35 protein-coding genes, 1 tRNA gene and 1 pseudogene are annotated in these 56,867 nt (G+C 64.7%); 21 read left to right on the top strand and 16 right to left on the bottom strand.

The window, feature by feature from the left end:
- Nucleotides 1–205: 205 nt before the first annotated feature.
- Entirely contained in the window at nt 206–1,741 is a 1,536-nt protein-coding gene (gene abc-f / locus RCI06_RS03925; RefSeq protein ID WP_306574416.1) for a ribosomal protection-like ABC-F family protein, read from the bottom strand.
- A 304-nt stretch (nt 1,742–2,045) separates the two neighbouring features.
- Complete coding sequence (locus RCI06_RS03920) at nt 2,046–3,656, bottom strand: peptide ABC transporter substrate-binding protein (protein ID WP_306574413.1); 1,611 nt, start codon at nt 3,654–3,656, stop codon at nt 2,046–2,048.
- Nucleotides 3,657–3,978: 322 nt separating this feature from the next.
- Between RCI06_RS03920 and RCI06_RS03915 the strand changes: the two are divergent.
- A pseudogene (locus RCI06_RS03915) lies at nt 3,979–6,485 on the top strand (hypothetical protein); the annotation flags it as partial.
- A 20-nt stretch (nt 6,486–6,505) separates the two neighbouring features.
- Nucleotides 6,506–7,018 (top strand): anaerobic ribonucleoside-triphosphate reductase activating protein, encoded by a 513-nt coding sequence (gene nrdG / locus RCI06_RS03905; protein ID WP_306574411.1) that lies wholly within the window; start codon nt 6,506–6,508, stop codon nt 7,016–7,018.
- Nucleotides 7,019–7,069: 51 nt separating this feature from the next.
- On the opposite strand, the gene RCI06_RS03900 is transcribed toward nrdG, so the two are convergent.
- Together RCI06_RS03900 and asnA are read right to left on the bottom strand one after the other, a co-directional pair.
- Nucleotides 7,070–9,151, bottom strand: a complete 2,082-nt coding sequence (locus tag RCI06_RS03900) for a glutamine synthetase III (protein WP_306574408.1) — start codon at nt 9,149–9,151, stop codon at nt 7,070–7,072.
- 328 nt (nt 9,152–9,479) lie between these two features.
- The gene (asnA, locus tag RCI06_RS03895) at nt 9,480–10,493 is read right to left on the bottom strand and encodes an aspartate--ammonia ligase (RefSeq protein WP_306574406.1); all 1,014 of its coding nucleotides are present in this window, start codon (nt 10,491–10,493) and stop codon (nt 9,480–9,482) included.
- Between the two features lie 215 nt (nt 10,494–10,708).
- Here asnA and RCI06_RS03890 point away from each other — a divergent pair, with 215 nt between their 5' ends.
- The gene (locus RCI06_RS03890) at nt 10,709–11,239 is read left to right on the top strand and encodes a Chromate resistance protein ChrB (protein WP_101548362.1); all 531 of its coding nucleotides are present in this window, start codon (nt 10,709–10,711) and stop codon (nt 11,237–11,239) included.
- Here the strand turns inward: RCI06_RS03890 and hemW are convergent, their stop codons facing one another.
- The 3 genes from hemW to RCI06_RS03875 all read right to left on the bottom strand — a co-directional run bounded on the left by hemW (nt 11,240) and on the right by RCI06_RS03875 (nt 15,774).
- Nucleotides 11,240–12,346: a radical SAM family heme chaperone HemW gene (gene hemW, locus RCI06_RS03885; RefSeq protein WP_306574404.1), complete on the bottom strand. Its 1,107-nt coding sequence runs from the start codon at nt 12,344–12,346 to the stop codon at nt 11,240–11,242.
- A 756-nt stretch (nt 12,347–13,102) separates the two neighbouring features.
- On the bottom strand, nt 13,103–14,911 hold the full coding sequence (gene lepA / locus RCI06_RS03880) for a translation elongation factor 4 (RefSeq protein WP_288234225.1): 1,809 nt from the start codon (nt 14,909–14,911) through the stop codon (nt 13,103–13,105).
- A gap of 107 nt (nt 14,912–15,018) precedes the next feature.
- Entirely contained in the window at nt 15,019–15,774 is a 756-nt protein-coding gene (locus RCI06_RS03875; protein WP_306574403.1) for a GNAT family N-acetyltransferase, read from the bottom strand.
- Nucleotides 15,775–16,033: 259 nt separating this feature from the next.
- Here RCI06_RS03875 and RCI06_RS03870 point away from each other — a divergent pair, with 259 nt between their 5' ends.
- The 3 genes from RCI06_RS03870 to RCI06_RS03860 all read left to right on the top strand — a co-directional run bounded on the left by RCI06_RS03870 (nt 16,034) and on the right by RCI06_RS03860 (nt 18,560).
- The gene (locus tag RCI06_RS03870) at nt 16,034–16,456 is read left to right on the top strand and encodes a DUF3795 domain-containing protein (protein ID WP_277138683.1); all 423 of its coding nucleotides are present in this window, start codon (nt 16,034–16,036) and stop codon (nt 16,454–16,456) included.
- A 74-nt stretch (nt 16,457–16,530) separates the two neighbouring features.
- The gene (locus RCI06_RS03865; RefSeq protein ID WP_306574401.1) at nt 16,531–17,946 is read left to right on the top strand and encodes a triacylglycerol lipase; all 1,416 of its coding nucleotides are present in this window, start codon (nt 16,531–16,533) and stop codon (nt 17,944–17,946) included.
- 53 nt (nt 17,947–17,999) lie between these two features.
- Nucleotides 18,000–18,560 carry a YdeI family protein gene (locus tag RCI06_RS03860; RefSeq protein ID WP_276872207.1) on the top strand — a complete coding sequence of 187 codons (561 nt, stop codon included), beginning with the start codon at nt 18,000–18,002 and terminating at the stop codon, nt 18,558–18,560.
- Nucleotides 18,561–18,691: 131 nt separating this feature from the next.
- Here the strand turns inward: RCI06_RS03860 and RCI06_RS03855 are convergent, their stop codons facing one another.
- Entirely contained in the window at nt 18,692–19,084 is a 393-nt protein-coding gene (locus RCI06_RS03855; RefSeq protein ID WP_101548373.1) for a VOC family protein, read from the bottom strand.
- Between the two features lie 120 nt (nt 19,085–19,204).
- Between RCI06_RS03855 and RCI06_RS03850 the strand changes: the two genes are divergently transcribed.
- Complete coding sequence (locus RCI06_RS03850) at nt 19,205–19,972, top strand: nitroreductase family protein (RefSeq protein ID WP_306574400.1); 768 nt, start codon at nt 19,205–19,207, stop codon at nt 19,970–19,972.
- Between the two features lie 586 nt (nt 19,973–20,558).
- Nucleotides 20,559–21,218 (top strand): LytTR family DNA-binding domain-containing protein, encoded by a 660-nt coding sequence (locus RCI06_RS03845; protein ID WP_306574417.1) that lies wholly within the window; start codon nt 20,559–20,561, stop codon nt 21,216–21,218.
- A 39-nt stretch (nt 21,219–21,257) separates the two neighbouring features.
- Here the strand turns inward: RCI06_RS03845 and RCI06_RS03840 are convergent, their stop codons facing one another.
- Nucleotides 21,258–23,099 carry a sensor histidine kinase gene (locus RCI06_RS03840; protein WP_306574399.1) on the bottom strand — a complete coding sequence of 614 codons (1,842 nt, stop codon included), beginning with the start codon at nt 23,097–23,099 and terminating at the stop codon, nt 21,258–21,260.
- Between RCI06_RS03840 and RCI06_RS03835 the strand changes: the two genes are divergently transcribed.
- From RCI06_RS03835 to RCI06_RS03820, 4 genes are all read left to right on the top strand, one after another.
- Nucleotides 23,085–24,947 (top strand): hypothetical protein, encoded by a 1,863-nt coding sequence (locus tag RCI06_RS03835; RefSeq protein WP_306574397.1) that lies wholly within the window; start codon nt 23,085–23,087, stop codon nt 24,945–24,947. The two genes, RCI06_RS03840 and RCI06_RS03835, sit on opposite strands and share 15 nt — an antisense overlap.
- 291 nt (nt 24,948–25,238) lie before the next feature.
- On the top strand, nt 25,239–37,421 hold the full coding sequence (locus RCI06_RS03830) for a leucine-rich repeat protein (protein ID WP_306574396.1): 12,183 nt from the start codon (nt 25,239–25,241) through the stop codon (nt 37,419–37,421).
- Nucleotides 37,400–37,627 (top strand): helix-turn-helix domain-containing protein, encoded by a 228-nt coding sequence (locus RCI06_RS03825; RefSeq protein WP_306574394.1) that lies wholly within the window; start codon nt 37,400–37,402, stop codon nt 37,625–37,627. The genes RCI06_RS03830 and RCI06_RS03825 overlap by 22 nt, the downstream gene beginning before the upstream one ends.
- Entirely contained in the window at nt 37,609–38,037 is a 429-nt protein-coding gene (locus tag RCI06_RS03820; RefSeq protein ID WP_306574393.1) for a nitroreductase family protein, read from the top strand. Before RCI06_RS03825 ends, RCI06_RS03820 begins: the two co-directional genes overlap by 19 nt.
- Before the next feature lie 43 nt (nt 38,038–38,080).
- On the opposite strand, the gene RCI06_RS03815 is transcribed toward RCI06_RS03820, so the two are convergent.
- The 3 genes from RCI06_RS03815 to gpr all read right to left on the bottom strand — a co-directional run bounded on the left by RCI06_RS03815 (nt 38,081) and on the right by gpr (nt 40,673).
- Complete coding sequence (locus RCI06_RS03815) at nt 38,081–38,482, bottom strand: hypothetical protein (RefSeq protein WP_306574391.1); 402 nt, start codon at nt 38,480–38,482, stop codon at nt 38,081–38,083.
- A gap of 33 nt (nt 38,483–38,515) precedes the next feature.
- Complete coding sequence (gene spoIIP, locus RCI06_RS03810; protein ID WP_276874687.1) at nt 38,516–39,673, bottom strand: stage II sporulation protein P; 1,158 nt, start codon at nt 39,671–39,673, stop codon at nt 38,516–38,518.
- A 130-nt stretch (nt 39,674–39,803) separates the two neighbouring features.
- Entirely contained in the window at nt 39,804–40,673 is an 870-nt protein-coding gene (gene gpr / locus RCI06_RS03805) for a GPR endopeptidase (protein ID WP_101548393.1), read from the bottom strand.
- A gap of 129 nt (nt 40,674–40,802) precedes the next feature.
- Here gpr and RCI06_RS03800 point away from each other — a divergent pair, with 129 nt between their 5' ends.
- From RCI06_RS03800 to RCI06_RS03765, 8 genes are all read left to right on the top strand, one after another.
- Nucleotides 40,803–40,985, top strand: coding sequence for a hypothetical protein (locus tag RCI06_RS03800; protein WP_101548394.1), 183 nt, complete (start codon nt 40,803–40,805; stop codon nt 40,983–40,985).
- Nucleotides 40,982–42,193: an alanine racemase gene (gene alr, locus RCI06_RS03795; protein ID WP_306574389.1), complete on the top strand. Its 1,212-nt coding sequence runs from the start codon at nt 40,982–40,984 to the stop codon at nt 42,191–42,193. Before RCI06_RS03800 ends, alr begins: the two co-directional genes overlap by 4 nt.
- Before the next feature lie 1,103 nt (nt 42,194–43,296).
- Nucleotides 43,297–44,694 carry a UDP-N-acetylmuramoyl-L-alanine--D-glutamate ligase gene (murD, locus tag RCI06_RS03790; RefSeq protein ID WP_306574388.1) on the top strand — a complete coding sequence of 466 codons (1,398 nt, stop codon included), beginning with the start codon at nt 43,297–43,299 and terminating at the stop codon, nt 44,692–44,694.
- Nucleotides 44,695–44,728: 34 nt separating this feature from the next.
- Nucleotides 44,729–45,757, top strand: a complete 1,029-nt coding sequence (locus RCI06_RS03785; protein ID WP_306574386.1) for a M42 family metallopeptidase — start codon at nt 44,729–44,731, stop codon at nt 45,755–45,757.
- A complete protein-coding gene (locus RCI06_RS03780) occupies nt 45,757–46,770 on the top strand; it encodes a M42 family metallopeptidase (protein ID WP_306574383.1) in 1,014 nt (337 codons plus the stop codon). The genes RCI06_RS03785 and RCI06_RS03780 overlap by 1 nt, the downstream gene beginning before the upstream one ends.
- A 113-nt stretch (nt 46,771–46,883) precedes the next feature.
- Nucleotides 46,884–47,597: a GNAT family N-acetyltransferase gene (locus tag RCI06_RS03775; RefSeq protein ID WP_306574381.1), complete on the top strand. Its 714-nt coding sequence runs from the start codon at nt 46,884–46,886 to the stop codon at nt 47,595–47,597.
- 246 nt (nt 47,598–47,843) lie between these two features.
- Complete coding sequence (locus RCI06_RS03770) at nt 47,844–49,118, top strand: methionine gamma-lyase family protein (protein WP_306574380.1); 1,275 nt, start codon at nt 47,844–47,846, stop codon at nt 49,116–49,118.
- Nucleotides 49,119–49,171: 53 nt separating this feature from the next.
- A tRNA-Leu gene (locus RCI06_RS03765) sits at nt 49,172–49,256 on the top strand.
- A gap of 157 nt (nt 49,257–49,413) precedes the next feature.
- On the opposite strand, the gene RCI06_RS03760 is transcribed toward RCI06_RS03765, so the two are convergent.
- From RCI06_RS03760 to RCI06_RS03750, 3 genes are all read right to left on the bottom strand, one after another.
- Complete coding sequence (locus RCI06_RS03760) at nt 49,414–50,289, bottom strand: MBL fold metallo-hydrolase (protein WP_306574378.1); 876 nt, start codon at nt 50,287–50,289, stop codon at nt 49,414–49,416.
- 89 nt (nt 50,290–50,378) lie between these two features.
- Nucleotides 50,379–51,314 (bottom strand): cysteine synthase A, encoded by a 936-nt coding sequence (gene cysK / locus RCI06_RS03755; protein ID WP_306574375.1) that lies wholly within the window; start codon nt 51,312–51,314, stop codon nt 50,379–50,381.
- 112 nt (nt 51,315–51,426) lie between these two features.
- Nucleotides 51,427–51,870: an Rrf2 family transcriptional regulator gene (locus RCI06_RS03750; protein ID WP_373690841.1), complete on the bottom strand. Its 444-nt coding sequence runs from the start codon at nt 51,868–51,870 to the stop codon at nt 51,427–51,429.
- A 260-nt stretch (nt 51,871–52,130) separates the two neighbouring features.
- Between RCI06_RS03750 and RCI06_RS03745 the strand changes: the two genes are divergently transcribed.
- Nucleotides 52,131–55,358 (top strand): UvrD-helicase domain-containing protein, encoded by a 3,228-nt coding sequence (locus tag RCI06_RS03745; protein ID WP_306574372.1) that lies wholly within the window; start codon nt 52,131–52,133, stop codon nt 55,356–55,358.
- Between the two features lie 344 nt (nt 55,359–55,702).
- Here the strand turns inward: RCI06_RS03745 and RCI06_RS03740 are convergent, their stop codons facing one another.
- On the bottom strand, nt 55,703–56,683 hold the full coding sequence (locus tag RCI06_RS03740) for a DUF4397 domain-containing protein (RefSeq protein WP_306574369.1): 981 nt from the start codon (nt 56,681–56,683) through the stop codon (nt 55,703–55,705).
- Nucleotides 56,684–56,867 lie beyond the last annotated feature (184 nt).

The following is a 56,867-nucleotide window of genomic DNA, read 5'->3' as shown; positions in this document are numbered from 1 at the left end:
ACCCGGCAATCTCCGCCGCCGAAGGCGGCACATTTGGAGCGCCCCGGAGGGGCGCAAAAAAGGGGCCTTCCGTCCGCAGGGCGGAAAATCTAAAACCGGTGCGCGGCGGAACACGCTCGTGATTCTTACCGCCCACGGGCGGCAATTCCCGTCGACGCCCTGCCGGGCGCAGCGCGGCAACCTCCTCCGCCCACGAGCGGCAAAATCAAGAGAACTCCGCCGCGCGGCGCATCCGCTCGATGAGCTCGTCGAGCCCAGCGTCGCGTGGAGCGGCCCGGCGCGCCTGCTCCTCCCGCCAGGCCTGCCAGCCGCCCTCAAAGGCGGAGACGCCGCCCTGTTCGACGAAGAGCAGCCGCTCCGCGACCTGCTCGGCAAGGCGGCGGTCGTGGGTCACGACGAGCAGGGTGCCTTTCCATTTTCGCAGGAGGCTCTCAAGCGCCTCAGCGGTGTAGAGGTCGATGTGGTTGGTCGGCTCGTCTAGGACGAGCAGGTTGCAGTCGGAGGCGAGCAGCCGCGCGAAGACCGCCTTGGCGCGTTCGCCGCCCGAGAGGGTCCCCGCGATTTTGTGCACGTCGTCCCCGGCGATACCGAGATTGGCGAGGATGGTGCGCACCTCGTGCTCCTCGAGCGGGGAATCGGCCCGCGCGTTTTCGAGCACCGTCTTTTGGGGGTCGAGCACCTCGTGATTCTGGGAGAAATACCCCGGCTTCACCCCCTCGGCGAACCGGGCACATTCGCCATCGCGCATCAGGTGCTCCAGAAGGGTGGTCTTGCCCGTGCCGTTGGGACCGAGCATGACGGTGCGGCTGCCGGTGGGCAGGGAGAAGGAGGCGTCCTTCAGAACGGTGCGCGGCCCGTAGCGGACGGTCAGTCCCTCGACGCGCGCGGCGGTTTTGGCGGTGACGGGGTGCGCGGCGCCGAGCGCCATGCGCACCTCGGGCAGGTCTCCGGGGCGTTCCCGCGCCTCCAGGCGTTCCGCGCGGCGGGAGAGCGCCTTGGCCCGCGCCTCCACCGTGCCCTGGGGGATCGAGGCGGTGCCCTTGTGGAGCCGCGCCTCACTGAGTCCCATGCGCCGGGGCATTTTCCGCATCCCGCGCGCCGCTTCCCGCAGGTCGCGCGCCTCCGCGAGCAGGCGGGCCTTTTCCGCGCGGTACTGGTCATACTCGAACTGCCGGAAGGCGCGTTCCCGGTCGCGCTCGGCGATCCACGCGGAATAGCCGCCTGGGAAGACCCGCACCGTCCCCTCCTCGATCGCCCAGATTGCGGTGCACACCCGGTCGAGCAGCGCGCGGTCGTGGGAGACGAGCACCACCGCGCCGCGGTACCCGCGGAGCTGCTTTTGCAGCGTCTCGATGCCGTCGAGGTCGAGGTTGGTGGTCGGCTCGTCGGCGAAGAGCAGCGGGTCCCCGCGTGAAAAGGCCGCCGCCAGCGCGGCGCGGGTGCGCTCCCCGCCGCTCTTGCGGGCGCCGTCCGCCACCGCCCACTCCCGGAGCGTCCGCCCGTCGCCCTCGCCCTCCGCCTCGCCCGACTGGCGGACGAGCGCGATGGGGCAGCGCCGGTCGATGGTTCCTTCGTCGGCGGGCTCTCCGCCAAAGAGGATGTTTAAGAGCGTCGATTTGCCCGCGCCGTTCGCGCCGACCAGCCCGATGCGGTCGCCGTCGTGGACCTCGAGCTTATCCACGGAAAAGAGCGTGCGGACCCCAAAGCTTTTTTTGAGGTCCCGCGCCTGTAACAGATACATAAAAATCCCTCCCGGACGTCCTGTCCGGGAGGGATTCCGATTCGCAGAAAGCGCGCGGCCATGCAAAAAAGCGCACAGGCGCGCGGCGCTGCCGCCCAGGGGCGGGGAGGCGCATTTTTATTGCGGGCAATAAAAATTTCTGCGGCGGATGCCAGCCGGACAGAACAACATAAGACGGCCGCAGCGGCCGCCGTGGTGTGTTCTTGATTCATCGGCTGTTATTTACGCATCTTCCGCAGAAACCTCGTGCTTTCTTAGATTTGGCTGTATTTTATCACAGGGCCGGGTTCTTGTCAAGCGGGAGCTATTCCCTGTCGGCCGACTGGAAGGAGACGCCCGTCAAAAAGGGCGAAAACCCGATGCCGGTGACGCCCTTGCCCGAGGCGTAGTAGCTCGTTTCGAAGTAGAGGGGGATGACCGCGCCGTCCTCGAGCAGGAGGGTCTCCGCCTGACGGTAGGCGTCGAACAGCTCAACGCCGCTGAGGGTGGAGGCCGAATCGAGCAGCGCGTCGAAATCGGCGTTGGAATAGCCCGCCCAGTTCTGCCCCGAGCCGGACCGGAAGAGGGAGAGCAGCGCGTCGGGGGAGGAATAGGCGGCCGAGAGGGGCACGATGGCCGCGTCGAAATCGCCCTCCCGCACCCGTTCGAGGGCCTCCTCCTGCGGCAGGACGTTCAGCCCGGCGAAGAGCCCGAGGGACCGCTGGAGCCCCTGCTGGACGTACCCGGCCAGCGCCCGCTGGTTGTTGCCCTCGCAGACGAGCAGCTCCCCCAGCGGCAGGGCGGAGCGCCCGAGGTCCTCGAGCCCCGCCACATAGCAGCGCTTGGCGAGGTCGGGGCTCGAGACGAGCGGCCCGGTTTCCCCGGCCCGCGCCCGGAAGGACTCCCCCTGCCAGAGGATGGCGGGCGGCACCAGCGTGTCGGCGGCGCGCAGGTTGCCGGGGAGCCGGCCCTCAAAGAGGGAACGGTTGACGCTGTAGGCGACCGCCTGGCGGATGTTCGTGTTCGCGAGGGGCTCCTTGTGTCCGTTGAGCAGGAGCACCCACACGGTGTCCTCAAAGGAGGCGACCTGCCCGCCCGCGTCCTCCACGGCGGGAAGGTCGGAGAAGGAGACCTTGCAGGCGTCCGTCTCGCCCGCGAGGAAACGGGCGGCGGGTTCGGCGCCGTCCGCCGCGCCGGGCGTATAGAGGTCCACCCCGCGCGCGACGACCGGCTGGTCGTCGAGGTAATGCCTGTTGCGGCGCAGGGAGATCACCCGGTCGTTGTTCCAGTTGTAGAGATAGAAGGGGCCGTTGCAGAGCAGGCTTCCGATGTCGAAGCCGTAGCGGGCGCGCGTCGACTCGAAGAATTCCCGGCTGCAGGGCATCGCGTAGCTCGCGGAGAGCAGCTCGGGCAGGCGGCTGTCCTGCCGGATGAGGGTGATCTCCAGCGTGTAGTCGTCGAGTGCGCGCACGCCGAGCGAGGACTGGGGCGCCGCGCCGCTCAGGATGAGCGAGGCGTTTTTGACCGAGGAAAATTCCCCCGCGAAGGGGCTGAACGCCGCCGGGTCGAACATGCGGGAGAGCGCGAAGGCGAAGTCGTGTGCGGTCACGGGGGCCTCGTGGAAGGCGGAACGGCTGCTGGAGGCGTTCCACACGGCATCCCGGCGCAGGTGGAAGGTCCAGACAAGCCCGTCGCCCGAGACCTCGCTGCTTTCGGCGAGGCGGGGGACCACCTCGCCGTCGGGAAGCTGGCGGTAGAGCCCCTCAAAGGTGTTGGAGATGATCATGCGGGCGGTCGTGTCGGTCGCGAACTGGGGGTCGAGCAGGGAAACGCCCGTGGGGACGTCGTAGCGGATGATCTCGCCGGCGGAGCTTCCGCATCCGCCCAGCAGGAGCAGCAGGGACAATATCAAAGCGGCTGCGCGCAGTTTTCTCATGGCGGCACCTTCCGTTGAAATCTTAGTCAAATTCTATCAGAATTCGCGCCGGTTTGCAAACCCGCGCGCACCCAAAAGGTGCGGAAAAGCCCGGGATTTGCTGCGCCGCGGGGGTTCGGCCTGAATCCCCAGAATTCGCCAAAAACACAACATCTTGTGTCAAACGAAAAAACCGCTACTAAAAAATGTGTTTTTCACCATTGACAGGGAACCTGTTTTCCATTAAAATAGAAACTGCGTGATGAAATGGAACTATATCTTGTGGAAAATAAAGAAAAATACCACAAAATATGGGGACAACAAGATAACGGAGGGTACCCGAATGATACAGACGATTGTAAAGCGCGACGGCCGGTGCGTCCTGTTCGACCTCGACAAGATCGCGGCCGCGATCTTCAAGGCGGCGCAGGCGCTGGGCGGCAGCGATTACGAGATGGCCCGCGCGCTGGCGGAGCAGGTGGCCGCCTCCCTCGAGGAGGCCGGGAACCAGAGCCCCACGGTCGAGGAGATCCAGGACGCGGTGGAGCGCACGCTCGTGGACAACGGCCACGCCCGCACCGCCAAGGAGTTCATCCTCTACCGCGCGCAGCGCACCCGCGTGCGCGATATGAACACCCGCCTCATGAAGACCTATGAGGAGCTCACCTACAAGTCGGCGGACGAGAACGACATCAAGCGGGAGAACGCCAACATCGACGGCGACACCGCGATGGGCACGATGCTCAAATACGGCTCCGAGGGGGCCAAGCAGTTCTACCACATGTTCGTGCTGCGGCCCGAGCACTCGAAGGCGCACCTGGCGGGGGACATCCACATCCACGACCTCGATTTCCTGACGCTGACGACCACCTGCTGCCAGATCGACATCGACAAGCTCTTCACCGGCGGCTTCTGCACCGGGCACGGCTTTCTGCGGGAGCCCAACGACATCTCGAGCTACGCGGCCCTCGCCTGCATCGCCATCCAGTCCAACCAGAACGACCAGCACGGCGGGCAGAGCATCCCCAACTTCGACTACGGAATGGCCAAGGGGGTGGCGAAGACCTACCGCAAGCTCTACACCCGCAACCTCGCCAAGGGGCTCGAGCTCTTCTGCGGCATCGACGACGCGGAGGGGATCGCCAAGGCGATCCGCGACGGGATTTTCGACGCGCGGGGAATCGGCCCCGTCTTTGCGGACGACAACGGCTACCGCGACCAGGAGGCCGAGCTGCTGCACGAATACACCGACGGGGAGACGGCGGAAAAGCTCCAGCAGTTCGCCCGCCGGGAGGCGGTCAAGGAGACCCGCCGCGCCACCTACCAGGCGATGGAGGCGTTCGTCCACAACCTCAACACGATGCATTCCCGCGCGGGCGCGCAGATCCCCTTCTCGTCGATCAACTACGGCACCGACACCTCGCCGGAGGGCCGCCTTGTGGTCGAATGCGTGCTGCGCGCCACCGAGGCGGGCCTCGGCAACGGCGAGACCCCCATCTTCCCCATCCACATCTTCAAGGTGAAGGAGGGGATCAACTTTAACGACGGCGAACCCAACTACGACCTCTTCAAGCTCGCCTGCCGCGTGTCGGCCAAGCGGCTCTTCCCCAACTTTTCCTTCATCGACGCGCCCTACAACCTCCAGTACTACAAGCCCGGCCACCCCGAGACGGAGATCGCCTACATGGGCTGCCGCACCCGCGTGATCGGAAACCACTACGACCCCACCCGCGAGATCGTCAACGGCCGCGGCAACCTGAGCTTCACCTCGGTGAACCTGCCGCGCATCGCCATCCGCGCGAAGGGGGACGTCGACTGGTTCTTCGAGGAGCTCGACCGCAAGATCGACCTCGTGATCGACCAGCTCATGGAGCGGTTTGAAATCCAAGCGAAAAAGAAGGTCCGCAACTACCCCTTCCTGATGGGGCAGGGGGTGTGGATCGATTCGGACAAGCTCGGTCCCGACGACGAGGTGCGCGAGGTGCTCAAACACGGCACCCTGTCGATGGGCTTCATCGGGCTGGCGGAGACGCTCAAGGCGCTGATCGGCCAGCACCACGGGGAGAGCGAGTACGCGCAGAACCTCGGGCTGGAGATCATCGGGCACATGCGCCGCCGCATGGACGACGCGACCCGCGCCACCGGCTTCAACTACACCCTGCTCGCCACCCCGGCCGAGGGGCTTTCGGGGCGGTTCGTGCGGATGGACCGCAAGCAGTTCGGGGAGCTCGAAGGGATCACCGACCACGAGTTCTACACCAACTCCTTCCACATCCCCGTCTACTACAACATCTCCGCCAGCGAGAAGATCCGCCTCGAGGCGCCCTACCACGCGCTGACCAACGCGGGGCACATCTCCTACATCGAGCTGGACGGCGACCCGCTGAAAAACCTCGACGCGTTCGAGCAGGTGGTGCGCTACATGAAGGAGTGCGGCATCGGCTACGGCTCGATTAACCACCCGGTCGACCGCGACCCCGTCTGCGGCTACACCGGCATCATCGACGAGGTCTGCCCCCGCTGCGGCAGGCGCGAGGGGGAGGCCGTGAGCGTCCAGAAGCTGCGGGAGCTCGGCTGCTGGCAGGAGAGCGCCGCCAACTGCGGCTACTGCGGGGACCCCTTTGAGGAGAGCGAGCGCAGCGCGAATCCGCTTTCCTTCTGAACAATTTAGAACGATTAAATGAGGAGGCATTTTTTATGGTACAGATCAATCAGGACGGCGTGGAAATGGTCGGCAAGGGCGTCGGGTTCGAGCGCATCCGCCGCATCACCGGCTATCTGGTGGGAACCCTCGACCGGTTCAACGACGCAAAGCGCGCCGAGGTGGGCGAGCGGGTCAAGCACACCGTCAGCCGTGAAGTAAAGCTCTGATGCCGGCGGAAGAGATTCCGCCGCTGCGCGTCGCGGGGTGCGTCTCCGACTCGATCGTCGACGGCCCGGGGATGCGGTACGTCGTCTTTGTGCAGGGGTGCCCGCACCGCTGCCCCGGCTGCCACAACCCCCAGACCCACGACTTTGCCGGCGGCTACCCCGCGGACCCCGACGAGATTGTGCGGCAGGTGAAGGCCGACCCGCTGATGAGCGGCGTGACCTTTTCGGGCGGGGAACCCTTCTGCCAGCCGGAGGCGCTCGCCGCGCTCGGGGAACGCATCCGCGCGCTCGGCAAGAACATTGTGATTTACTCCGGGTATACATTTGAACAGTTATTGCACATAGGCGAACGAAATCCCGCCGTTCTGCGCCTGCTGCGGCTGGCCGACCTGCTGGTCGACGGACCGTATCTCGAGGCGGAGCGCGATTTGACGCTGGAGTACCGGGGCAGCCGCAACCAGCGGCTGATCAAAGTCCCGGAGGCGCTTGCCGCCGCCGGGCTCGCACAATAAAACGGAAAAACGAGGGCGGAGCCAAAGGCTCCGCCCTCGTTTTATGTAGTTTTATACGCGCAGCAGCAGGTCGGTGTAGGTCGGCATCGGCCAGCAAGACCCGTCCATGATCGTCTCGGCGGCGTCGCAGGCGGCCCGCAGGCTCTCCATGCACAGGCGGATGTCGCTGCGCATAAATTCGGCGTGGGCGTGCACGTCCTCGATCGACTGGCTGCGCGCATAGGCGTCCCGCAGGGCGCCGAGCTCGCTGTCGATCTGGTCGACGAGCGCGGTGAGGGTGTCGAGCAGCCGCACGGTGGAGACGGCCGCCGCGCCCGCGGTGCGCATCCGGTTGACCGTCTCGGCGATCTCGCCGGTGTAACGCACGACGGCGGGATAGACCTGCCGCCGCACCATCTCGATGAGGGTGGCGGCCTCGATGCCGACGACCTTGACGTAGTTTTCCAGCAGGATCTCATGCCGGGAGATGCACTCGGCCTCGGTAAAGACGCCGTGCCGCGCGAAAAGGGCGATATTTTTGGGCGCGACGAGGCAGTCGAACGCCTCAACGGTCGAGGGGATGATGGGCAGGCCCCGCCGCCGGGCCTCCTGAACCCACGCCTCGGAATAGTTGTTGCCGTTATAGATGATGCGGCCGTGCTTTTGCATGACCTCGGAGATGAGGGCGCAGATTTCCGCGTCGCGGTCGGCGGCGCGCTCCAGCCGGTCGGAGAAGCCGGAAAAGACGTCGGCGAGCGCGGTGTTGAGCACGACGTTGGTCAGCGCGATCGACTGGGACGCGCCCGGCATGCGGAACTCGAACTTGTTGCCGGTGAAGGCGAAGGGGGAGGTGCGGTTGCGGTCGGAGTCGTCCTTGACGAGCTCGGGCAGCGCGTCCACGCCGGTCTTGAGCAGCTGGCGGTGCTCCTCGGGGCAGCCGCCGCCGTCGGCGAAGGAGAAGAGGGTGCGGGTGAGCGCCTCCCCGAGGAAGACGGAGATCACCGGCGGCGGAGCCTCGCAGCCGCCGAGGCGCTGGTCGTTGCCCGCGCAGGCGGCCGACGCGCGCAGCAGGTCGCCGTACTCGTCCACCACCTGGACAAAGGCCGCCGCCAGCAGCAGGAAGCGCCGGTTTTTGACCGGGTCCCCCGAGGGGGAGAGGAGGTTTTTGCCGGCGTCGGTGATGAGGGAGTAGTTGTTGTGCTTGCCGCTGCCGTTGATGCCCGCGAAGGGCTTTTCATGCAGCAGGCAGGCGAGGTTTTTCTTTTTGGCGACGACCCGCATCATCTCCATCGTGAGCTGGTTGTGGTCGCAGGCGATGTTCGCCTGGTCGTAGACGGGGGCCAGCTCGTGCTGGGCGGGGGCCGCCTCGTTGTGCTTGGTCTTGGCGGGCACCCCCAGCGACCAGAGCTCCTCGTCGAGCGCGTGCATGAAGTCGGACACCCGCAGGCGGATGCGCCCGCAGTAGTGGTCGTCGAGCTCCTGCCCCTTGGGGGGCTTCGCGCCGATGAGGGTGCGGCCGCAGATCTTCAGGTCGAGGCGCTGCTCGTAGAGCGCGCGGTCGATGAGGAAATACTCCTGCTCCGCGCCGACCGTCGGGATGACATAGCTGACGGATTCCTCGCCGAGCAGGTGCAGCAGGCGGACCCCTTCGCTGCCGACCGCCTGCATCGAACGCAGGAGGGGGGTCTTCTGGTCGAGCGCCTCGCCGCCGTAGGAGCAGAAGGCGGTCGGGATATAGAGGGTGCCGTCCTTGACGAAGGCGGGGGAGGTGGGGTCCCAGGTGGTGTATCCGCGCGCCTCAAAGGTGGCGCGCAGCCCGCCCGACGGGAAGCTCGACGCGTCCGGCTCCCCCTTGATGAGCGCCTTGGAGGAAAATTCGAGCATCATGCCGCCCTCGCCGTCCGGTTCGATGAAGGCGTCGTGCTTGCCGGCGGTGATGTTGGTCAGCGGCTGGAACCAGTGGGTGTAGTGGGTGGCGCCCTGCGCGATCGCCCAGTCCTTCATCCCCTCCGCGACCGCCTGCGCGATCGACGGGTCGAGCGGCAGCCCCGCCTCGCGGGTGCGCCGCAGGCTTTCGTAGACCTCGCGCGAGAGATGCTCGCGCATCGCGGCGTCGCCGAACACCCGGCAGCCGAACAGCTTTGTCAGATCCATGTGTTTCCCTCCCTCTCCGTTTCCCGCGATTCGGCGGGCCTGCTTTCTTTTCTCTTGTAAAAGAAAGCAGCAAAGAAAATACGCTTAAAGGATCAAGCGTTTCGCGCCTGCGGGCGCGACGCGGGGCTCCGCCCCGCGACCCCGCCGCCTTTTAAAAAAGGCGGGCGAAAATTTTTGTTATTCGTTGAGGCCTTTCCAAGACCGGAAAAAACGTTTGTCTCACGGGGCGCGCGTGCGGCGACGTGCCGCGGCGGGCCTGAATCAAAAGCTTTAAGGGTTTCCAAAGGGAACTTTCTCGAAAGTTCCCTTTGGCAAAAGTTCCCCCTGGTTACAGCAGGTGGATGCCCGACGCCTCGCAGGCGTCGCGCATGTCGTCCGGCCAGACGGACGCCTGCACCTCGCCGATGTGGGCCTTCTGGAGCATCGCCATGCAGATGCGGCTCTGGCCCACGCCGCCGCCCATCGTGAGCGGGAGGCGGCCCTCGAGCAGCATCTTGTGGAAGGGCATCGACGCACGCTCGGTGTGACCGGAGATTTCAAGCTGGCGGCGCAGCGCGTCGGCGTCGACGCGGATGCCCATCGAGGAGAGCTCGAGCGCCCGTCCGAGCACCGGGTACCAGATGATGATGTCGCCGTTTAAGGACCAGTCGTCGTAGTCGGGCGCACGGCCGTCGTGGGGCTTGCCGGACTTGAGCGCGCCGCCGATCTGCATGATGAAGACCGCGCCGTATTTTTTGGCGGCCGCGTCCTCCCGCGCCTTGGGGGAGAGGGTGGGGTATTCGTCCTCGAGCTGCTGGCTCGTAACGAAGGAGATCTGTTCCGGCAGGTAGCGTTCGAGGCAGGAGAACTGGTTGGCAAGGGTCTCCTGCGTCTTGCAGAGCGCCTTCATGATCTGGCGCACGGTATCCTTCAGCGTTTCGGCACACCGCTGTTCGCGGGTGATGACCTTCTCCCAGTCCCACTGGTCGACGTAGACCGAGTGGAGATTGTCGAGCACCTCGTCGCGGCGGATGGCGTTCATATCGGTGTAAAGCCCGGTGCCGGGCGCGAAGCCGTAGCGCGCGAGCGCGAGACGCTTCCATTTCGCCAGCGAGTGGACGATCTGCACGTCGGAGCCGAGGTCGAGGATATCGAACTGCACCGGCCGTTCTACGCCGTTGAGGTCGTCGTTGAGGCCGGTCTCGGGCTGTACAAAGAGGGGCGCGGACACACGCGTCAATTCGAGGCAGCGCGCGAGCTCCCGCTCAAAGGTGTCCTTCGCCAGCTTGATGGCGATCTCAGTTTCCATAATGTCCAGCTTGGAAAAATAGTGCTCCGGCAGGGAGAGGTTTCTCACCGACATGGGGGATGACCATCCTTTCAAAATCCGCCCGTGGACGGAATACAATTCATTTCATTATTCTACCATCCGCGGCCCTTCCATGCAAGAGAAATTCCACCATCCGGGCGGCCGGGTGTTGACGAAAAAGGAAACAACGGTTACAATAAAATCAGATCGCGCCCCGTTGTGTGTGGTGGGACGCGAAATTTGTCGATACGAGTTGGGAGGTGGGCCGTATGCCGCGGACCGTCTGGCTGGCGCTGAGCTATAACGTGCCGATCAATCCCTCGAAGGCACGGGTCTACGTCTGGCGAAAGCTCAAGGAGATTGGCGCCGAATACTTCAAGCAAGGGGTCGCCCTGCTGCCCAACACGGCCCAGAGCATGCAGCAGTTTTCCGCTTTGGCGCAGAAGATCCGCCAGCTCGGGGGGGAGGCGTCGATCGTCGAGCTCCGTTTCACCGACCCGAACGACGAGGCGCAGATGACCGCCCGCTTCAAAAAGCAGGTGGACGACGAATACACCGAGCTGCTCTCCGACTGCGCGAACGTGCTGCTCATGCTCAAACGGCCCGAACAGCCGCTGACCGCGCAGGAGACCGAGCGCATCCGCCAGATGGTAAAGCGTTACCGCAAGACCCGTTCCCGCGACTTCTTTAAGGCCTCCGAGGCCAAGGAGATCGAAACGGGCATCAACGAGATTATCGACGGGGTCAAGGGGATCGCCTCCGATCTGGGCAAGCAGCTCAGGAAGATGATGGACGTCTGATTAGCCGAGCAGCTCCCCGATCACCGCGTTGGAGAGGAGAAAGCCCTCCGCCGTGAGGCGCAGGCCGTCCGAATCAAGCGTTATCAGCCCGCCGGGAATCCGGCGGGCTTTTTCGCGCAGATTTTTCGCGCCAAAGCCGGGATAGCGGGCCGCGAGTGCGTCCCAGCGCACCCCCTCGGAAAGCCGCAGGCGGAGCATCAGGTATTCCTCCGCGTCCCCGCCCGGGCCGTCGTCGACGGCCCGGGAGAAATCCCCGCCCGACGCGAGGAATCCCCGCAGGTCGCGCGGGAAATAGAACCGCCGCCCATTTACGAACGAGTGGGCCGACGGTCCCACGCCGAGGTATTCCCGGCAGTCCCAGTATTTGAGGTTGTGGCGGGCGACGCGGCCCTCCCGCGCGAAATTGCTGATCTCGTACTGCCTCCAGCCTCCCGCCTCCAGCGATCCGGCCGCGTGCAGGTAGGCCGCGGCCTGTCCCTCCTCGTCCGGGCAGGCCGCCGCGACCCCCTGCCGGTCAAAGGGGGTGCCCGGCTCGATCTTGAGCAGGTAGGCGCTCACATGTTCCGCGCCGAGCCTGCCGCACAGGCCGACCGCCCGGTCGATGTCCGCAGGGGTCTGGCCGGGCGTGGCGAGCATGAGGTCGAGCGAAAAATGCGCGAAGCCGCAGCCCCGCGCCGTCTCCACCGCCGAAACCACGTCGGCGGCGGTATGCAGCCGCCCGAGCCGCCGGAGCTGGCCGTCGTCGGCGCTCTGCATCCCGAACGAAAGGCGGTTGACACCCGCCGCCCGCAGGATGGAAAGCTCCCGCCCGAGCGCCGAATGGGGATTGCATTCGACGGTGATCTCCGCGCCCGAAGCGATCCCAAAGCGCGCGTCCGCCGCCTCGAGGATGCACGAAAGGCGGCGGCCCCCCAGTACCGAAGGGGTGCCGCCGCCGAAATAGACGGTATCGAGCGGCGCGAGCGCGTAGGGCGCCCGCCCGATGGAGCGGATGGCCGCGTCGGTATAGGCGTCCATCAGCGCCTCGTCCGCCGCCACAGAGTAGAAGTCGCAGTAGGGGCATTTGCGCTCACAGAAGGGGATGTGGATATAGAGGGCGTCGCACATGGGAATCTCCTTTTTTGCCGCCCTGCGGGCGGCGGGGGCTTTTTTGGATTTGCCGCTCGGGGAGCGGCGGAAGTTTTATCGCCCTCCTTCGGAGGGCTGAGAGGAGCCGCCTTCGGCGGCAGGGGATTGCCGGGTCCCGCCCCGGCGGGCGGGGTACTTTCTTTGCGTCAAAGAAAGTACCCAAAGAAGGACGCTCAAGGGGACTTCCGCCAGTCCCCTTGAGAATCCCCCGGGAGTACCTTGCCAGTACCCGCCGGTTGCCGTCACTCCCCACAGGTACACCAGCTGAGGGCTCAATTCAGGTTGCGGGCGCACCCAACGGCCGTATCTCCCCGTGCGCATGTCCGGCACGGTTCCTGAGGGCCGTTGCAACAATGCGCGTGCGCCCACCCCCTGGCAGACACTGCGGCACTTTGGGAGCATTACGATCGGCCTCCCCGGCCGCACCCGCGGCACGGCTCCTGAGGCTCGCCGGCAGAGGCGTTGCGCCCGCGGCGCGGCGGCTGATGGACTGCTGTAGGCTGGTCCTTCGATCCGTGGCACGGGGCCGCGACCTTTATGGCCGCAGGCCGTCGCGGCCTGGGGGTCAAGGGGGCGCAGCCCCCTGCGGCTTCTTTTCCCCATTTCTTGTCCGTACAAGAAATGGGGCCGCCCGCCGGGGCGGGACCCGGCAACTGTACCGCTCATGAGCGGCAAGCCCAAGGAAGCCCCCTGCCGGCGGGAGCTGGCAAGTCCCGCCGCCCCTCGGGCGGCAAATCAGTCCTTCGAGTCGAGCTTGAGCACGGCGGTGAACGCCTCGGGCGGAATCGAGACGGAGCCGAGCTGGCGCATTTTCTTTTTGCCTTCCTTCTGTTTTTCGAGCAGCTTCTTTTTGCGGGTGATGTCGCCGCCGTAGCATTTGGCGAGCACGTCCTTACGCAGCGCCTTGACGGTTTCGCGGGCGATGACCTTGCCGCCGATGGCGGCCTGGATGGGCACCTCAAAGAGCTGGCGGGGGATGTTGTCCCGCAGGTTTTCGCAGATGCGCCGCGCGCGCGGATAGGCCTTGTCGGCGTGGGCGATGAAGGAGAGCGCGTCGACGACCTCGCTGTTTAAAAGGATGTCGAGCTTGACGAGCTTGCTGTCGCGGTAGCCGCACATCTCATAGTCGAAGGAGGCGTAGCCGCGGGTGCGGGATTTGAGCGCGTCAAAGAAATCGTAGACGATCTCGTTGAGGGGCAGCTCGTAATGAAGCTCGACCCGGTCGGCGTCGAGGTATTTGGTGTCGAGATAGACGCCCCGGCGGTCCTGGCAGAGCTCCATGATGTTGCCGATGTAGGCGGGCGGCGTAAAGATGTTCGCCTTGACGAACGGCTCCTGGGCCGATACGATCTGCGCCGGGTCGGGATAGCTGGCGGGATTGTCGATCGTGAGCTCCTCACCGCTCTGCATCTGGAGCCTGTAGACGACGCTTGGCAGCGTCGTGACGATGTCAAGATTGAACTCCCGTTCGAGCCGTTCCTGCACGATCTCCATGTGCAGGAGTCCCAAAAAGCCGCAGCGGAAGCCGAAGCCGAGCGCGACGGAGGATTCCGGCTCAAAGGAGAGAGAGGCGTCGTTGAGCTGGAGCTTTTCGAGCGCGTCGCGCAGGTCGGGGTATTTGGCGCCGTCCTGCGGGTAGATGCCCGAAAAGACCATCGGCAGCACCTTGCGGTAGCCGGGCAGGGGCTCGGCGGCGGGATTCCCGGCGTCGGTGACGGTGTCGCCGACGGCGGTATCCCGCACCGTCTTGATCGAGGCGGTGATGTAGCCGACCTCGCCCGCGGCAAGCTCCTCCTGCGGCACGAGGCTGGTCGCGCCCATCACGCCGCACTCGACGACGGTGAACTCCGCGCCGGTGGACATCATGCGGATGGTCATGCCGGGCCGGACGGTGCCGTCCATGACGCGGACGTAGACGATGACGCCCCGGTAGCTGTCGTAGACGCTGTCGAAGATGAGCGCGCGCAGCGGGGCGGTTTCGTCCCCCTCGGGGGCGGGGATGTCCGCGACGACCCGCTCGAGCACCGCGTGGACGTTTTCGCCCGTTTTGGCGGAGATGCGCGGCGCGTCCATGCAAGGGATGCCGATGATGTCCTCGACCTCCTGCGCGACCCGGTCGGGCTCGGCGGCGGGCAGGTCAATCTTGTTGATGACGGGGGTGACCTCGAGGTCGTGCTCGATCGCCAGATAGGTGTTGGCGAGCGTCTGGGCCTCGATGCCCTGCGACGCGTCCACCACGAGCACCGCGCCCTCGCAGGCGGCGAGCGACCGGGAGACCTCGTAGTTGAAGTCGACGTGTCCGGGGGTATCGATCAGGTTGAACTGGTAGTCCTGCCCGTCGTCCGCGTGGTAGGTGAGAGTGACGGCGCGCGCCTTGATCGTGATGCCGCGCTCCCGCTCGAGCTCCATATTGTCGAGGATCTGGTCCTCCATGTCCCGCTGGCTCACCGCCTCGGTGAGTTCGAGGATGCGGTCGGCCAGCGTGCTTTTGCCGTGGTCGATATGCGCGATGATGCAGAAATTACGGATGTGTTCCTTATCCATTTTGCCCTGCCGTTTCCGCCCGTCCAATGGGCATCCTAAAATTTTTCCAATACTAAATTATAGCATAACCGCCCGGCGGGATGCAATACGGCGCGGCGGCGATCCCGTCAGGAACCTTTTTTGAGGATCCTCTCGATCCCGGCGGCGTCGAGCTGGTTGACCGTCACGAAACGTCCCCCATAGAACACCGCCCAGTTGTTGAAGACGCAGGGCAGCTCCTTCGCCTTTTGCAGGGTGTCCACCGGAATGAGGGAGAGGGGGACGCCGCGCTCCTCGCAGTACCGCCGGACCACCTCGACGCGCTGGGGGATAAAGGGGCATTGCATGCTGTAGCAGATCGTGAGCTCCGGGCTTTCGACCGCCAGTTTTTTCGCGTTCGGCGCGAATTGCGGCACGGTCCCGTCGAAGGAGAGCGCGAGCAGCTCGTATTCGTTCCCGGCCGTGTCGACCGCCTCAAAGCCGAACTTCTTTGCAAACGCCTGGTCGGAGAGCCAGGCCTTTTGTTTTTTCGCCCCGAGCATGCAGACGCCGGACCTGCCCTGCCTTTTGGCGTCGGCCAGGCAGTACTCCATGAGCGACCGCCCGTACCCCTTGCCCTTGCAGCCGCCGTCGACCCAGAGGCAGTAAAGATAGATGTAGTTGCCGCCAAGGACGGGTACCCACGCCGTCTCAAGAGGGGCGTATTCGATGAAAACCACCGCCTTCGCATCGAGCTTTCGGAACACATGGCCTTCCTTGAGCCGGGCGGCGAGCCATTGCCGCTTGGCCTCGACGCCCGGGTGGGGCTTTTTGCTGCGGATGATGCAGCAGAGATGCTCTTCGGCGAGGGTTTCCTCCGTCAGGTTTATAAAATCCGGTTCCATACGCGTCCTCGTTTCCAATTGAATTTTGGCGTGGCCCAAAGGCAGAACGCCTTTTCTGTATCATAACATACCCGGCCGCGCTTCTCAAAGAAATTTGGAAATCAGGCCGGATCCTTCCCGCCGCGGGAGGGACTCGGCCTTGCCATTTGCGGGGAAGGTGTGGTAGGATGGAACCAACGGGACGCGCCCGCCGGCATATGCGGTCGGTCGCTGCTTTTCAATCCCATATGCACGGAGAAGCGGAAGGGTGGACCGACCGATGAAAATGCCCGAAAAGATCGATGAGAGGCTGTTCGCGCCCTGTGGCATGAACTGCATGGCCTGCTGCCGGCACTGCGTGAGCAAAAGGCCCTGTCCCGGCTGCTTCGGCGGCGACGGCGGCAAGCCGGAGCACTGCCGGAAATGCGGCATCCGCGACTGCGCCCGGGAGCGGGGTCTCGCCTACTGCTTCGCGTGCCCGGATTACCCCTGCAAGCCGGTGAAAAACCTCGACAGGAGCTACCGCAAGCGCTATCAAGCGAGCCTCATGGAAAACGGCGCGGCGGTGAAGGCGCGGGGGCTGGAGGCGTTTCTGGCGGCGCAGCGGGAAGAATTCACCTGTCCCGCCTGCGGCGGGGCCGTCTCCCTCCACGACGCGGCGTGCAGCGAATGCGGCAGGCCGCGCGGCCCCGGGGAGGTCTGACGCCCGCCGGAAAACGGGGCGGAAAAGGCGTACAATGGGTTCGGCCGGCTGCGGCCGAGGGGGAGTGTGCCCGGATGATGCTCAAAATATTGCTGATCGCGGCCTGTCTGGGCGCGGTCCTGTTGGACGCGGCGAAGAAGCTCGACCTTCTGGGCCGCTGGCATATGGCGCTCTGCGCCCTGCTGCTGCCGCACGCGCTCTTCTGGTGGCAGCGGCTCTCCCGCCTCGGCGGGGCGGGCCTCTGGGCGGTGCGGCTGGCGGTGGGCGTCTATTTCGCCTGGACGCTCCTGCGCCTGCTGTTTTTCCCCGCGCGGGACTACCAGACCGAAAACCGCCGCGTCCGGGTCCTCTGGGCCGGGCGCATGGCGCTGCGGGGCGGGCTGCTCCTGCTTTTGATGCAGGCGGTCTTTTACCTGTGGGTCCTGCCGCCGCTCGCGGGCGGCCTGCCGGGCTGGGTCGTCCCCGCCGACCTCGCGGCGGCGTTTCTGCTCGTCGCGCTGGTCATCCTCGGCGGCGCGCTGCGGATCCTTTTCACCTGCCGCAGGCTGGGGATCGTCAAGCGGGTGCTGCTCGTCCTGAACCTGTGGATCCCGGTCGTCAACCTCTTTTTGATGCTCTGGCTCTGCCGGGCCGCGCGGGATGAATACGACCACGAATGCTACCGCGAGGAGGCGCGCCGGGTGCGCGCGGAGCGGGACGTCTGCCGGACGAGATATCCGCTGCTGCTCGTGCACGGGGTCGGCTTCCGCGATCTCAAATATTTCAACTACTGGGGCCGCATCCCGCGCGAATTGCAGCGGAACGGCGCCGCGGTCTACTACGGGCACCAGCAGGCGTGGGGCACGATCGAGGACAACGCCGAGGCCATCCGCGCAAAAATCCTGGAGATCCAAACGGAGACGGGCTGCGAAAAGGTCAACATCATCGCGCACTCCAAGGGCGGGCTCGACGCGCGCTACCTGATCACCCGGCTTGGGATGGGGGAGGCCGTGGCGTCGCTCACGACGATCTCCACCCAGCACCGCGGCTCCGAGCTGCTGGACCTGCTCGGGAAGCTGCCCGACGGCCTCTACCGCAAAATCTGCGGGATGGTCGACGCGGCCTTCCGCAAGGTCGGGGACCGGGCCCCCGACGCGTGCACGGCCAGCCGTCAGCTCGCGCCCGCCTTCGCGGAGGCCTTCAACGCCGAAACGCCCGACGACCCGCGCGTCAGCTACCGGAGCTGGGCCACCGTCATGAAAAACCCGCTGAGCGACCCGCTGCTCAGCATCCCCTATTTCCTGCTCCGGTGCGTCCGGGGCCCCAACGACGGCCTCGTGTGTATCGACTCGGCCAAGTGGGGGACGTTCGGCGGCGTGCTCTCCAGCCGGCGGCGCCGCGGCATTTCGCACGGCGACATCATCGACCTCAAACGGGAGGACTACCGGGGCTTCGACGTCATCGAATGGTATGTCGGGCTTGTGTCCCGCCTGCGCGACGACGGGTTCTAACCCCGGCGGCGGACCCGGAAGCCCCGGGAACAGCGAATGAAAGGGGAAGCGCCATGGACGAAAGACTGCAATTTTCCGGCAGGGAGGAGTTCCGCGGGTGGCTTCAGGACCACTGCCGGACGGACGGCGGCGTCTGGCTGCTCTTCGGCAAGGCGGGCGGCCCGCGGACGATCACGGCGGCGGAGGCGCTGGAGGAGGCGCTCTGCTTTGGCTGGATCGACGGACAGATGCAGCGGATCGACGACCGCTCCTACGTAAAATATTTTTCCCCGCGCAGGGAGAACAGCAAGTGGTCGGAGAAGAACAAAGCGCTGGCTGAAAAGCTGGAGCGGCAGGGACGCATGACCTGCTTCGGACGGGAAAAGATCGCGGAGGCAAAGCAAAACGGGCAGTGGGACGCCCCAAAATCCCCGGCGGTCACGGAGGAGCAGGTGCGGGCGGTTTCCGAACTGCTGGCGGGATACGAGCCCGCCCACACGCATTTTTCCGCGATGTCCCCGTCGGTGAGGAGGACCTATGCCAAAGCGTATCTTGCCGCCAGGACCGACGAGGGGCGGAAAAAGCGTCTGGCGTGGATGGTCGGCCGGCTCAATCAAAACCTGAAGCCGATGTAAGGCCCCGCGGGAGACGGGGAACCCGCGCTAAAAAAGGGATTTGCTCCGGTGACGGGACGCAAAGCGCCGGCCCGAAAGGCGGGCCGGCGCAAAAAACAGCCGCCACGGCCGGCGAACCGGACGCAGCGTCCTTACGGCCAGGGCATGATGGGGGGCAGAATACAGAACGGATGTCCCGCGGGGTCGAGCATGACCCGCCAGCGGTCGTCAAATTGGACTTCCGACATGGACGCGCCGCACGACAGGGCGTGCTTCACCCCTTCTTCCACATCCGCGACGTGGAAATCCAAATGCGCCATTTGCTGCTGCTCCTCCGGCGCCGCGGGCCAAACGGGCGGAAGGTAATCATCCGCCTGCTGGATGGTGATCCAGGTGGGGGTCCCCGTTTGCTCCAGGTCCACCAAGACGGTATATTCTTCGCCCTTGAACCGCGTCCAGCCAAGCAGCCTTTCGTAAAATGCGGACAGCTCGTCCGCCCGATCGGAATCCAATACAACATTCCAGCCTGCAAGATGAAGCGCCATGATCTGATCCCTCCGCGTTTTATTGGGAAATGCGAGCTTACCATACAGTTTAATTGCTGCCGGGATGCTTGTCAAATCACTTTTTCAAATCTGTTACGCGCCTGACGGGAGGACGGTGACATGCTAAACGACAGCCTCTACGATATGATTTTCAAGAGAAAATCGTTTCACCTGTTCCGAGATACCGGCGATACCGGCATATCCCCCGAGGAACTGCGGTCGATTGAGGAAACCTGGCGTTCCCTGGTCCCCCTGTGCCCCGGGATTCGGACGGCCATTCGGATCGTCCCGGCTGGGGAAACCACCTGCAAGCGCGGACAGCAGGCCTGTATTTTGCTGTATAGCGAGAGGAAGGACCATTATTTGCAGAACATCGGGTACTTGGGCGAACAGCTGGAGCTGTCCCTTGTCTCGCAAAACATCGGAACGCTGTGGTACGGGATCGGAAAAGCGCCGGGGCCCCCGCCGGAGGGGCTCGATTTTGTCATCATGATCGCCATTGCCAAAATCAACGACGGCCAAAAATTCCGCAAGGACCTGTTCCGGAGCAAACGGAAGCCGGTCGGCGAAATCTGGCGCGGGGAGCCCGTCGAGGGCGTCACCGAAATTGTCCGGTTTGCGCCGAGCGCCTGCAACACGCAGCCGTGGCTGGTGGAACGCGAAGGCGACGCCTTGCGCGTGTACCGCGTGCGCAAGCCGGGCAGGAGCGGGATCATGCCCGCCGGCCAGGTGGCGTTCTACAACCAAATCGATCTGGGGATTTTCTTGTGCTTTCTGGACCTCTGCCTTCAGCGGCGTCACATCCGGTACGAGGCGAAGCTGCACGCGGACCCCGGTTCGGACGGGGAAAAGACGCTGGCCGCGGTCTATAAATGGAAGCAGGACTGAATAAGCGCCGAAGGGGCCGCTCTGTGAGCGGCCCCTTCGGCGTTCATGCGTCCGGTTCGACCGGGACGCCTTCCTGTGATTTCATGACGTTTTGTTGATATTCGTAGTTTTTATACCAATTGTCCAATGAGCCCCAGCCCCGCAGGAGCAGGCCGTAGCCCTGCTGCGCGAGCAGCAGCGGGCGCGGGGTGACGAGGCAGGCGTGTCATCGGTTTTCACGAGACGACCCGTAAAACGGGTAATCATGAGGATGTACCGCCAAATCAGGGATCGCGGCGGGACCCAACACACGCAAAGCCTAAGAAGCTTATCGTAGCAGGTACGGGCGGAATTGTACGCTTGCGATTCCTAGGAGGAGAGTTGAAATATGCCGGAGCTGCGCAAGATTTTGGGAATCTATGCGGAGACCCGGTCGGAACTTCTTTTCAATACTTGCAAAATACAACCCATTATCATACAATAATAATGTTTTCATAAACCATCAAAGTAAATTCTATTTTTGGGTTGAAAAACAAGGGCGTCATAAGGGGGAGTACCCATTTATAAGATAGCGGTTTGTGATGATATTGAGCGGGATTTGGAGGAGATGGCGGCGGCAGCCGCTACGTTGCTGCGGGAAGCAGAGATGGAAACCGAGACCGAATTTTTCCATACGGCCTCTGAACTGCTGAAGGCCCACAAACAGGGAACGTCTTGGGACTTGATCCTGTTGGATATTATGATGGATGACGGGCAGGACGGGATCAATGTCGCGGAATGCCTGAGGGAACGCGGTGATGAAACCGATCTGGTGTTCGTTTCAAGAAGCCCGGAGTTTGCGCTGGCGGGCTATCGAAGCTATCCGGTGAGTTATCTGCTGAAGCCGCTTACACAGGAAAACCTGAGGCCGGTATTGCTGCATTGCCTGGAAAGGCGTAAGGAGCGGCCTTCTCTCGTATTGGAGACGTTGGGAGGCGGCGCAACCGCGATCCGATTGAGTGATATTCGTTATATTGAGATTTTCCGACGGGAACTGGTGGTTCACTGTAAGGAAAAAACCGTTTCCTGCTTCGGCGCGTTGAAAACAGTTCTGGACGCGCTGCCGCCGGAAAGCTTTTACCACTGCCACCGCAGCTTTATTGTCAACCTCGCGTGTGTGAGCGGGATTCAAAAATACCGGTTTCTGCTGCACGGCGAAGGGGAGGTTCCGGTTGCCGTCCGGCGTTATCAGGATGCGCAGGCCCGGTGGCTGGAGTTTCTTACATAAAAAGCCGCTTTCGCAAGCGGCTTTTTTGCACGAGGAGAATCAATGATTTTCCGGGGGAAGCCGTAATGCGGCTTGCAGAGTAAATACCGACCCCAGCTGCCGAAGCTCCAACGCCCCGTCATATTTCTCGGCCACCCGGCGCATGGTGGGAATCCCCAATCCGTGGCAGCCGGCATCGGGTTTGCTGGTGAGAAAAGAGCTGCTCCCCGTATTCCGGGGCGGGGCGGAATTCTGGCAGATGACGAGGAACACCCCTTGCCTGACCGCCAGCGACAGGGAAATAAAACGCTCACTGCCGGCGGGAAGGCGCTCACACGCCTCCACCGCGTTATCCAGCAGATTTGATAAGAGCATACACAAATCCGCGTCGGCGATGGGCAGGTTTTCGGGGACGCGGACCTCACACTCGATCCGGATGCCGGCGTTCCCCGCGGGGCCGAGCCGCCCCGAAAGGATGGCGTTCACCAGAAAATTTTCCGTATAATAGAGCTGTGGAAGCTCCTCTTTTTGCCGGTCGAGCTCGGCCAAATACGCGCCCAGACGGACATATTCTTCCGCCTGATAAAAAGCCGTCATTGTTTCCACATGGTGACGCAGCTCGTGCTTCAGGGCACGTGCTTGCTCAATGGCGCCGCGCATCTGAGCGGCGCTATCGGCGGCGAACCGATTTTGCAGCTTCATTGCTTGAAGTTCGGCGCTTTCCCGCAAAAGCCGTGCATTCCGGCGCACCATCAGGCCGCCGAAGGCCAGGACCAGCGCGGCCCCCGCGTACTCCTCCTGCCAGAGTCCATAGATCGGCTCGAACTTGTTGGCGTCCCAGAAGTCCGCGAAGAGGCTGACGCCCAGAATGCCCGCGGCGGCCAGCACAAACGGGACCGCGCCATGCTTTTCCCCGCCAAGCCCGGTCCCCGCGCAAAGGGCGAGGAAAGCCCAGATCAGCAGTTTGGCCCCATCCATCAGCCCGCCGTAAAACTTGACGAAACCGGGCGCCGCCGGTATGATGAAAAGTACGGCGGTCATAGACAAAATGCACACGAAAAGTGCGGCGGGGCGCAGAAGCCGCCGGTACCAGGCGTTCCGGCGTAGTCCGGAGGCGACGGCCGCCACCGCCGCCGCCTCGCAGAGCGCCAGAAGCCAGGAGGCGTCCTCCACCGCGTACCAGAGCGTCCCTGAAAGCCCCAGCTGCCACACGAATGGATGAAGGCAGTGGACGGCGAAGGCGAGGCAGAGGACGCCGAAGTGGAGGAAAAGCCCATCCCTTTCCCGCGAAAACCACAGCGACAGGGAGAAGATCGCCAGAGTCAGCGCCGAAACCACCGCCGCAGAATATACCAGTGTGCGAAGAAAGGACATTTGCCCAATGGCTTCAGCGGTGCCCAGCATGGGCGGGTAGGTGAGGCCGCTGTAGTAGTGGCTCCGATTGACGGTTTCCAGCCGAAGGCCGGTGTCACCGCCACCCACGGGGACATCGATCACAGCGCCCGATCCAGTGGATGCCGTCGGCCGTTGGTTCACATAAAGCGTATATTCGGTGAAGACCTGCGGCAGCTCCAGCAGGAGGGTGCGGGGCGGGCCTTCATAGCGCAGAGTCAGGGTATAGGTCCCTTCGCCAAAGGGGGAATCCCGGCCCGGCAGAAATGAAAAATTGGAATACTGCCCAATGAAAACCTCCCGTCCGTCCAGGAGCCAGCCGTCGACCAGCGGGATGGGTTTCGTCAAATCGCTTTCGGAAAAAGAAAACACGCCGTCCTCGCCGTAAGGGGGGCCGGCGGTATATTTGTTATCGAAGCGGTAGGTGTCGGCCAGCAGCAACGCGAACGCCAGCAGGGAGCACGCCGCGCAAATCCAGGAAAGGAGACGGTATTCATGAAGTTTTTGCATCAATTAACGCTCCTTTCTCTCTGCGCCGTATTGCCGCTGGGGATGGTCTGTCCGGTCCACGCGGAGGGGGAGCCGCCCCAGGCGCGGGTCTACCGCGCAGCGGACGACAGCCCGTATCAAATCCGATTCAACCGGGACATCGATTTTGGGCTCATTACCCGGAACATCGGCGAGGATGACTTCTACTGGGACAGCGGGAGCGACACGTTTGCACTGCTGTGGGACGAGGGGGAATTCGACGCCGCGGTGGGGCGGGGAGAAACCGCGTTCACCATGACGGGCGAATACGGCCTTCCCGGTCAAAGTTCCCCGGAGCTGGCGGAACTTTGGGACATGGGACTCGTGACCATGCCGGACCCGCCGAGGCTGCTGGTCCATATTCGCCTCCGGGACGATCAGACGGTTTACAGTGTCCAGGACGAGGAGATCATATGGAAGGTGCGGGAGGACACGCTCTTTGAGGATGCCATACGGTATCAGGACACCCTGACGCTGCGGCCGGCGGAGGGGGCAAACCCCTATCAAGACCCCGCCAGCCTGGATTTTTGCGTCACCTGGAACCGGGCCGACTATGAAGCGGGCATCGGGAGCGGCGCGGAAACCTTCACGATTTCCGGCATTTACGGAGAGCCGGACTGGGACGAGATGAAGGGCTGGGCCAGAGCGGAGGGAACCGCCGTGGCGGCGGTGGCCGTTGAGAGGGAACCCGGCGAACCGCTTGTTTACCGGGATCCGGCGGCCGACGACCTCGGCGGCATGGTCTGCGCCGCCTACGTGACTTCGGGAACGCGGTTTGATGAGCTGCGCCTTCCGGAGGAAGCGACGCTGCGCCTGGTGGACGGGACCTATCAGGACACGCGGCGCTTTGCTTACCGGTGGAGCCGCGAGGCATTTGAAGCGGGCATCAAGCCGGGGGCGGAATGTTTTACCGTTCCGGGCAGCTACGCCCCCCATGCCGCTTGGACCGGCGGGGAGAAGCAGCGCTGGGACGACGGGCTAATCCTGGTGGACATGCCCGTTCCCGAACTCACCGTCCATGTGCTGCGGGACAGGGAGTTCCCCTTCACCGCCGACGTCAGGATCAACAGCTACGGCGATCTGGGCCCCTATTTTGCGTTCCCCTGGGTCGCGGGGATGGAAAAAGCCGTCCTCGCCTACTCCCTGGACAACGAAACCTGGTATGAGGAACCCTGGTCCTGGGATGACCTCCCCAGCGACCAGCGGCAAAGCGGAAGATTTGAATACACGCTGATTGCCGCGGATGAGGATTACAATCCGATGATAACAGAATCCACCGCCGTTTTGTATGTGAAAGTGACGGTCGTTGGCTCCCCTTTCGCGGGGGTCACGAAAGTTTTTGACCTCAAGCCGTCCTCCGGGGGTTGGGATATGACGCCCCACGACGACAACAGCGGCGACCACGGCGGCGGGGGCCAGGGAGAAAACGACCGCCCAGGCAAAGAGAAGTCGGACGACGCGCCGGAGCGCTCCCCCGAGACGGGCGCATCCTCCGGGCCAAAGCCCGCCGGACCCACATCCGAGCCGCCGGAAAGCGGGCAAACGCCTCAGCCCTCCCAGGCAAAGCCGCTGGCTGATAAGACGGGCGGAGCCGCCAAAACGGATCTTGCATCCCGGGAAGATTCCGTCGGCCCATCGTCAGAAGCGGCAAGCGAAAAAGAGGATGCGGCGCCGGTATCGGTTCCCGATCCCCCGGCCAGCCCTGTGGCCGCGGCCGCGTCCAATCCCTCGCCCCCCCATGTCCCCGGTTTCGCGGCGGCGACGGCTGCCACGGCCGCGCTGGTCCTGGGGGCCGCGATCTGGTCCCATCGGCATGGAAAACAAAAATAAGAAACCCCATGCACCTGCTCTTCTGCCTGAAGAGCAGGTGTTTTTCTATTATACGTTATACGGTATCACAGAAACTCCCGCCGCGTCAACCGGCCGTCATTGCATTCGTACCGTATATGTGACGTTGGTGCAAAAGGTCACACGAGAAATGCAAAAACTGATAAAATTATGATAATTGTATCGCGTATCCGACAATCAGGGTTAAGAGAGGGGGCATGCCCCCTCTCTTAACCGCCCCATGGGGCGGTTAAATTCCTTTGTCAGAGAGCAATCTTTATAGGAGGGCGAACTATGAAAAATCACACCTGCCGCCGGGGGCTTTCATTGCTGCTGGCCGTCTGTATGGCGCTGAGCATGACCAACAGTTTTGTGTATGCACAGGCCGGGGAGGAACCGGCGAACATTGTGCAGCAGGATACGGCAGAAGAGGCGGGCAGCTCCAGGGATTCCTCTCCCGCCCTTGACAATACGCCTGTAAAGATAGAGGAGGCAAAGGACCAGCCCGCGCCGAATAGCAGTAGCGGTCTTCCGGTGGACTCTGAGAAGGCGGAGACGCCTGAGCCGCCCGCGCCGCCAACCTGCAGCTGCCCGGCTGCGGACAGCGGCGAGGTGGCGCACAGCGAGGACTGCCCTCTCTACAGAAAGCCGGACGAGCCCGCGCAGGAAAAGAAATGCACCTGCGCCGCGCTTTGCACAGAGGACGCGGTGGATGTGGAGTGCCCCGTCTGCGCCGAACACTGGGAGAGCTGCGCCTTTACGGAGGAGCAGCCGGAAGAAAAATGCACCTGCACCGCGCTTTGCACAGAGGACGCGGTGGATGAAGCCTGCCCGGTCTGCGCCGAACACTGGGAAAGCTGCGCCTGTCTGCCGGAACAGTCCGAAGCGGCAAAGGCGGCGCTGGCGCTGATCGCGGCGCTGCCCACGGTGGAGGAGCTGCAAGCCGAGATATTGGCGGCCTACGAAACGGATACGCCGGACGAGGCCGCCGCTGCCGCGCGCATGGATGAGGTGAGGGCACAGGCGGAGGCCGCCCGCGCGGCCTTCGACGCTCTCTCCGACGAGGAGAAAGCGGCGTTCGACCCCGAGGCGCTCGCCAAGCTCGCTGCGCTGGAAACCATGTTTTCAGTGACGACACTGGCGGATGGCGAGCGAATCCCCCTGACGGATGACGTGACGAAGCTGGAACTCGGCGGGTACTACAGTATCAGCAATGACGCCCAGTACCAGCATTTCATAAACCTGATCTCAGCGAACAACCCCGAAGCGTCGTCGATCCATACCGAGATCGGCACCGGCGCCACCGTCTATCTGGAAACGAGCCTGTATGCGGGCGCCGGCATCGGGGGACCCATCGGCGGGAGCATCATTGACTCCAGCTCGACCCCCGTCCGCTTCAACGGCACCTTTGACGGCCAGGGCCATTCGGTAAACCTGAACATCAACGGCAGCATCTACAGCGGGATGTTCGGGGCCCTGGGGGGCAAGGCGGTGGTGCAGAACGTCGTGGTCACCGGCAAGGTGAACGGCGGCGGCTACACCGGCGGCATCGCGGGGAAGGCCTTTGGGGGCACCATCCAAAACTGCGTCAGCCTGGCGGAAGTCAGCGGCGCGGGCAACGTGGGGGGCATCGCGGGGAGCGCCCGCAACATCAAAAACTGCGCCAGCAGCGGCAGCGTCACCGGCACCGGGGAGGCGGTTGGGGGCATCGTCGGCTCCATCGGCGGGGCGCTGGACCACTGTTACAGCACCGGCACCGTCAGCGGCGCGCGCTATGTGGGGGGCGTCGCCGGGGTCAGGGGCAGCGAAACGGTGGGGTACCTGTACGCCCTGGGGGAGAAGGTCACCGGCACCCAGGATGTGGGACGGGTGCTGGGGGGCACCAACAGCGCCGGCACCCCCGAGGGGCCCTTTTATGCCCGGGCGGACCTCCTGTTCGGCGCCGCCGGGTCGGAGCGGACCATCGCCAGCGGCACCGGGGTCAGCGACACCGGCATCCACGGCGAGAGCATCGAGGTCCCCAAAGAAGGGGCCCAAAAGGTTTCCGCCGTCGTGAACCTGGGCAGCAGCGGCTGGAGCTATGGGGACGACGGACTCTTTACCTACGGCGTAAAGCTGCCCCTGCCCACAACCACCGGGGGAGGAACCCTTGGCGCCATCCGGCCCACCCTGCCGGGGAGCTACCGGGAGCCGGACAACAGGCCCGAGCATCTGACCCTGGAGCCCAGCGCGGTGACCATGGCGGTGGGCAAGAGCCGCGACATCATGGCTCTGACAAAAAGCGACGACCAAAAGGTGGAAAACAGAGAGGACAGCTGGACAACAAAATCTAACAATGAAAGTATAATTAAACTCGATGGATTTTTTGAACAGTGCACTATTTATGCAAAGGCGGTCGGCACGGATACCGTGACCGCCAAGGCAAACGATGGGCAAACCGCCTCCTGCGCCGTCACGGTGGTGGAGGCCCCCACCACCGTGACGTTGGACCAGTCCAGTCTGACTCTGAACGCCGGGGATACCGGAACGCTAAAGGCCGCGGTCGACGGAACCACTTACCAAGAGGTGGTCTGGAGCAGCGACGACGAGGGCGTGGCCATTGTGGACGAAAACGGCAAGGTCACCGCTCGGGCCGGGGGAACGACCTGGATCACCGCCGCCTCCGCCCTGGACGACAAGGTGTACGCTCGCTGCACCGTGACGGTCAGGCCCCATGCCAGCGGCGTTACCCTGAACAAAACCGCCATGAGCATCGAAAGAACCAGGTCGGAGTTCCTCACCGCCACGGTGAAGCCCAACGGCGCGGCGGATAAAACCGTCAGCTGGAAGAGCAGCGACGAGAGCGTCGCCACGGTGACCGCCAACGGTAATGTCACAGGCGTCGCCTTGGGCACCGCCACCATCACCGTCACCACCAATGACGGCGGGCATACCGCCTCCTGCCTTGTCACCGTCACCGAACTGTGCACCTGCGCGCTGAATAACTTGCAGCTTACGGGCACAGACCCCATCATCATCCCGGTGGACGCGCCCAGCGCCACCCGGGAGATCGTGGGGAAGGCCGTCTATGCGTCTACTGACGAATGCCCGGCGCACCCCGAGAGGACGATCTCTTACAGCTGCGAGATCGAGAATAATACCGCGGGCGCCACCCTCGAAGGGAATATCCTGACCGTCACCCAGGCGGGCGAGGTAACCGTCCAAGTCACCGCCACCGCCCAGCCCAGCGAAAAGACGAAGTCGGCGCAGGCCACCATCACCGTGACCAAGGCGAAACCGGTGGAAGCCGCCCCCAACATCGGCATCGACTACGTGGCGGAAATCCTCACCGGCTTTGCGGAAGGCGGCGGCTACACGGTAAACGGCAGCCCCGTCACCCTCGACGGCACCACGCTCCACATCGCTGAAAGCTACTTCGGCCAGACCCTTTCCATTGTGAAAAAGGGCGGCGATACCACCGACGACAGCGCGCCCCAGTCCCTGACGGTGCCCGCGCGCCCCGCCGCGCCCGCCACCCCCACGGGGGGCGAAGGGGAGATCACGGGCGTGGACGGCACCATGGAGTACCGGCTTTCCACCGCAAGCGCCTGGACGGCGGTGCCGCAGGGCGCGACCGCCCTCAGCCTTGCACAGGGGGCCTACCGGGTGCGTGTAAAAGCGGTGGACGGCGCGTCCTTCGCCAGCCCGGCAAAGGAGGTCATCGTGGCCGCCATCCCCGACATGAAGATCACCGTCACCCTGGACGGGCAGTCCGTGCAGGGCGCCAGCCTCGCCGACGCCGTGCGCCGGTCGGGGCTTACCGCCAGCGCCATCAAACAGCTCACCGTGACGGCGGGCGAGGTCACCGCCGACGACTGGAAGGGATTTGAAACCGCAGATGCGAATGCCGCCGACAAGACGCTGCCCGCCCTCACCGACTTTGTCGTGGAGGACGCGGTGCAAAGCGTGGCGGACATCCCCCACCACAACACCAACCTGTTCCCCGCTACCATCCGGCGGGTGCGCATCCCCAAGGTCAAAGTGATCGGGGAAAGCGCCTTCTACGAATGTAAGGCCCTGGAGAGCGCCGACTTCCCTGACGCCACCGCCATCTACGGGAACGCATTTTTCCGGTGCGGGAATTTGAAAGAGGCCAGCTTCCCCGCGGTGACAACGATCCGGGATATGGCGTTTTGGTACTGCGAAAAGTTCGACTCCCTGACCCTGGGGGCCACCCCGCCTGCCGCGCCAAATGGGCATCGGCCCTTTGACGAAACCTTACCCGAGTTCCGCTTCCTCCACTTTGTGGGCGCAGACGGTGCGCCCCTTTCCGGCGAAACCCTGGAAGCCGTCCGGAAGGCCTACGACGACGTCGCCGGCTCTAATGGCAACGTGGCGGGGGACGGCCTCTGGTATGGTTGGACGGTGCGGGCCTCCGAGATCACCATTGACAAAGCGGTGCAGACCGTTTCCTACTCGGGCGAGGCCCGGGCCTTTGCCGTAAAGCCCACCCCCGGCGGCATCACCGGTTTTACCGTGACCTACCGGCAGAACGGCGCGAAGACGACCCCCATCGCCGCGGGGACCTACGACGTGACGGTGGCCCGCGCCGCCGAGAGCACCCACCCGGCACTGGAGGAAACCATCCCCGGCGGATTGGTCGTCAGCCCCGCCGTCCCCACCCTCGCCTGGCCCGCGGCAAGCCAGACCATCCAGGAGGGCGGGAGCATCACCCCGCCCAGCGTCACCCTGGTGAACGGCGAAAGCTACAGCGCCGCCCAAAACGGCGAAATCACCTACGCCTATAAGTCCAGGACCGCAAGCATCGCCTCGTTTTTCCGGGGCTTATTCAGCGACGGTTACACCGGCGGCCTGCCCACAGCGCCGGGGGAGTACCTGGTGCGGGCGGGGCTTGCGGCCAGGGGCAACTACGCCGCCGCCGCCACCGCAACCGACCTCCAGCTCACCATCGAGGAAACGCCCGCCGCCGCCATCACCGTCAAGGTGAACGGCTCTCAGCCGGTGGGCGGGGACGACCTGGAGAAGGCAGTGGCGGCCTCAGGCGTCGGTCTTGACAAAATCACCGCGCTGGAGATCGCGGCGGGGGAGATCACCGCCGACGATTGGACCTGGTTTACGGAAAAGAGGGAAAGCCTTATCGCCCTCGCCAGCTTTGAGGCGGCCGGGTCGGTAACGGCCGCGCCGATCCCCAACGTCGGGAACCTCAACGGGAATAATGGCGTCTTTCCCGGCAGCATTGTGTCGGTGAAGCTTCCAGGGCTCACCGCCATCGGGAACGGCGCGTTTATGTACTGCAAGGAGCTGACCACGGCGGAGATGCCCGAGGTCACCCAGATCGGAATGAATGCGTTTGCGAATTGCGAAAAACTGACCGAGGCCGCCTTCCCAAAGGTGGAGGTGCTGCCGAAGTTTGCGTTCGCCAACTGCTCCGCCCTGGAAAAGATCGATTTCAGGGGACTCAAAGCCGCTGGCCAGGGGGCCTTTATGAACTGCAAGGCCCTAAAGGAGGTGAGCCTGCCGGAACTGACGGCCCTCCAGGCCGCCACGAACGACAGCGCCGTCAACCTGTTCAGAGGCTGTACCGCTCTCCAAACCATATCCATGCCCAAGGCTGGATCCGTATCCAACAGCATGTTTTACAGCTGCACCGCACTGACCGTCGTCAGCTTCCCCCAGGCAGCGAGTATTGGCATCAGCGCCTTTTATGGCTGTTCCAATCTGGCTGAGGCCTCCTTCCCCAAGGCGGCTTCTATCGGCTCGAACGCGTTTTACGCCTGCACAAAGCTGGCTACCCTGAAACTGCCGGCCGATCCTCCCAGCGTATCCAATTCCGAGGTTTTCAGAGGCTGCGCTTCCAAGCGTTCCCTGACCCTTCTGGGGACGGACGGCAATACCCTTACCGGCGACGCCCTCGCCGCCGCGCAGGCCGCCTACGACGGTGTGACCGAAAACGGCAACGCGGCGGGGGACGGCCGCTGGTACGGCTGGCTGGTGGGGGAGCCGAAGATCACCATCGGGGAAACGGTGCAGACCGCCACCTACTCGGGCGGCGGCTGGACCTTTACCGTGACGCCCACCCCGAGCGGCGTCACCGGCTTCACGGTCACGTACCAGCAAGACGGGACCCCCGTCGCTTCCCCGACGAACGCGGGGACCTATGACGTGACGGTGTCGCGCCCCGCCGACAGCACCTATGCGGCGTTTGAGAAAACAATTTCCGGTGGACTGGTCATCAATCCGGCCACCCCAACCCTGACATGGCCGGCGGAAAGCCAGACCATCTCCGTGGGCGGGAGCATCACCCCGCCCGGCGTCACCCTGGTGAACGGCGAAACTTACAGCGCCGATGTCAACGGCGAGATCGTCTACGCCTACAAGCCCAAAACCGCGACGGTCGCCTCGTTCTTCCGGAGCTTATTCAGCGACGGCTACACCGTCGGCCTGCCCACGGCGGCGGGGGAATATCTGGTGCGGGCCGGGCTGGCGGCCATGGGCAACTACGCCGAAGCCTCCACCGAAACCGACCTCCAGCTCACCATAACGGAGGCGCCTGCCGATAAGATCACCATCACTCTGGACGGTGGTTCCGCCAGCGGGGCCAGCCTGGAGGAGGCCGTGACAAAGAGCGGCAGGGAGGCGGCAACGGTCAAGGCCCTCACGGTGACGGCAGGCGAGCTGACCGCCGATGACTGGACCTGGTTCCAAGGAAAGTTTTCGGCCCTCACCGGCTTCACGGTGGCGGAAGGCGTGACCGCCGCGGATATCCCCGCCGGCGAGGTAAACCTCCCTGTCTTCCCCACGACCATCCAGAGGGTGCATGCCGCAGGAGTGAAAACCGTCGGCGGCCGCGCGTTTACAGGCTGTCTGAGGCTTACCACAGCCAGCTTCCCCGACGCGACAACCCTTGGCCAAAATGCGTTTTATTGCTGCACCGCCCTCACGGGCGCCAGCTTCCCCAAGGTGACGAAGGTCAGCGCCGACGCCTTCAACGGGTGCGGGCGCCTTTCCACCGTGGATTTTTCGGCCGCGACGATCATTGACATCAGGGCGTTCCAGGACTGCGAGACCCTCACCGCCCCCGTCTTCCCCGCCGCGAAATACATCGGCAACTCCGCGTTCCTTAATTGTGACGGCCTCACCACCCCCAGCTTCCCCGTGGCCGCATCCATCGGCGCCAATGGGTTCAAAGGCTGCACAAAGCTGACGGCCCCTGTCTTTGGGGATGTGACAGACATCGGAGCTTCGGCGTTTTATAACTGTGGGAAGCTTGTAGACGCCAGTTTCCCCCAGGTCCTGGCCATCAGCAACAACACGTTTTATAACTGCACCTCTCTCGTGAGCGCCAGCTTCCCCGGGGCAAAGCAAGTGAACTCATACGCATTTGAAGACTGCAGGAACCTGGAAACAATCAGCTTCCCCGAGGCGATAACCATTGGCAGCAATGCGTTCAAGGGGTGCAACGCCCTCGCCAGCGCCGCCTTCCCCAAGGCCAACTTCATTGGCGACGGCGCATTTGAGAATTGTGCGGCGCTGAAAACCCTCACCCTGGGCGCGGCCCGGCCCACTTCGGTTTCCGCCACCGCCTTTACGGGATGCCCGGACGACCGCAAACTGGCGCTGGTGGGCGCGGACGGTGCCGTGCTGGCAGACGATGACGCCGCATGGGCGTCTTACAAGGCGGCAGGCGACGGCGACACCACCGACAGCTACTGGTACGGCTGGAAGCTGCCCGCAAAGGACCTGCCCGCCGCCAAGATCGCCATCACGCTGGACGGCGGTTCCGCCGGCGGGGCCAGCCTGGAGGGCGCCGTGGCAAACAGCGGCAAGGACGTGGCAGGAGTCAAGACCCTCACGGTGACGGCGGGGGAGCTTATCGCTGGAGACTGGGCCTGGTTCAAAGAGAACTTTACGGCCCTCACCGACTTCACGGTGGCGGAAGGCGTGACCGTGGCGGACATCCCGAGCGACAAGATCTTTCCCTCAAGCCTCGAGCGCGTCTTCATCCCCCAGGCAATCAAAATCGGCAACGATGCGTTTGGGAACTGTAACGGGCTTTCATACGCCAGCTTCCCTCGGGTGACGAAGATCGGTAATAAAGTGTTTGGAAGCGGCGCCCAACTGAAAACGCTTCGGCTGGGCGCGATCCCGCCCGCCGTGAGCTATGACACTGCGTTCGAAGGCTGCCCGGCCGAGCGTTCGCTGGTCCTTGTGGACGCGGACGATCAAGAGCTTTCCAGCGAGGCCCTCGCCGCCGCGCAGAAGGCCTACATCTCCTGTTACGACGAGAATCCGTTCGACCACCGGTGGTATGGCTGGAAGGTCACGGAGCCCGCCCCCACCGCAATCACCATCAAGGTGAACGGCGGCAACCCGGTGGAGGGAGCCAATTTGAACGACGCGGTTTTCAACTCCGGAGGCGCGGACAAGGTTGCAACGCTGGAGGTGCTGTCCGGCGAAATCACCGCTTTCGACTGGAAAAACTTTCATAGCCCATACACCTATGATCAAAACGCTCTAAAGAGCTTTTCGGTTGCGCCCGAGGTCAAAGTGGAAAAAGAGATGGGCAGCGCAAAGTTCAGCAACAGCGCGCTGGAGAGCGTCAGCATCCCGCAGGCGGTCGCCATCGGAGACGTTGCGTTCATCAATTGCTCTCATCTTTCCAGCGTAACCATTCCAGAGGCGACCTCCATCGGGGGACAGGCATTTCGGGACTGTGCCGCCCTGACAAGCGCCGACTTCCCGAAGGCGGCCTCGATTGAATCGGGCGCGTTCATGGGTTGCGGGGCGCTCGCGACGGTTACCCTTTCCTCCGCAACCGAGCTTAAAACAGATACCTTTGAGAAGTGCACGCAGTTGACGGCCGTCAAACTTCCCCAGATAACGAGGATTTGGTCTGATGCGTTTGAAGGCTGTACATCGCTCGCTTCCATCAGCTTGCCGGCCGCTCCGCCGACGGCATCTAAGTCCTCGTTCAGCGGCTGTCCCTCTCCGCGCGCAATCACCTTTGTGGACGCGGGCGGCGCGCCGCTCACCGGCAGCGCCTTGAAGGCGGCGCGGGCTTCCTACAAGGCTGTGGCGGACGGCAACACGGACGACGACCTTTGGTACGGCTGGACGATCGGCAGCGGCGATTCCGCCGGAACCGGCGGCGACCTGACCGCACCGCTGACCCAAGACAAGGTGGACGGCGTGTTCGGGCCTGGCCACGCCACGCTGGACGGCACCACCAATCCCCCCACCATTACAATCAACAACGATGTCGTGGTGGATGAAACCATCGTTGTCAAAGCCGGGGTCGATGTGGTCATCGACCTGGGCGGAAACACCATCACCGGCAAGCCCGGCGTGAGCCCTGTCATCATCATTGAGAGCGGCGCGGACGTGACCATCAAAGGCCCCGGCTCGGTCAACGGCGTCGATGGCGAAAATAAACCCGGTGGGACCGGCGGCAATGGCGGCGACGGCATTCAGGTCGACGGCAGCCTGACGGTGGACGACGGCGCGGATATAAACGGCGGCGCGGGCGGCAGCGGCGATGTGGGCGGCAACGGCGGCGACGCCATCACCGGCAGCGGAAACATTACCATCAACGGCGGCTCCGCCACGGGCGGCGACGGCGGCAGCGGCGCGGGCGGCAACGGCGGCAACGGCGGAGACGGCGCGTCCTCAACCGGCTCTGGAACGGTTGACGTTGGCACGGACGGCAGCGCCGCCGGCGGCAACGGCGGCAACAGCACCGGCGGCAATGGCACGGGCGGTGCGGGCGGCAACGGCACCCAAACCAGCGCGGGCGGCTCCACCACCGTGAACGGTGAAACAAACGGCGGGAACGGCGGCAGCGGTTCCGGCACGGGTGGCGGCGGAAATGGCGGCAACGGCACGGTGATCGACGGCGGTACGGCCGGCGGGAACGGTTCCGCCACCGGCGGCGACGGAGGCGGCGTGCCCGAGGACGGCACAGGCAATCCCGGCACGGGCGGGCAGGGCGTTTCCGGCGGCGATGCGGGCGACGTCGCCAGCACACCCGGTTCCACCGGCGTGTCCGGCTCTGTGATCACCATCACCGTACAGCCCGCAGACAAAACGGTTGCGGCGAACGGCAGCGCCGACTTCACGGTGGAAGCCACGGCCAGCGGCGGCAAAACGCTGATCTACCAGTGGTATCAGATGCTGGGCGACAAGCCGAATCCGAGCAAGGACACCCCGCTTACAAACGCGAAGACATTCACGGCAAACGACAAGAATTATACTGGCATCCGGAGCACCATTTACCAATTCTATTGCGTGCTGTCCGCCAACGGGGCGGAGAGCGTCACCACAAGGGTCGCCACCCTGACGGTCAGCAACGAAACCAGCGGACTCACCGCCCCGCTGACCCAAGAGAAGGTGGACAACGCCTTTGGTCCGGGCAACGCGACGCTCCGGCCGGATGGCACGATCAAGATTGAAAAAGATGTTACCCTGGACGATCCCATCCGGGTGGAAACCGATGTGACCATCGACCTTGGCGGCCACACGATCAACGGCGCCAACGGTCAAAACGGTTCGGACGGCAAGCCATCCTTCGTGGTGGTGGGCGATCACACCCTTACGATCATCGGCGGCGGCACGATTTCCGGCGGCGATGGCGGCGATAACCCCGGCGGTACAGGCGGCGACGGAGCGCCCGGCGTCGACCTGGGTTCGGACGGCAACATTTCTGTTGACGATGGCGCCATCACCGGCGGCGACGGCGGCAGCGGCTCTACTGGCGGAAATGGCGGAAACGGTGTCACTGGCGGCGGTGGCAGCGACGTCGAAATCGGCACGGGAGGCAGCGCCTCCGGCGGCAACGGCGGCGACGGCTCCACCGGCGCGGGCGGCAACGGCGGCGATGGCACGTCCACAGGCGGCAGCACCGTTGTCAACGGTGAAACCACCGGCGGCAACGGCGGATCCGGGAGCACAACCGGCGGCGATGGGGGTAACGGCTCGACCTCGGCCGGTTCCGGCTCTATTGATGTAGGTACCGGTGGGAACGCGACTGGCGGCGACGGCGGCAACGGAACAGGAAACGGCGGCGGCGGCAACGGCGGCAATGGCACCGAAACCGGCGGCTCCACCACGGTCGGAGGAAACACCGCCGGCGGCTCTGGCGGCATGGGATCCGGCACGGGCAACGGTGGTGACGGCGGCGACGGCACGGTCATCGGCGGCGGTGCGGCTGGCGGGAATGGTTCCGCCACCGGCGGCGACGGCGGAAACATCCCTGGCGATGGTACCGGAAATCCAGGCGCCGCTGGCGAAGGCGTCAGCGGCGGCGATGCGGGTAACGTCAACAACACCCCCGGCAAGGCCGGCTTTAAGGTCACAGCAATCGTGGATGACACGAAGGCCGGGACCACCGTGACCGCACCTGAAAAGGATCTGGCCGACGCGGTAATCACGCAAGAGGATATCGATAACAACCGCAACGTCAAGGTGGAGCTGATCGTCGAAAAGAGGGATGATCAACCCGATAAGACTCTTGTGGAACAAACCTTGGGAGGAACCAAGGCGGACACCATCGGCGTCTACTTCGAGATCACGCTTGAAAAGACCGTGACCGAAAGCGGGACGACAAAGCCGACGGAAACGATCACCGAGTCGCACCAACCGATCGAGATAACCATAACCATCCCTGACGATATGCGCGGCGGCAGCAATTATGTGGTCATCCGCGTACATGATGGCAGCGCTGTGGCTTTGCCAACCACGCAGTCCGAAAACAAGCTGATATTCCAAACCGACAAATTTTCCACCTACGCCATCGCGTACACCCCGGGTGGAACGACCCCGCCCGCACCGCCGCACGGCGGTGGTAGCCATGGAAGCAATGGAGGCTCTTCCCCGGATAACGATCAGTACGAATTCTGGATGGGCGTCAAGGACAAAATTAACGGCGCGCGGGATGGGGACGTGGTCAAGGTGAACGCACATGGCTACGACAAGATGCCATGGAGCGTCATGGACGCCCTTCGCGAGAATAGCGGTGTGAACCTTGTCATCTCCTGGAATGGTGAAACCATCACGATCCCAGAGGGGAAAGCTCAGAAAAACGAATCCGGCCGGATATATTGGCCGCTCAGCAAGCTGGCGGAACTGTACGCGGGGATTGCCGAGAGCACCGTTCTCAATCCCGCTGCGGAAACGAACCCCGAAACAGGCGGACCCGGCAAGTATATTCCCGTGACCGGAGGCGTCCTATATGAGGTGACCGCGCCTGCGGCAGAACCTGTCCGGCCTTCCATTCCCGGGCAGGCGGTGCGGCTCCAGACGGATGTGCCTGAAACCATGACCCCGCCGGACGCGGGATTCCAAGCGGATGCTTATGCTGGCACCCCTGATGCTGGGATGGCGGAGCACAGTGTAAACGGAATATCCCTTGCAATCGCCGCGGTGATACTGATGATTCTTGCAGGGTATGGGGTGTGGACTTGGAAAAAGAAAAAAAGTTAACATTCGCACCCCAATTACAGGAATTGCGTCGCAGCCGCGGCCTGACCCGAGCGCAACTCACGAACAGCATAGGAGAGAAACAGGAAACCGTCAGCGGCTGGGAACGCGGCAAAGAGGCGCCGGGAGTCGTCACGATTGTCAAGCTGTCGGATGCCCTTCAGGTTTCGATCAATTACCTTTCGAATAATTGTTTCATCCAAATTTAAATCCAGCAGCCGATCTTTTTTATCCTCAACCCGCCGGCGGCCAAAAATTCCGCAAGGACCTGTTCCGGAGCAAACGGAAGCCGGTCGGCGAAATCTGGCGCGGGGAGCCCGTCGAGGGCGTCACCGAAATTGTCCGGTTTGCGCCGAGCGCCTGCAACACGCAGCCGTGGCTGGTGGAACGCGAAGGCGACGCCTTGCGCGTGTACCGCGTGCGCAAGCCGGGCAGGAGCGGGATCATGCCCGCCGGCCAGGTGGCGTTCTACAACCAAATCGATCTGGGGATTTTCTTGTGCTTTCTGGACCTCTGCCTTCAGCGGCGTCACATCCGGTACGAGGCGAAGCTGCACGCGGACCCCGGTTCGGACGGGGAAAAGACGCTGGCCGCGGTCTATAAATGGAAGCGGGACTGAATGAACGCCGAAGGGGCCGCTCTATGAGCGGCCCCTTCGGCGTTCATGCGTCCGGTTCGACCGGGACGCCTTTCTGTGATTTCATGACGTTTTGTTGATATTCATAATTTTTATACCAATTGTCTAATGAGTCCCAGCCCCGTAGGAGCAGGCCGTAACCCTGCTGCGCGAGCAGCAGCGGGCGCGGGGTGACGAGGCAGGCGTGGTCCTGCCGCCAGGCCTCGAACGCATTGAAGGGCTCCAGGGAGATGGCGTACTGCCTGCCCAGCAGGGCGACGCTGTATCGGAGTTCCCCGGCGGGCGCGATCTCAAGCGCGCGGACGCCGGCTGCGTTTTCATAGCGGGAGCTGGTGGTGTCGACCCACAGGAAGAGGGCCAGCCAGCCCGTCAGGATCAGGGTCAAAAGAAAGGAAACCCAAAAGAGGCGCGCATCTCTGTTTAACATCCTGTATTTTCACCTTAGGTTTATACCAATAGACTATCCATTTGGAGCAGTTTCCGGGGATGCTTCGCGGTTTTCGTTGAGCATCCGCGCGAGGGACTTCCCGACCAGTTCGGCGGTATAGACGCTCTCGTCGAGGGTGTTGGCGTTGGAGCCGACCTCGAGGAGCAGCGAGCCGGTGGTCAGATCCATGTTGTATTTTCGGTAGCAGAAGAAGATCGGGCGGGTCAGCTCGGGGGTGTCCTGCTCGATGGCGTCCTGAAGGGACGCGGCAAAGCGCAGGTTTTCCCGCCACTCGGGGACGTTCATCGTGCCGTCGTCGCTGCCGGTGATGATCATGAGCTGGGCGGCCTTGCGGCCGTTGATCTCCACCGTGGGCTTGACGATGAGGTCGTCCTCCCGCTGGATGGCGTCGCGGTGCACGTCGAGCGCGATCTTGATGGTCGGATACTTCTCCAGATAGGACTTGATCGTTTCGGCGCTGCGCTCGTAGGAGCCGTTGTAGGAGGGGTAGTCGTGCTGGGTCGTATCGTGCACGACCCCGATCCCCGCGTCCCGCAGAGCCTTTTCCAGCGCGTTGCCCACCGCGACCATATTCTTAGTGTTGTCCGTTGACCGCCAAGTATTCCGCATGTCATAATTTTCACTGTCGTAGGGCTCGTAGCTCTCGGTCGCGTGGGTGTGGAAGATGAGCACCTGCGGCGCGGGGGTGTCCTCCAGCCGGATGTTGAGCCCCTGCTCCATGATCTCCCGGATGTCGTCGGCAGGCACCTCGGTATAGTTGCGGAGCAGGCCCTCGCCGTAGGGGATCAGGCTGTCGCCCGAGCCCGCCATGTTCTCCTGCACGATCCGCCCCCGGTATTCCGCGGGCACGGGATGGGAGTTGTCCGCGGCGGGAGAGGGGTCGGCGACGCGCACCTGCTTGGCGGGGACGGGGGAGGATTCGGGCAGGCCCTGCGGCGCGGCGGAGGCGTCTTCCTCGTCAAAGGGCGCGACGTAGGGCGCGACCTGGGATTCCTCGCCCTGATAGTAGGCGGGGTCGATCTTGTCCGCGAACCGCGATTCCAAAAGGGCGAGCGACCCCTCGGGCATGTTCACCATCGCCGAGATGAGCGCGGCGCGCTCGGTCAGCTCGCCCAGGTCGGGGGAAAGCGAAAAAACCGCCATAATCGACAGCGGCAGAACAACGACCATTGTAATGACGGCCCCAAGGCGGCGCGCCGGCCCGGGTGCACGACCATATCGTTTCACATTCCCGCCCCCCAAAGCATAAAAAGCGTTTCTATGCATTCTATTCAGGGGGAAGGGGGTTTATGCCGGGGGGTTACGACACGAGGTAGGTGATGTCCTCGAGGGAGAGCTGGGGCTGGAGCGCGGCGTTGATGGCGAGCGAAAGGTGCTTGGCCCCCCGCTCGATGATCGCGTCGATGTCGCGGGGGGTGACCATCATGGCGGAAGCGCCGGGCGCGGCGTCGCGGCCGTCGTCCCCGAGGATGTCGCGGGCGAGGGTCTCGCCATCGACGACGGTGGGGATGCCGACCGATACGACCGGCACGCCGAGGGATTCCTCGCTCAGCTCCCGCCGGGCGTTGAGCACCCCCGAGCCGGGGGAGATGCCGCTGTTGGAAAGCTGGATGGTGCGGCCGAGCCGGTCGAGGGAGCGGGAGGCGAGCGCGTCGATCACGACGACGCAGGCGGGCGCGAGGTCGCGCACGATCGAACGGACGATCTCGCCCGTCTCGATGCCCGTCTGTCCGAGCACGCCGGGCGCGAGGGAGGCCACGGGGCGCAGCCCCGAAAGGCCGGTCTGCTCCGCGAGCTGGGCGGGGATGTGCCGGGTGGCGAGCACCTGGTGGGCGGCGCGGGGGCCGAGCGCGTCGGGGGTAATCTGCTCGTTGCCGAGCCCGACCACGAGCACCGAGCCCTCCGCGGGCAGCAGCGCGGAGAGCTCGTCCGCGACGGCGTGGGTCACGTCGTCCGCCGGTTCCACGCTGGAGGACACGGCGGGCAGTTCAAGGGTGATGTACCGGCCGCACGGCCGTCCGAGACGCTCGGCGGCCTCGGGTTTGGTGATCTCCACGCGGGTGAGCTTGACGCCCGCCCGCTCGTCCTCCGCGATCGAAACGCCGTCAGGCAGGCGGTCCCGGTAGGGTTCGGCGGCTTCCACCGCGAGGTCGGTCCGGATCAGGTTCATGGGGGTCCCTCCGATTCTTGACGAAACTGTTAAAGTTTTTCGCGCGGTTGTAAAAGCCGGGCGGTTGGTGTATATTATAAGGACGGAACGACGCGGCGGCCAAGCCGCGGGATAAAGGAAAGGAAAGCTATGAGCGTGCGGAAAATCGGGGCGCGGATACTCGCCGCCGGCGTGATCATATTGTTGGTCGCCCTGCTTCTTTTATTCAATACGAACTCGGTGTGGGCCCTCATCACACTGGGGCTTTCGATCGTTGTGAACACCGCCGGCCTGGCGATGCTCATGGTGAGGGACAAGAACGCGGATGAATGACGGGGGATAACACCATGGACTACCTGCGCCGCACTTGGGCGGACATCGACCTGGACTGCATCGTACACAACTACCGCGAGCTCAAAAGCCGCCTGACGCCCGGCTGCCGCACGATGGCGGTGGTCAAGGCGGACGCCTACGGCCACGGGGACGGCTACGTCTCCCGCGCGCTCCAGCAGGAGGGCGCCGACTGGTTCGCGGTTTCCAATATCAACGAGGCGATCTCCCTGCGCAGGCAGAAGGTCGCCCGCCCGATTTTGATCCTGGGCTGCACGCCGCCCGAGATGGCGCACACCCTGGCGGAGCTGGGCATCTCCCAGACAGTCTATTCGGAGGAGTACGCGGGGGAGCTTTCCCGCGCCGCGGTCGAACAGAAGGCCGTGATCGACTGCCATGTGAAGATCGACACGGGCATGAGCCGCATCGGCTTTTTCGCCCAGCACGGCCATGAGGCGCGCGCCGCCGAGGAGATCGCGCGGGTGTGCGCGCTGCCCGGACTTTCCTGCACCGGCGTCTTTACCCACTTCGCCTGCGCCGACGAGTGCGCCGGGGACAGCCGGGACTATACCCGGATGCAGTACAGGTCCTTCCTGGACACGGTGGAGCTGCTGGAAAAGCGGGGGATCACCTTCGCGCTGCGCCACTGCTGCAACAGCGCGGCGGCGCTCGCCTATCCCGAGATGCACCTCGACATGGTGCGGCTCGGCGTTGTGCTCTACGGCCTGCCCCCCTCCCCCGAATACGCGGGGATGGCGGACCTGCGGCCCGCCATGTCCCTCTACACCACCATCACGATGGTCAAGACGCTCGAGGCCGGGATCGCCGTCAGCTACGGCCGCCGGTATGTCACCGAGCACGACGGCCAGAGACTCGCCTCCATCGCGATCGGTTACGCCGACGGCTACCGCCGCAACTTCACCAACAAGGGCCGCGTGATCGTTCGCGGACAGTACGCGCCCATCACCGGCGCGGTCTGCATGGACCAGCTCATGGTCGACGTGACCGGGATCGACGGGGCCCGCAGCGGCGACGTCGTCACCCTCATCGGCAGCGAGGGCGGCAAGTCGATCACCCTCGACGATTTTGCCGCGCTCAACGGCACGATCAACTATGAGGAGGCCTGCCTCATCGGCAGGCGGGTCCCGCGGGTATACATACAGGCCGGCCGGGAGATCGCAGCCGTCGACTATGTGATCGCCACGCTGTGAGATTGTCCGCTCGGAGAGCGGCGGAGGTTGTCGGTGGCCGGCCGACGGCGGTTTTAGATTTGCCGCTCGGGAAGCGGCGGAGCTTGTCGGTAGTCGACCGACAGCGAGTTCCTTTCTTGCTTGCCCAAGAAAGGAACCAAAGAAGGGCACGAGGGGCTTAGGCGGCCTGCCCGGGCTGCGCCCGGAGCGCGCTACGCGCGACGGCCGCTCGCGGGCGCTCCGCCCCGCGACCCCGGCTTGAGTCCGCTTCGCGGACCCGGCCCTGCGGGCCGGATTCTCTATCAGGATGGCCTGCGGCCAAATCCCCTGCGACCCCAGCGACGCCTCCGGTTGGCCTTCGGCCAAAGTCGGCGGCGCCCCGTCCACGGATCAGCGAACGAGCTTACAGCATCCCGCCTAGCGCCGCGCCGCGGGCGCAATGCCTCTGCCGGCGAGTCTCCGGAACCGTACCGGGAATGCTTCCGGGGAGACACGCGTAGCACACACACCATGCGCATGTTAGGAGCGCCGCCCACGGGCGGCGCTCCTTTTTGACAGGTCTCCTGTTCCCGTGTTGGGTGCGCCCGCAACCTGACCCCGCGTTTTGACTAGCAAAAGCGCGTGCGCCTCGCGGGAGGGAGCGGGCCGCCCCCTCCTGTGTGCCCGCCCCCAGCGGGTACCGCGGTACTTGCCTTATTGCCGCGGGAGGCTGGACGTGAGCGGTGGGGGGATTCTCAAGGGGGGCGAGCTTTGCGCCCGGCCTTCTTCAAGTGAGTCCCCCTTGAGCGCCCTTCTTCCGCCGACTTCTTGGGCGCGCAAGAAGTCGGCCCGCCCGCCGGGGCGGGACCCGGCAACCTATGCCGCCGAAGGCGGCACATCTGGAGCGCCCCGAAGGGGCGCGAAAAAAGCCCCGCCGGGCGCAGGGCGGAAAATCGAAAACCGCCGCGCGGCAAAACGCGCTTGTGATTCTTGCCGCCCACGGGCGGAAATTCCTGTGAAAGCTCCGCCGCCCACTGGGCGGCAATGAAAAGCGCCGCTGCAACAAAATCCGCTTGATAAATCGGGGTATAGCGAATATAATAGGAACGTTCAAACGAATTCCAGGGCGAAATTGGAGGCAGCTTATGGACAGCAGGGTAGACCGCTTTTTCCACGGCATCAAGGGCAAGAAAATCTCCGTCATCGGCATCGGCGTGAGCCACAGCGACCTCATCAGCCGGCTGAACGACTACGGCGCGAAGGTGACCGCGCACGACCGCCGCACCCGCGAAGAGGTGGGGGAGGCGATCTGCAACAATTTTGAGGCGCGCGGGGTCAAGCTCCGCCTCGGGGAGGACTATCTCGAAAACATCGACGCGGACATCGTCCTGCGCACGCCGGGGATGAAGTTCCACCACCCTGTGCTGGAGCGGCTGCGCCGCGACGGGGTCGCCGTCACGAGCGAGATGGAGCTCTTTTTCGACCTCTGCCCCTGCAAGACGATCGGCATCACCGGCAGCGACGGCAAGACGACCACCACCACGCTGATCGCCGAAATCCTCAAGGAGGCGGGCAGGCGGGTGCATGTGGGCGGCAACATCGGCCGCGCGCTCATGCCGCTCATCCGCGACATTCGCGAGGGGGACTTCGCGGTGGCGGAGCTGTCGAGCTTCCAGCTCATCTCGATGCGGGAGAGCCCCGACATCGCGGTGGTCACCAACATCACCCCCAATCATCTCGACGTGCACAAGGATATGCAGGAATATATCGACGCCAAGCGCAACATCTTCGCGCACCAGGGGGCGTTTTCCCGTACCGTGCTCGGCGTGGACAACGACGTCGCCGCCTCCTTCGCCAACCCCGAATGCGTGCGGGGCCAGCTCTTCGAGTTCTCGGTCAAGCGCCCGGTGCGCACCGGCGCGTTTCTCGGGGAGGACGGCATTATCTACATGTCGGTGAACGGCGAGCGCACCAAGATCATGCACGCCGCCGAGATCAAGCTCCCCGGCCTGCACAACATCGAAAACTACCTCGCCGCGATCTGCGCCACCTGGGGCTATGTCGACCGGGAGGCGATCTACAACGTCGCGGTCGAATTCGACGGGGTGGAGCACCGCATCGAGTTCGTCCGGGAGAAGGACGGGGTGCGCTGGTACAACGATTCGATCGCCACCACACCCACCCGCACGATCGCCGGGCTGGAGAGCTTTGACCAGAAGCTCGTCATCATCGCGGGAGGCTACGACAAAAAAATCCCCTTCGACCCGCTCATCCCCAAGCTGGTGGAACGGGTCAAGACGCTCATCCTGATCGGCGCGACCGCCGACACGATCGAGGCGGAGGTGCGCGCCTATCCGGGGTTCGACCCGGCGGAGCTCGCGATCCTTCGCGCCGGAAGCCTCGAGGAGGCGGTCAAAAAGGCGGCGGAGGCCGCCGGACCGGGCGACATCGTCTCGCTTTCGCCCGCCTGCGCGAGCTTCGACATGTTCCCCAATTACGGCACGCGCGGCCGCCGCTTCAAGGAACTCGTGAACGCGCTTTGAACGGAAAATGAGTTTGAAAATACAGGAGGTTCCCATGACCACCACGGAACAGATATTAACCCTCGCGGGCGCGCTCGGCGTGTCCGGCGGGGAGGATGGGGCGGTGGAAGCGGCGCGGCAAATGCTCGCGCCGCTCGGCGCATGTGAGCGCGCGCCGCTCGGCTCGCTGCTCTGCCGGATCAAGCCGGTCCCCGCCTCGGGCGAGCATGTGATGCTCACCGCCCACATCGACAGCGTCGGCATGATCGTCACCTACATCGACGACGGCGGCTTTCTGCGCGTCTCGAACGTCGGCGGCATCGACCGCGCGCTGCTGCTCGCGGCGCAGGTCGTCGTGCACACGGCAAAGGGCGAGCTGCCCGGCGTCGTCTGCACCGTGCCGCCCCACCTCAATTCCGACGACACCCACCTGCCCAAGATCGAGGACATTTCGATCGACGTGGGCCTTTCGGCCGAAGAAGCGCGGGAAAGGATCGCGCCGGGCGACCGCGTGACCTTCTGCTGTGAGGCGCGGGAACTGATGAACGGCCGGATCAGCACGCGTGCCGCCGACGACCGCGCCGGCTGCGCGGCGGTCATTTTGGCCGCGGAAAAGCTGGCGGGACGGGAGCTTTCCTGCGGGCTGTCCGTCGCGCTGACCACCCTCGAGGAGGTCGGCGGACAGGGCGCGGCCACCGCCGCGAACATCCTCTCGCCCACCCACGCGGTGGCGGTGGACGTCTCCTTCGGGCACGCGCCCGACTGCCCGCGCGCCAAGTGCGGCGAGATGGGCGGCGGCCCGATGGTCGGCGTCGCGCCGGTCATCGACAACGGCATGTCCTCCCGCCTGCGGGAGGTCGCCGTGCGGGAAAACATCCCCTTCCAGGTCGAGGTCATGGGCGGGAGCACCGGCACCGACGTCGACGGCATCGCCGTTTCGGGCGCGGGGGTGCGCTGCGCGCTTGTCTCGATCCCCCAGCGGTATATGCACACGCCGGTCGAGGTCGTCCACGTCTCCGACGTGGAGGCGGCCGCCGAATTGATCGCCGCCTATGTGGCGGACGCGTTTGGAGGTGTCCGGTGATGCTCTATGAGAACCTTGCCAAATTGAGCGCCCTTCCCGGCGTGTCCGGCTGCGAGGAGCCGGTGCGGTATGAAATCCTCAAAATGATCGAGGGGAAATGCATCTACAAGGTGGACGCGCTCGGCAACATCCTCGCCTTCAAAAAAGGGAGACAGGCCCCCGCCCATCCGCTCCTCTTTTCGGCCCACATGGACGAGGTGGGGCTGATCATCACCTGGGTGGAGGAGAGCGGCCTGCTCAAATTCACCACCGTGGGCGGCATCGACCGCCGGGTGCTCCCCGGCAAATCGGTGCGCATCGGGGAGACCTTCGGCGTGATCGGCTCCAAGGCGGTGCACATGAAGTCCGCCGACGAGCGGGACAAGGCCCCCGAGCCCGACGCGCTCTTCATCGACATTGGCGCGAAGGACCGCGACGACGCGTTTACCCGTGTCGCACTGGGGGACCGCGCGGTCTTCACCTCCCAATACACCGCCTTCGGGGACGGCTTCCTGCGCGGGCGGGCGCTCGACGACCGGGTCGGCTGCGCGCTGCTCGTCGAACTGATTGGGTCGGAGCTTGCCTACGACACCCATTTCGCCTTCACCGTACAGGAGGAGACGGGCACGACGGGCGCGCGCACCGCGGCCTATCAGGCGGGTGCGGAGATCGCGGTCGCCGTCGAGACGACGACCGCCTGCGACATCCCCGGCACCCCGCCCGAAAAGGTGGTCTGCTCCCTGAAAAAAGGCCCCGTCCTATCCTTCATGGACAAGGGTACCGTCTACGACATGGACCTCTACCGCCGCGCGCTCGCTGCGGCGAAGGCGGGCGGCATCGCCTGCCAGCCCAAGGAGGGCGTCTACGGCGGCAACGAGGCGCGGTCGGTCCAGGTCGCGGGCAGGGGCGCGCGGGTGCTCGCCGTGTCGGTGCCCTGCCGCTATCTGCACACCCCCTCCTGTGTCGTCAACCGGTTCGACGTGGACGAGACGCTCCGGCTGCTCGGCGCGCTGGCCGCCGATTTCGGCGGATGATCCGCTATGCCGGTGGCGAATGGGCGGCTCTTTTTGAGGCGTCGGTTGGCAAATTCGGTATATTTGGAACAAAAATATACTCGCAGTATCAAACCTATGGCCTTTCGGACGGGGTGCTCGACCTCTGGCTGCTGCTTGACGGGGACCGCGCCGTGGGCGCGGTGTCCCGGCTGGACGGCGCCGTCACCCTCGCGGCGGACGCCGCGGCCGATGTGGACGAGCTAGCCGCCTTCCTCGCGGCCGTCGGCTGCCGCTCCTACGAGGGGGAGCGGGCGCTCTGCGAACGGGTGAACGCCGTGATTCGCGGCGGGCTTCGCTCGTCGCGAATCCTGCGGTGGGGCGGGCGTTCCGCCCCGGCGGACACCCGCCCCGCCGCGGCCGCGCCCTGCGCGGACGGCGTTCCCCCGGGGACTGCCGCGCCCGCCGAGGACCTGGGAGCCGTCTATGCGCTGCTCTGCGCGGCCGACCCGGCGTTCACCGCGCGCACCGATTACGCCGCGTGGCTCACCGAGGTTTCCCACAAGCGGCGGCACGGACTGGCGGATATTTACATACTAGAAGTAGATGAGCGTATCGTTTCAACAATTGGTATTTACTTTAAGGACGCCTCCCGCGCGATTCTGGCGGGTTTGGCGACCGATCCGGCCTGCCGGGGGCGGGGCTATGCCCGCCGGATGATGGCGCACGCGACAAATGCCGCGCTTGCGCAGGGCCTCGAGCCCTGGCTGCTGACCGCGGAGGACGGGATCGCGGCCTTCCACCGCGCCTGCGGCTATGAGGACGCGGGCTTATGGTCTAAAGGGAACTTTCGAGAAAGTTCCCTTTAGAATCCTTCAAAGCTTTTGGCGCAGGCAGGGCGCGGGGGTTCTCCGCACGCTCGTACCGTGCGGCGGAACTGAGGCGGTCGGGGGACGAGGCTGGCTATTAACGTGAGGCGCGCCCGAATGAAAAGTTTTAGAAGGGTTCCCTGGTGCGGTCGGGGGGTGCGGTCGGTTTTCGGGACGAGATACGCCCGAATAAAACGTTTTGAAGGGGGGCTAGGGGAAACTTTCTCAAAAGTTTCCCCCGGAGGTATGGTTGAACAGTTTTTTCACATCGATCCATCTATCGCGCGGATGGCGGAAGAGGCGGAGGAGACCTGCCGCGAGGCGTTCGCGCGCATCGACGGCAACGCGGAGTATAACGGCATGAAGGTGCTCTCCGCCTTCATCGAAAACAACGTGAGCGAGAGCCACTTTGCGGGCACAACCGGCTACGGCTACGACGACCGGGGCCGCGAGGTGCTCGACCGGGTGCTGGCGCGGGTGATGGGGACGGAGGACGCGCTCATCCGGCACAATTTCGTCTCGGGCACCCACGCGATCACGACCGCGCTCTTCGGGGTGCTGCGGCCGGGCGACCGGATGGTGTCGCTGACCGGACTGCCCTACGACACCCTCCAGCCGGTGATCGGCATTGTGCCGGGCGGGCACGGTTCGCTCAAGGAGTTCGGCATCCGCTACGAGCAGCTCGACCTGCTGCCCGACGGGTCCCCCGACTACGCGCGTATGGCGGCCGCGGTGAAGGGGGCGAGGATGGCGTATTTGCAGCGGTCGCGCGGCTATTCGCTGCGGGAATCGCTGAGCGTCGCGCAGATCGAAAAGATTGCGGGCATCGTGCGGGAGGCCAACCCCGGCGCGCTGATCGTCGTGGACAACTGCTATGGGGAGTTCGTTGAGCGCCGCGAGCCGACGCAGGCGGGCGCGGACCTCGTCATCGGCTCGCTCATCAAGAATCCGGGCGGCGGAATCGCCAAGACGGGCGGCTATATCGCGGGGCGCGCCGACCTGATCGAGCAGTGCGCCTGCCGGCTGACCGCGCCGGGCGTCGGCAAGGAGGTCGGCTGCACCCTCGGGCAGCTGCGCGGGATGTTCATGGGACTCTTCTTCGCGCCCACCGTGGTGGCCGCCGCGCTGAAGACCGCCGTCTTCTCCGCGGCGCTCTTCGAGCGGCTCGGCTTCGAGGTCTATCCGCATTTTGACGCGCCGCGCACCGACATCATCCAGGCGGTGAAGCTCGGCACGCCCGAGGGGCTTTCCGCCTTCTGCCGCGGGGTGCAGAAGGGCGCGCCGGTCGACGCGTTCGTCACCCCCGAGGCGTGGGACATGCCCGGCTACGACAGCAAGGTCATCATGGCCGCGGGCGCGTTCACGATGGGCGCGTCGATCGAGCTCTCCGCCGACGGGCCGATGCGCGAGCCCTATGCCGCGTGGCTTCAGGGCGGGCTCACCTGGCCGAGCGGCAAGACGGGCGCGATTCTCGCGGCGCAGTCGCTGCTCGAATCGGGCGTGCTCCGAAGGGACGGTTGACAAGCCGCGATGCGGAATGGTATCATGATTCTGCCGCCGTTCGGCGGCGCCGCGCGGGTATGGCGGAATTGGCAGACGCGCAGGATTTAGGATCCTGTGCCGCAAGGCGTAAGGGTTCGACCCCCTCTACCCGCACCATGACTGACACCCTAAAAAACCAGTGCGTATGCGCTGGCTTTTTAGCTGGTGGAAGGGATGCCATGACGAAATGGATTTCGTCGTGTAAAGGCAAATAAAAACAACCAGTCCTGGGACTGGTTGTTTTTATTTGCCGCCGGGCCTGCGGTCAGGCGGTTCAGACGCGTTCCCACAGCAGGCGGTTGTCCTCGAACCGCGCGGCGACCAGCCCCTCGTCACAGAGGTAGCTGAGATAGGAGCGCACCGTGCTGCCCACGAGGACATACTGGTTGAAATCCATCGTGAGCCCATAGGCGGAGAACACCTCCCGGATGACCTCGTCGGGCGTGCGGGGCTCGGCGCAGATGGCGAGCACCCGTCCGGCGATCTCCTGGACCTTGGCGCGGTTGACTGCGGCGAGCGGGCGGATATCCTCCGCCGCGGGGGCGTGCGCGGGGACGAAGAGCTTTGCCTCGAGCGTCTCCACCCAGTCGAGCGTCTCGAGGTAGGCGCGCACGTCGTAGATGAAACCGACGTGGTATTTTTCGAGGACCGCCTCCCCGGAGAGGCAGTCGGCGAGGAAACAGACGCCGTCGGGCGTGCGAAAGCCGACCATCCCGAAGAAATGTCCCGGCAGCGGGAAAACCTCAAGTCCTTCGGGCAGCGGGGCGCCCTCGATGGGGGAGGGCGCGCTCTCCTGCGCCATCAAAAACTTGTTGCAAAGCGCCTTGCAGGGATACCCGCCGTAGAGGAAGGAGGGCTCGAGCCGCGGGGCGCGGATCAAGGCGTTTTCCGCGGGCGTCGAATAGACGGGGCAGTGGTACCGGTCCTGCAAAAACCGGTTCCCGCCGATGTGGTCCGCGTTCGAGTGGGTGTTGAGGATGCCCGCCAGCGTCCAGCCGTTGGCGTCGAGCAGCTTGCGCACCCTGCGCCCCGCGTCCTTGTCGCTGCCGCTGTCGATCAGCCACGCGCCGTCCTCCGCGAGAAAAAGCCCCATCTTCGCGGGACAGTCAATGTACCACGTCCGCTCCCCCGCCCGGATCAGTTCATACATGCCGACCCCTCCTTCCGGATGATGACCCCATTCTACCACAAAAGCGAGGCGGCCGGAAGTCCCATCCGGCCGCCTCTGCTGGGGTGCTGTTATTCCCCCGAAAAGAGGGGGGTGGAGAGATAGCGGTCGCCCGTGTCGGGCAGCAGAACGACGATCGTCTTTCCGCTGTATTCGGGACGGCGCGCGAGCTGCGCCGCCGCCCACACCGCCGCGCCCGACGAGATGCCCACGAGCACCCCCTCCCGCCGCGCGATCTCCCGCCCGGCGGCAAACGCGTCCTCGTTTTCGACGGTGATGATCTCGTCGTAGGCCGCCGTGTTGAGGGTGTCGGGGACGAAGCCGGCGCCGATGCCCTGGATTTTGTGGGGGCCGGCGCTTCCGCCCGAGAGGACGGGGGAGCCGGACGGCTCCACCGCGACGATCCGGACCGCCGGGTTCTTCGATTTGAGGTACTCGCCGACGCCGGTGATCGTGCCGCCGGTGCCGATGCCCGCGACGAAGACGTCCACCTCGCCGCCGGTGTCCTCCCAGATTTCCGGGCCGGTTGTGGCGCGGTGCGCGGCGGGGTTCGCGGGGTTTTCAAACTGCCCGGGGATAAAGGAATTCGGGGTCGCGGCGGCGATCTCCTGCGCCTTTGCGATCGCGCCCTTCATGCCGAGCGCGCCGTCGGTGAGCACCAGCTCGGCGCCGTAGGCCTTCAGCAGGCTGCGCCGCTCGACGCTCATCGTCTCGGGCATCGTCAGGATGACGCGGTAGCCGCGCGCCGCGCCCGCCGCCGCCAGCCCGATGCCGGTGTTGCCGCTCGTGGGCTCGACGATCACCGAGCCCTCCCCGAGCCGCCCGGCCCGCTCCGCCTCGTCAAGCATCGCCTTGGCGATGCGGTCCTTGACCGAACCCGCCGGGTTCAGGTATTCCAGCTTTGCAAGCAGCCGCGCGCCGAGGTTCTCCCGGCGTTCGTAATTCGTCAGTTCAAGCAGCGGGGTTCCGCCGACCAGTTCGGTCATGCTGCGATAGATCTTTGCCATATCCAGTCCCTCCTGAAGGTGTGTTGCGGAATTCATTTAATTCCTATGTGTTTAGTATGAAATTAGTATAGCGGGAGAACGCCGGTTTGTCAACCCCCGGATGGGAGATTTTTCAGATCACGTAGTCGTTGCCCGCCTTTGCCCGCTGGATCTCTGCGAGGTCGGCCAGCGTCATGCCGTCCACCGTCTCGTTGATCGCGCGGGAGAGCCGTTCCCACAGCACGAGGGTCGCGCATTCTCCCGCGCGCGCGCAGGCGTTGGGGGAGTCGTCCAGGCAGGCCACCGGCGCGAGACTCCCCTCGATCGTCCGCAGGATTTCCCCCGCCGTGTAGTCCGCCGGGGCCTTCGAGAGCCGGTAGCCCCCCTGCGGGCCGCGCACGCTGCGCACAAGCCCCGCCCGGCCGAGCACCGTGACGATCTGTTCGAGGTATTTGACCGAGATCTCCTGCCGGGCCGAAATGTCCCGCAGGGAAATGTATTCTCCCGTGTCGTGCAGCGCAAGATCGAGCATGAGCCGCAGCGCGTAGCGTCCTCTTGTTGATATCTTCACGGCCATCCCTCCATTCCTCTGTCATTATACGCCCCCCGGGGGACTTTGAAAAGTCCCCTCAACTTGCCGAAAAAGTTTTTTCGGCAAGTTGAGGGGCCCGCTGCGGCGGGTTTATCCGCTCGCTCAACGTGCGGTAGGAACCTACGGTTTCCCCCCACACGCCCCCCTCCCTGTTTCCGTCTGACCGGCAGCCGCCGCCCGCGCCGCTTGCATCCCCGGGGAAAAGGCGGTATGATGATACCATTCCAAAAAAACGGAGGACGCCTATGCTCATCGCCGACCTGCACATCCACTCAAAGTATTCCCGCGCGACCAGCGGGGAATGCGTGCCGGAACATCTCGACCTGTGGGCCCGCCGCAAGGGGATCGGGCTTCTGGGCACGGGGGATTTCACCCACCCCGCCTGGCGGCAGGAGCTGCGGGACAAGCTCGTCCCGGCGGAGGAGGGGCTCTACACTCTCCGCGAGGGACTGCATGTGGAGGGCGCCGCGGGAACGGAGCGCCCCCGGTTCGTCGTCACGGGGGAGATCAGCTCGATCTATAAAAAGGACGGCCGGGTGCGCAAGGTCCACAACCTCATCCTCCTGCCCGGCCTCGAGGCGGCGGAGGCCCTCTCGAAAAAGCTCGAGGCGATCGGCAACATCCACTCGGACGGGCGGCCGATTCTCGGGCTGGACAGCCGCGACCTGCTGGAGATCACGATGGAAACCTGCCCCGAGGCGGTCTTTATCCCCGCGCACATCTGGACGCCCCATTTTTCCCTCTTCGGGGCGTTTTCCGGCTTCGACACGATCGAGGCCTGCTTCGGCGACATGACCCCCCATATCCACGCGGTCGAGACGGGGCTTTCCTCCGATCCGCCGATGAACTGGCGGCTGTCGGCGCTCGACCGCTACGCGCTCGTCTCCAATTCGGACGCGCACTCCCCCTCCAAGCTCGGGCGGGAGGCCAACCTGCTGGAGATCGAGCCCTCCTATCCCGCGCTGGCCTCGGCGCTGCGCGGGCGCGGCGCGCCCGGCTTTCGCGGGACGGTCGAGTTCTTTCCCGAGGAGGGCAAGTACCACTTCGACGGGCACCGCAATTGCAAGCTCTGCCTGCGCCCGGGCGACACCCCGGCCGACGGGCGCTGCCCCGTCTGCGGCGGCAAGCTGACGATCGGCGTGCTCCACCGGGTGGAGGAGCTCGCCGACCGGGAGGAGGGCTTCGTTCCGCAGGATTCGGTCCCCTTCCAGAGCCTCGTGCCCCTGCCCGAGGTGATCGCCGCCTGCACCGGCTTCGGACCGGCGAGCGGCCGGGTGACGGCCCGCTACGAGGCGCTTCTGCGCGAGCTCGGCCCCGAATTCACCATCCTGCGGGAGGTCCCGGAGGAGGAGATCGGCCGGGTGGCGGGCCCGGCGGTGGCCGAGGGGGTGCGCCGGATGCGGCGCGGTCAGGTGGAGCTCTCCCCCGGCTACGACGGGGAGTATGGGAAGATCAAGCTGCTCGACCCGCAGGAGATTGAGACGCTCGCGGGGCAGATGAGCCTGTTCGGGTCGTCGTCCCGGCCCGCGCCCAAAATGAAAGCGCCCGCCGCGCCGCGGCCTGCCCGCGCGGCCAAAAAGGCGGAGGAGGTCTCCGCCGCCCCACCGGAGGGCGGGGCGCTCGCGGGGCTCAACGAGGAGCAGCGCGCGGCGGTCACGGCGGCGGAACCCGCCGTGGCGGTCGTCGCGGGGCCCGGCACCGGCAAGACCAAGACGCTCGTCGCCCGCGTCGCGTGGCTCGTCGGGCAGGGGGTCAAGCCCGCGCAGATCACCGCCGTCACCTTCACCAACAAGGCGGCGGGGGAGATGCGCGAACGGCTCGAGGCCCTCTTCGGCAAGCGCGCCGTGCGCGCGATGACGATCGGCACCTTCCACGCCATCTGCCTGCGGCTGCTCTCCGAGCGGGGGCCGGTCTCGCTGATCGGGGAGGGGGAGGCGCTCGCCGCCGCCTCGGAGGTGACCGGCGCGCTCGACCTGCGGCTCTCCGCGCGGAAGCTCGTGCAGGAGGTCTCCCGCCGCAAGGGCGGGCTGCCCGCCGACGGGTCGGTCCCGGTCGAGGCGTGCGAACGCTACTGCGAACTGCTGAAGGAAGCGGGCGTGCGCGACTACGACGATCTGCTGCTGGACGCCTACGACCTTTTCGTTCACGGGGAGGCCACGGCGAAGGAGCGGCGCGCCTTCACCCACCTGCTCGTGGATGAGTTCCAGGACGTGAGCGACGTGCAGTACCGGCTGGTGCGCGCCTGGAGCGGGGAGAGCGCCGGGGTATTCGTCATCGGCGACCCCGACCAGTCGATCTACGGCTTCCGTGGGTCGGACGCCCGGTGCTTCGCGCGCTTTGCCGCCGACTGGCCCGCCGCGAAGACCGTCGTCCTCACCCGCAACTACCGCTCCACCCCGCAGATTCTGCGGGCGTCCCTGCCGGTCATCTCCAAAAACGGGGGCCCGGAACGGACGCTTGAGGCCCAGCGGCCGGACGGCGGCCCCGTGCGGCTCGTCATGGCGGCGGACGAATTTTCAGAAGCGATCTTTGTGGCCAAGGAGATCAACCGGCTGGTGGGCGGCATCGACATGCTTGACGCACAGGGTGGCGGGAGCGCGCAGCCCCGGGGCTTTTCCGACTTTGCAGTCCTCTACCGGACCCACCGGCAGGCCGAGGCGCTGGAAAAATGCCTCGGCATCGAAGGGATTCCCTACCTTGTCGCCGGGCGGGACAAGCTCCTGTCCGACGGGCTGGTGCGGGGCGCGGTCGGCTTTTTCCGGGGCCTTTGCGGCTCTGCCGATCCCTTCTCCCTGCGCGCCTGCCTGACCGAATCGCTCGGCTGTGAAAGGGCTGCGGCGGACGCCTTCCTGCGGACGGCCGCCGGGGCGGTGGCCGATTCCCCGGCGCGGCTGCTGGAACTGCTCCCGCCAGCGCTCGCGGCGGCGGAACCGCTTGTCCGCTGGGCGGAGCTGGCGGAAAAATATCTGCCGCGCGCCCGGCGGGAAAAGCCCCGCCGCCTGCTCGAGGACTGGATCGGGGACACCGGACATTCCTCCCCCGCCATGGAACGGCTTCTAAACATGGCGGTGCTCCACGCCGACATGCCCGCCTTCCTCCTGAACCTCACCCTCGGCGAAGAACGGGATGTGGCGCGCAGCGGTAGCCGCTCCTACCTCTCCGACGCGGTCACCCTGCTCACCCTGCACGGCGCGAAGGGGCTCGAATTCCCCGTCGTCTTTCTCTGCGGCGCAAAGCGCGGCGTGCTCCCCCTCGACTCGCCCGGCCGCGAGAACGATCCCGCCGAGGAGCGCCGGCTCTTCTACGTCGGCATGACCCGCGCCAGGGAGGAGCTTGTCCTGCTCTGCCCGGGCGAGCCCTCCCCCTTCCTCGCGGACATCCCCGCGGACCAGCTCGCACACAGCCACGCCACCCCGGCGCGCCGTCCCGCGCCTGGCGGCGTGCAGCTGAGTTTTTTCCAGGGGAACTTTTGAAAAAGTTCCCCTGGACCCCTCAAAACGTTTGGTTCAGGCCGGCCGCGCCGGCACTTACCGTTCCCTTCGTTGGGAGCGCCCGCAACCTGAATTGAGCCCTCAGCTAGTGTACCTATGGGGAGTGACGGCAACCGGCGGGTTATGGCAAGGTACTCCCGGAGATCCCTAAGAACCCGGCGGAGGGTTCTTAGGCGGACTTTTGGTTCCTTTTCGTCCGTCCGAAAAGGAACCCGTGGCGCGCGGCGGAACGCGCTCGTGATTCTTACCGCTTTTTAAGCGACAATTCCCGTCCAAGCTCCGCCGGGCGCAGCACGGCAAATCCAAAACCGCCCGCCGGGAGGCGGTCACCGATCCTCGACGATCATGGTCTGGAGCGCGTCGGGGGAGGTATCCCGGCTGAAGATGTACAGGGTATAGGTGGCGTTGGGGCGGATGGTGACGAAGGTGGACACCAGCGCCTGCGGCAGTTCAAAGACGGTGACGCCGCCGTCGAGCGTTTCGATGTCCGCCATACGCGGCTCGGGGCGCAGGTTTGTCTCGGCGATGTCGATCTGGTAGTCGCCCGGGCGGATGCGTTTGAAGGAGGTAACCTCCTTGAAGCGCACGTCGCTGTAGATCACGCGCCCGTCACCGAGCAGGATGTCGACCGGATTGCTGTAGTAAGCCAGGTTGCACGCCCGGAAGCAGGACATCGAGGCGGGCCGCGCGCAGGAGGTGTCGGAAATCTGCAGGAGGTCGAGGCCGCTGGCGGAGTTGATGACGGTGATCGTCACGTTGTCGTCCGCCTTGAAAGGGATGGATTTCTGGAGATAGACATAGCCGTTCGTGCCGGTAACCGTCACGGTCTGGAACCCGTTGGACACCCTGCCGTAAGGGGTGAGGGAGGTAAAGCCGAGGCCGTTGACGATGAAGCGGTTGTTGATGAAGATGCGGAAGGGCCGGTAGCCGAAGGCGGCGTTGAGGAAGCGGACCTTTCCGAATCTGCCCGCTCCGCAGTAAAAGCAGGGAGGATTCGGCGCCGGCAGGATGGGGATCGTCTGTCCCGGACGGCCGGGTGCGACGGGTCCGCCCTCCCCGGGGTTGGGCAGCGGCACGACGGGGAAGTTTCCGCCGGGACCGGGCGCGACCGGGCCGCCTTCGCCCGGGTTGGGCAGCGGGATGGAAGGGGTATCGCCGCCGAAAACGGGACCGCCCTCGCCGAAATCGGGGAGCGGCAGGGCGGGCGCGTCGCCCGGTGCAACCGGGCCGCCCTCCCCGGGATTGGGCAGCGGCGCGACCGGGATGTTCCGGTCGGAATATCCGCCCATGTTGTCGGATGAATACATGTTGATCCATCTCCTTTCACGATTTCTACCATACTATTAAAAAGCCGGGCCTCCGGTGATTCTTCCGGGGCCCGTTTGCCCGCCGGGGAGAAAAACGCCCCGCGCGGACGCGGACGAAAAAAGGGGGGCGCGCTGCCAAAACGGACCGCGCCCCCCCGAAAGAACCGGCGAAACGGGAAAAAAC

It is taken from the genome of Anaerotruncus massiliensis (ex Togo et al. 2026), from assembly GCF_030825285.1.
Classification (GTDB): domain Bacteria; phylum Bacillota; class Clostridia; order Oscillospirales; family Ruminococcaceae; genus Anaerotruncus; species Anaerotruncus massiliensis.
Note: the sequence above shows the minus strand (reverse complement) of the source record. Positions and strands in the feature narration are given on the sequence as shown.

Coding starts and splice junctions, on each gene's coding strand:
- abc-f (WP_306574416.1), bottom strand. CDS start 1,741: ATGTATCTGTTACAGGCGCGGGACCTCAAAAAAAGCTTTGGGGTCCGC.
- RCI06_RS03920 (WP_306574413.1), bottom strand. CDS start 3,656: ATGAGAAAACTGCGCGCAGCCGCTTTGATATTGTCCCTGCTGCTCCTG.
- nrdG (WP_306574411.1), top strand. CDS start 6,506: ATGCCGGCGGAAGAGATTCCGCCGCTGCGCGTCGCGGGGTGCGTCTCC.
- RCI06_RS03900 (WP_306574408.1), bottom strand. CDS start 9,151: ATGGATCTGACAAAGCTGTTCGGCTGCCGGGTGTTCGGCGACGCCGCG.
- asnA (WP_306574406.1), bottom strand. CDS start 10,493: ATGTCGGTGAGAAACCTCTCCCTGCCGGAGCACTATTTTTCCAAGCTG.
- RCI06_RS03890 (WP_101548362.1), top strand. CDS start 10,709: ATGCCGCGGACCGTCTGGCTGGCGCTGAGCTATAACGTGCCGATCAAT.
- hemW (WP_306574404.1), bottom strand. CDS start 12,346: ATGTGCGACGCCCTCTATATCCACATCCCCTTCTGTGAGCGCAAATGC.
- lepA (WP_288234225.1), bottom strand. CDS start 14,911: ATGGATAAGGAACACATCCGTAATTTCTGCATCATCGCGCATATCGAC.
- RCI06_RS03875 (WP_306574403.1), bottom strand. CDS start 15,774: ATGGAACCGGATTTTATAAACCTGACGGAGGAAACCCTCGCCGAAGAG.
- RCI06_RS03870 (WP_277138683.1), top strand. CDS start 16,034: ATGAAAATGCCCGAAAAGATCGATGAGAGGCTGTTCGCGCCCTGTGGC.
- RCI06_RS03865 (WP_306574401.1), top strand. CDS start 16,531: ATGATGCTCAAAATATTGCTGATCGCGGCCTGTCTGGGCGCGGTCCTG.
- RCI06_RS03860 (WP_276872207.1), top strand. CDS start 18,000: ATGGACGAAAGACTGCAATTTTCCGGCAGGGAGGAGTTCCGCGGGTGG.
- RCI06_RS03855 (WP_101548373.1), bottom strand. CDS start 19,084: ATGGCGCTTCATCTTGCAGGCTGGAATGTTGTATTGGATTCCGATCGG.
- RCI06_RS03850 (WP_306574400.1), top strand. CDS start 19,205: ATGCTAAACGACAGCCTCTACGATATGATTTTCAAGAGAAAATCGTTT.
- RCI06_RS03845 (WP_306574417.1), top strand. CDS start 20,559: ATGGCGGCGGCAGCCGCTACGTTGCTGCGGGAAGCAGAGATGGAAACC.
- RCI06_RS03835 (WP_306574397.1), top strand. CDS start 23,085: ATGAAGTTTTTGCATCAATTAACGCTCCTTTCTCTCTGCGCCGTATTG.
- RCI06_RS03840 (WP_306574399.1), bottom strand. CDS start 23,099: ATGCAAAAACTTCATGAATACCGTCTCCTTTCCTGGATTTGCGCGGCG.
- RCI06_RS03830 (WP_306574396.1), top strand. CDS start 25,239: ATGAAAAATCACACCTGCCGCCGGGGGCTTTCATTGCTGCTGGCCGTC.
- RCI06_RS03815 (WP_306574391.1), bottom strand. CDS start 38,482: ATGTTAAACAGAGATGCGCGCCTCTTTTGGGTTTCCTTTCTTTTGACC.
- spoIIP (WP_276874687.1), bottom strand. CDS start 39,673: ATGGTCGTTGTTCTGCCGCTGTCGATTATGGCGGTTTTTTCGCTTTCC.
- gpr (WP_101548393.1), bottom strand. CDS start 40,673: ATGAACCTGATCCGGACCGACCTCGCGGTGGAAGCCGCCGAACCCTAC.
- RCI06_RS03800 (WP_101548394.1), top strand. CDS start 40,803: ATGAGCGTGCGGAAAATCGGGGCGCGGATACTCGCCGCCGGCGTGATC.
- alr (WP_306574389.1), top strand. CDS start 40,982: ATGACGGGGGATAACACCATGGACTACCTGCGCCGCACTTGGGCGGAC.
- murD (WP_306574388.1), top strand. CDS start 43,297: ATGGACAGCAGGGTAGACCGCTTTTTCCACGGCATCAAGGGCAAGAAA.
- RCI06_RS03785 (WP_306574386.1), top strand. CDS start 44,729: ATGACCACCACGGAACAGATATTAACCCTCGCGGGCGCGCTCGGCGTG.
- RCI06_RS03780 (WP_306574383.1), top strand. CDS start 45,757: ATGCTCTATGAGAACCTTGCCAAATTGAGCGCCCTTCCCGGCGTGTCC.
- RCI06_RS03770 (WP_306574380.1), top strand. CDS start 47,844: ATGGTTGAACAGTTTTTTCACATCGATCCATCTATCGCGCGGATGGCG.
- RCI06_RS03760 (WP_306574378.1), bottom strand. CDS start 50,289: ATGTATGAACTGATCCGGGCGGGGGAGCGGACGTGGTACATTGACTGT.
- cysK (WP_306574375.1), bottom strand. CDS start 51,314: ATGGCAAAGATCTATCGCAGCATGACCGAACTGGTCGGCGGAACCCCG.
- RCI06_RS03750 (WP_373690841.1), bottom strand. CDS start 51,870: ATGGCCGTGAAGATATCAACAAGAGGACGCTACGCGCTGCGGCTCATG.
- RCI06_RS03745 (WP_306574372.1), top strand. CDS start 52,131: ATGCTCATCGCCGACCTGCACATCCACTCAAAGTATTCCCGCGCGACC.
- RCI06_RS03740 (WP_306574369.1), bottom strand. CDS start 56,683: ATGTATTCATCCGACAACATGGGCGGATATTCCGACCGGAACATCCCG.